The sequence below is a fragment of the Roseateles agri genome, assembly GCF_034043675.1.
Classification (GTDB): Bacteria; Pseudomonadota; Gammaproteobacteria; order Burkholderiales; family Burkholderiaceae_C; genus KK5.
In genome coordinates, this window is sequence record NZ_JAXCLA010000003.1 from 663,408 (window position 1) to 718,275 (window position 54,868).

At 68.5% G+C, this 54,868-nt stretch carries 53 protein-coding genes (2 of these 53 only partly in view); 32 read left to right on the forward strand and 21 right to left on the reverse strand.

Annotated elements, in window-relative coordinates:
* The 3 genes from SNE35_RS11245 to SNE35_RS11255 form a co-directional block, all read right to left on the reverse strand.
* Positions 1-538: the 5' portion of a DUF2167 domain-containing protein gene (locus tag SNE35_RS11245; RefSeq protein WP_320422991.1), read on the reverse strand. Its footprint begins 413 nt before the window's first position; 538 of the gene's 951 nt are visible here — the first part of the coding sequence; it begins with the start codon at positions 536-538; the stop codon falls past the left edge of the window.
* 75 nt (positions 539-613) lie between these two features.
* Complete coding sequence (locus tag SNE35_RS11250) at positions 614-982, reverse strand: hypothetical protein (protein ID WP_320422992.1); 369 nt, start codon at positions 980-982, stop codon at positions 614-616.
* Positions 983-1,057: 75 nt separating this feature from the next.
* Entirely contained in the window at positions 1,058-4,621 is a 3,564-nt protein-coding gene (locus SNE35_RS11255; RefSeq protein WP_320422993.1) for an indolepyruvate ferredoxin oxidoreductase family protein, read from the reverse strand.
* A gap of 215 nt (positions 4,622-4,836) precedes the next feature.
* Between SNE35_RS11255 and SNE35_RS11260 the strand changes: the two genes are divergently transcribed.
* The 3 genes from SNE35_RS11260 to SNE35_RS11270 are packed head-to-tail and all read left to right on the forward strand — an operon-like array spanning position 4,837 to position 6,937.
* A complete protein-coding gene (locus SNE35_RS11260; RefSeq protein WP_320422994.1) occupies positions 4,837-5,367 on the forward strand; it encodes an Lrp/AsnC family transcriptional regulator in 531 nt (176 codons plus the stop codon).
* Between the two features lie 5 nt (positions 5,368-5,372).
* Positions 5,373-6,278 carry an EamA family transporter gene (locus SNE35_RS11265; protein ID WP_320422995.1) on the forward strand — a complete coding sequence of 302 codons (906 nt, stop codon included), beginning with the start codon at positions 5,373-5,375 and terminating at the stop codon, positions 6,276-6,278.
* A complete protein-coding gene (locus SNE35_RS11270; protein ID WP_320422996.1) occupies positions 6,260-6,937 on the forward strand; it encodes a zinc metalloprotease in 678 nt (225 codons plus the stop codon). The genes SNE35_RS11265 and SNE35_RS11270 overlap by 19 nt, the downstream gene beginning before the upstream one ends.
* Here the strand turns inward: SNE35_RS11270 and SNE35_RS11275 are convergent.
* Positions 6,934-7,548 (reverse strand): flavin reductase family protein, encoded by a 615-nt coding sequence (locus SNE35_RS11275; protein WP_320422997.1) that lies wholly within the window; start codon positions 7,546-7,548, stop codon positions 6,934-6,936. The genes SNE35_RS11270 and SNE35_RS11275 overlap by 4 nt on opposite strands.
* 33 nt (positions 7,549-7,581) lie before the next feature.
* Here SNE35_RS11275 and SNE35_RS11280 point away from each other — a divergent pair, with 33 nt between their 5' ends.
* Together SNE35_RS11280 and SNE35_RS11285 are read left to right on the forward strand one after the other, a co-directional pair.
* On the forward strand, positions 7,582-8,283 hold the full coding sequence (locus SNE35_RS11280) for a hypothetical protein (RefSeq protein ID WP_320422998.1): 702 nt from the start codon (positions 7,582-7,584) through the stop codon (positions 8,281-8,283).
* Between the two features lie 59 nt (positions 8,284-8,342).
* Positions 8,343-9,608: a glycoside hydrolase family 18 protein gene (locus SNE35_RS11285; protein WP_320422999.1), complete on the forward strand. Its 1,266-nt coding sequence runs from the start codon at positions 8,343-8,345 to the stop codon at positions 9,606-9,608.
* Positions 9,609-9,619: 11 nt separating this feature from the next.
* On the opposite strand, the gene SNE35_RS11290 is transcribed toward SNE35_RS11285, so the two are convergent.
* The gene (locus SNE35_RS11290) at positions 9,620-11,536 is read right to left on the reverse strand and encodes a gluconolaconase (protein ID WP_320423000.1); all 1,917 of its coding nucleotides are present in this window, start codon (positions 11,534-11,536) and stop codon (positions 9,620-9,622) included.
* Positions 11,537-11,568: 32 nt separating this feature from the next.
* Between SNE35_RS11290 and SNE35_RS11295 the strand changes: the two genes are divergently transcribed.
* The 8 genes from SNE35_RS11295 (at position 11,569) to SNE35_RS11330 (ending at position 20,466) form a co-directional block, all read left to right on the forward strand.
* Positions 11,569-13,305: an RNA-binding domain-containing protein gene (locus tag SNE35_RS11295; RefSeq protein WP_320423001.1), complete on the forward strand. Its 1,737-nt coding sequence runs from the start codon at positions 11,569-11,571 to the stop codon at positions 13,303-13,305.
* 136 nt (positions 13,306-13,441) lie between these two features.
* Positions 13,442-15,007 (forward strand): ABC transporter substrate-binding protein, encoded by a 1,566-nt coding sequence (locus SNE35_RS11300; protein WP_320423002.1) that lies wholly within the window; start codon positions 13,442-13,444, stop codon positions 15,005-15,007.
* Complete coding sequence (locus SNE35_RS11305; protein ID WP_320423003.1) at positions 15,004-16,005, forward strand: ABC transporter permease; 1,002 nt, start codon at positions 15,004-15,006, stop codon at positions 16,003-16,005. The genes SNE35_RS11300 and SNE35_RS11305 overlap by 4 nt, the downstream gene beginning before the upstream one ends.
* Complete coding sequence (gene nikC, locus SNE35_RS11310) at positions 16,005-16,880, forward strand: nickel transporter permease (RefSeq protein ID WP_320423004.1); 876 nt, start codon at positions 16,005-16,007, stop codon at positions 16,878-16,880. Before SNE35_RS11305 ends, nikC begins: the two co-directional genes overlap by 1 nt.
* The gene (locus tag SNE35_RS11315) at positions 16,880-17,704 is read left to right on the forward strand and encodes an ABC transporter ATP-binding protein (RefSeq protein ID WP_320423005.1); all 825 of its coding nucleotides are present in this window, start codon (positions 16,880-16,882) and stop codon (positions 17,702-17,704) included. The genes nikC and SNE35_RS11315 overlap by 1 nt, the downstream gene beginning before the upstream one ends.
* On the forward strand, positions 17,701-18,432 hold the full coding sequence (locus tag SNE35_RS11320) for an ABC transporter ATP-binding protein (protein WP_320423006.1): 732 nt from the start codon (positions 17,701-17,703) through the stop codon (positions 18,430-18,432). The genes SNE35_RS11315 and SNE35_RS11320 overlap by 4 nt, the downstream gene beginning before the upstream one ends.
* Positions 18,433-18,472: 40 nt before the next feature.
* On the forward strand, positions 18,473-19,384 hold the full coding sequence (gene lhpI, locus SNE35_RS11325) for a bifunctional Delta(1)-pyrroline-2-carboxylate/Delta(1)-piperideine-2-carboxylate reductase (RefSeq protein WP_320423007.1): 912 nt from the start codon (positions 18,473-18,475) through the stop codon (positions 19,382-19,384).
* Between the two features lie 116 nt (positions 19,385-19,500).
* Complete coding sequence (locus tag SNE35_RS11330) at positions 19,501-20,466, forward strand: PEP-CTERM sorting domain-containing protein (protein ID WP_320423008.1); 966 nt, start codon at positions 19,501-19,503, stop codon at positions 20,464-20,466.
* A 6-nt stretch (positions 20,467-20,472) separates the two neighbouring features.
* On the opposite strand, the gene SNE35_RS11335 is transcribed toward SNE35_RS11330, so the two are convergent.
* A complete protein-coding gene (locus tag SNE35_RS11335; RefSeq protein ID WP_320423009.1) occupies positions 20,473-21,822 on the reverse strand; it encodes a reverse transcriptase family protein in 1,350 nt (449 codons plus the stop codon).
* 229 nt (positions 21,823-22,051) lie between these two features.
* Here SNE35_RS11335 and SNE35_RS11340 point away from each other — a divergent pair, with 229 nt between their 5' ends.
* The 3 genes from SNE35_RS11340 (at position 22,052) to SNE35_RS11350 (ending at position 24,410) form a co-directional block, all read left to right on the forward strand.
* On the forward strand, positions 22,052-22,444 hold the full coding sequence (locus SNE35_RS11340) for a methylglyoxal synthase (RefSeq protein WP_320423010.1): 393 nt from the start codon (positions 22,052-22,054) through the stop codon (positions 22,442-22,444).
* Between the two features lie 58 nt (positions 22,445-22,502).
* A complete protein-coding gene (locus tag SNE35_RS11345; RefSeq protein WP_320423011.1) occupies positions 22,503-22,667 on the forward strand; it encodes a hypothetical protein in 165 nt (54 codons plus the stop codon).
* Positions 22,668-22,751: 84 nt separating this feature from the next.
* Entirely contained in the window at positions 22,752-24,410 is a 1,659-nt protein-coding gene (locus SNE35_RS11350) for an NAD(P)/FAD-dependent oxidoreductase (RefSeq protein ID WP_320423012.1), read from the forward strand.
* On the opposite strand, the gene SNE35_RS11355 is transcribed toward SNE35_RS11350, so the two are convergent.
* From SNE35_RS11355 to SNE35_RS11365, 3 genes are all read right to left on the reverse strand, one after another.
* The gene (locus SNE35_RS11355; protein WP_320423013.1) at positions 24,411-24,893 is read right to left on the reverse strand and encodes a nuclear transport factor 2 family protein; all 483 of its coding nucleotides are present in this window, start codon (positions 24,891-24,893) and stop codon (positions 24,411-24,413) included.
* A gap of 102 nt (positions 24,894-24,995) precedes the next feature.
* The gene (locus tag SNE35_RS11360; RefSeq protein ID WP_320423014.1) at positions 24,996-25,880 is read right to left on the reverse strand and encodes a hypothetical protein; all 885 of its coding nucleotides are present in this window, start codon (positions 25,878-25,880) and stop codon (positions 24,996-24,998) included.
* Positions 25,881-25,893: 13 nt separating this feature from the next.
* Positions 25,894-26,139: a hypothetical protein gene (locus SNE35_RS11365; RefSeq protein WP_320423015.1), complete on the reverse strand. Its 246-nt coding sequence runs from the start codon at positions 26,137-26,139 to the stop codon at positions 25,894-25,896.
* 80 nt (positions 26,140-26,219) lie between these two features.
* Here SNE35_RS11365 and SNE35_RS11370 point away from each other — a divergent pair, with 80 nt between their 5' ends.
* Positions 26,220-26,501 (forward strand): DUF427 domain-containing protein, encoded by a 282-nt coding sequence (locus SNE35_RS11370; protein ID WP_320423016.1) that lies wholly within the window; start codon positions 26,220-26,222, stop codon positions 26,499-26,501.
* Between the two features lie 16 nt (positions 26,502-26,517).
* Here the strand turns inward: SNE35_RS11370 and mltA are convergent, their stop codons facing one another.
* Complete coding sequence (mltA, locus tag SNE35_RS11375) at positions 26,518-27,585, reverse strand: murein transglycosylase A (RefSeq protein ID WP_320423017.1); 1,068 nt, start codon at positions 27,583-27,585, stop codon at positions 26,518-26,520.
* Between mltA and SNE35_RS11380 the strand changes: the two genes are divergently transcribed.
* The gene (locus tag SNE35_RS11380; protein WP_320423164.1) at positions 27,566-27,796 is read left to right on the forward strand and encodes a hypothetical protein; all 231 of its coding nucleotides are present in this window, start codon (positions 27,566-27,568) and stop codon (positions 27,794-27,796) included. The two genes, mltA and SNE35_RS11380, sit on opposite strands and share 20 nt — an antisense overlap.
* Here the strand turns inward: SNE35_RS11380 and SNE35_RS11385 are convergent.
* On the reverse strand, positions 27,787-29,808 hold the full coding sequence (locus SNE35_RS11385; RefSeq protein WP_320423018.1) for a site-specific recombinase: 2,022 nt from the start codon (positions 29,806-29,808) through the stop codon (positions 27,787-27,789). The two genes, SNE35_RS11380 and SNE35_RS11385, sit on opposite strands and share 10 nt — an antisense overlap.
* Positions 29,808-30,182: a Co2+/Mg2+ efflux protein ApaG gene (gene apaG / locus SNE35_RS11390; RefSeq protein WP_320423019.1), complete on the reverse strand. Its 375-nt coding sequence runs from the start codon at positions 30,180-30,182 to the stop codon at positions 29,808-29,810. The genes SNE35_RS11385 and apaG overlap by 1 nt, the downstream gene beginning before the upstream one ends.
* Positions 30,183-30,249: 67 nt before the next feature.
* On the opposite strand from apaG, the gene SNE35_RS11395 reads away from it, so the two are divergent.
* The 6 genes from SNE35_RS11395 (at position 30,250) to SNE35_RS11420 (ending at position 34,237) form a co-directional block, all read left to right on the forward strand.
* Entirely contained in the window at positions 30,250-31,020 is a 771-nt protein-coding gene (locus SNE35_RS11395) for a substrate-binding periplasmic protein (protein ID WP_320423020.1), read from the forward strand.
* A gap of 5 nt (positions 31,021-31,025) precedes the next feature.
* Positions 31,026-31,667 carry a DNA-3-methyladenine glycosylase I gene (locus SNE35_RS11400; RefSeq protein ID WP_320423021.1) on the forward strand — a complete coding sequence of 214 codons (642 nt, stop codon included), beginning with the start codon at positions 31,026-31,028 and terminating at the stop codon, positions 31,665-31,667.
* The gene (gene rpe / locus SNE35_RS11405; RefSeq protein ID WP_320423022.1) at positions 31,664-32,350 is read left to right on the forward strand and encodes a ribulose-phosphate 3-epimerase; all 687 of its coding nucleotides are present in this window, start codon (positions 31,664-31,666) and stop codon (positions 32,348-32,350) included. Before SNE35_RS11400 ends, rpe begins: the two co-directional genes overlap by 4 nt.
* A complete protein-coding gene (locus tag SNE35_RS11410) occupies positions 32,347-32,802 on the forward strand; it encodes a low molecular weight protein-tyrosine-phosphatase (protein WP_320423023.1) in 456 nt (151 codons plus the stop codon). Before rpe ends, SNE35_RS11410 begins: the two co-directional genes overlap by 4 nt.
* A gap of 127 nt (positions 32,803-32,929) precedes the next feature.
* On the forward strand, positions 32,930-33,304 hold the full coding sequence (locus SNE35_RS11415) for a DUF4398 domain-containing protein (RefSeq protein ID WP_320423024.1): 375 nt from the start codon (positions 32,930-32,932) through the stop codon (positions 33,302-33,304).
* 12 nt (positions 33,305-33,316) lie between these two features.
* Positions 33,317-34,237, forward strand: coding sequence for an OmpA family protein (locus tag SNE35_RS11420; protein ID WP_320423025.1), 921 nt, complete (start codon positions 33,317-33,319; stop codon positions 34,235-34,237).
* A gap of 9 nt (positions 34,238-34,246) precedes the next feature.
* Here the strand turns inward: SNE35_RS11420 and SNE35_RS11425 are convergent, their stop codons facing one another.
* A complete protein-coding gene (locus SNE35_RS11425; RefSeq protein WP_320423026.1) occupies positions 34,247-34,750 on the reverse strand; it encodes a hypothetical protein in 504 nt (167 codons plus the stop codon).
* A 74-nt stretch (positions 34,751-34,824) separates the two neighbouring features.
* A complete protein-coding gene (locus tag SNE35_RS11430; RefSeq protein WP_320423027.1) occupies positions 34,825-35,208 on the reverse strand; it encodes a hypothetical protein in 384 nt (127 codons plus the stop codon).
* 74 nt (positions 35,209-35,282) lie between these two features.
* On the opposite strand from SNE35_RS11430, the gene SNE35_RS11435 reads away from it, so the two are divergent.
* On the forward strand, positions 35,283-36,260 hold the full coding sequence (locus tag SNE35_RS11435; RefSeq protein WP_320423028.1) for a Ppx/GppA family phosphatase: 978 nt from the start codon (positions 35,283-35,285) through the stop codon (positions 36,258-36,260).
* Here the strand turns inward: SNE35_RS11435 and SNE35_RS11440 are convergent.
* The gene (locus SNE35_RS11440; protein WP_320423029.1) at positions 36,257-39,049 is read right to left on the reverse strand and encodes a TonB-dependent receptor; all 2,793 of its coding nucleotides are present in this window, start codon (positions 39,047-39,049) and stop codon (positions 36,257-36,259) included. The two genes, SNE35_RS11435 and SNE35_RS11440, sit on opposite strands and share 4 nt — an antisense overlap.
* A gap of 148 nt (positions 39,050-39,197) precedes the next feature.
* Here SNE35_RS11440 and SNE35_RS11445 point away from each other — a divergent pair, with 148 nt between their 5' ends.
* Positions 39,198-40,481, forward strand: a complete 1,284-nt coding sequence (locus SNE35_RS11445) for a cyanophycinase (protein ID WP_320423030.1) — start codon at positions 39,198-39,200, stop codon at positions 40,479-40,481.
* 9 nt (positions 40,482-40,490) lie between these two features.
* On the opposite strand, the gene SNE35_RS11450 is transcribed toward SNE35_RS11445, so the two are convergent.
* The 5 genes from SNE35_RS11450 to SNE35_RS11470 all read right to left on the reverse strand — a co-directional run bounded on the left by SNE35_RS11450 (position 40,491) and on the right by SNE35_RS11470 (position 48,160).
* The gene (locus tag SNE35_RS11450) at positions 40,491-41,330 is read right to left on the reverse strand and encodes a carbohydrate ABC transporter permease (RefSeq protein ID WP_320423031.1); all 840 of its coding nucleotides are present in this window, start codon (positions 41,328-41,330) and stop codon (positions 40,491-40,493) included.
* Entirely contained in the window at positions 41,330-42,217 is an 888-nt protein-coding gene (locus tag SNE35_RS11455; protein ID WP_320423032.1) for a carbohydrate ABC transporter permease, read from the reverse strand. The genes SNE35_RS11450 and SNE35_RS11455 overlap by 1 nt, the downstream gene beginning before the upstream one ends.
* A complete protein-coding gene (locus tag SNE35_RS11460; protein ID WP_320423033.1) occupies positions 42,214-43,458 on the reverse strand; it encodes an extracellular solute-binding protein in 1,245 nt (414 codons plus the stop codon). The genes SNE35_RS11455 and SNE35_RS11460 overlap by 4 nt, the downstream gene beginning before the upstream one ends.
* Positions 43,455-45,422, reverse strand: coding sequence for a glucosidase family protein (locus SNE35_RS11465; RefSeq protein ID WP_320423034.1), 1,968 nt, complete (start codon positions 45,420-45,422; stop codon positions 43,455-43,457). Before SNE35_RS11465 ends, SNE35_RS11460 begins: the two co-directional genes overlap by 4 nt.
* 107 nt (positions 45,423-45,529) lie before the next feature.
* A complete protein-coding gene (locus SNE35_RS11470) occupies positions 45,530-48,160 on the reverse strand; it encodes a TonB-dependent receptor domain-containing protein (protein ID WP_320423035.1) in 2,631 nt (876 codons plus the stop codon).
* A gap of 278 nt (positions 48,161-48,438) precedes the next feature.
* Between SNE35_RS11470 and SNE35_RS11475 the strand changes: the two genes are divergently transcribed.
* Positions 48,439-49,431, forward strand: a complete 993-nt coding sequence (locus SNE35_RS11475; protein WP_320423036.1) for a LacI family DNA-binding transcriptional regulator — start codon at positions 48,439-48,441, stop codon at positions 49,429-49,431.
* Positions 49,428-50,108, forward strand: a complete 681-nt coding sequence (gene gph / locus SNE35_RS11480; RefSeq protein WP_320423037.1) for a phosphoglycolate phosphatase — start codon at positions 49,428-49,430, stop codon at positions 50,106-50,108. Before SNE35_RS11475 ends, gph begins: the two co-directional genes overlap by 4 nt.
* On the opposite strand, the gene SNE35_RS11485 is transcribed toward gph, so the two are convergent.
* Positions 50,092-50,679: a chalcone isomerase family protein gene (locus SNE35_RS11485; protein ID WP_320423038.1), complete on the reverse strand. Its 588-nt coding sequence runs from the start codon at positions 50,677-50,679 to the stop codon at positions 50,092-50,094. The genes gph and SNE35_RS11485 overlap by 17 nt on opposite strands.
* A gap of 309 nt (positions 50,680-50,988) precedes the next feature.
* On the opposite strand from SNE35_RS11485, the gene trpE reads away from it, so the two are divergent.
* The 4 genes in view from trpE to trpD are tightly spaced (at most 4 nt apart) and all read left to right on the forward strand, a layout consistent with a single transcriptional unit that may run on beyond the window.
* The gene (gene trpE / locus SNE35_RS11490; RefSeq protein ID WP_320423039.1) at positions 50,989-52,479 is read left to right on the forward strand and encodes an anthranilate synthase component I; all 1,491 of its coding nucleotides are present in this window, start codon (positions 50,989-50,991) and stop codon (positions 52,477-52,479) included.
* A complete protein-coding gene (locus tag SNE35_RS11495; protein WP_320423040.1) occupies positions 52,480-53,064 on the forward strand; it encodes an anthranilate synthase component II in 585 nt (194 codons plus the stop codon).
* Positions 53,064-54,095, forward strand: a complete 1,032-nt coding sequence (gene ltaE, locus SNE35_RS11500) for a low-specificity L-threonine aldolase (protein WP_320423041.1) — start codon at positions 53,064-53,066, stop codon at positions 54,093-54,095. The genes SNE35_RS11495 and ltaE overlap by 1 nt, the downstream gene beginning before the upstream one ends.
* A 4-nt stretch (positions 54,096-54,099) precedes the next feature.
* Positions 54,100-54,868, forward strand: partial view of an anthranilate phosphoribosyltransferase gene (trpD, locus tag SNE35_RS11505; protein ID WP_320423042.1) — the 5' portion only. Its footprint extends 257 nt past the window's final position; only the first 769 of its 1,026 coding nucleotides appear in the window; its start codon is at positions 54,100-54,102; its stop codon lies beyond the right edge, outside the window.

The window sequence follows — 54,868 nt, forward strand, 5'->3', positions numbered from 1 at the left end:
AGCTCATCGCCCAGACGAGGCGGTGCGCGGTCGCGTCATAGGTCGGCTTCTCGGCCCAGCCGACGATCTCCATCGCCGGGATGCCCATCTTCTGGCGCTCCGCGTTGGCCTCCTCGGTGCCTTCGCGGAAGGACTTCAGCATCTCGTCGGCATCCCATTCCTTGGCGTCGCCGTCCTTGACGTAGCCGGAGGCGATGTAGCGCACGGTGGCGAACCATTGGTCCTGCTCGCTCTGCGGGAACACGAGGCCCTGCAGGTCACCGTGGGTGCCGGGATTGCCCATCGCGACGAGCATCCGCGCCGCCTGCGGCTGCGGGATGAAGACCTCGCCGGCCGGCAGGTGCAGCACGGCCTGGCCGGCCAGCGGGATGTCCTTGGGGCCGACGAGCTTGGCTGCATCGGCGTCGGCGAAGGCCTGCTTGCGATCGTCGACGGCGGAGCGCTCATCGGCATGGCTGCTGAGCGGGGTGGCGAGTGCCGTGAGCAGGCACACGAGCAGGGCGGCGATGCGCCCCGTCGAGGAATTGACTGTGAACATTTTTTGCTGGTCCCTGAAGAGGGCGCCAGTCTAGGGCGTGTCCGCGGGCGTGCCACCCGGCACTTGCCCGACCCCCTATTCGCCCCGGTGCGCGCGCTCGAAGCGCTTTTCCGCAGGCTCGAAATGGCGGATCAGCACGTGCGAGGCGATGTTGATGCCGATGCCGCCGAACAGCGCTGGCAGCAGGTAGAGCGCCGTCGACAGCTCCGACGCGAAGATCGCGTCGTCAACCAGCCAGGCGGTGCCCAGCGCGGCCCGCCGCAACAGCTGGAGCAGGTAGACATCGAGCCCGGCCAGCACCACCAGGCAGACCGCGAAGCTCATCAGCGCCGCGGGAGACACCGAACGCCGTGCCCAGAGCCAGCGGTAGATCGCGAAGGGCAGCACCGTCGAGAACAGCACCAGCAGCCAGAACTCGGACTGCGTGAAGACGGAATTGTTCATGCCGCGCAGTCTATCGAGCGACTGTTTCCAGACAGCCGCTCGATCGGGCCACTTGCTCGACGTATCAGCGCGGCCTCAGGCGGCCGCGCGCCACTGCGTCATCAGCTCCGCCCACTTGGCGCGCGCGGCGACCAGGTGGCGGTGCTTGACGTGGCCATAGCCGCGGATCTCTTCCGGGATGCGCGCGATGTCCACGGCCAGCGCCAGGCGTTCGGCGCTGAGGCCCTTGGCCAGGATCTCGTCGATGCTGTCCTTGTACTCGCCGATCAGCGCGCGCTCGGTCTTGCGCTCGTCGGTGTAGCCAAAGACGTCCAGCGCGCCACCGCGCAGGCCCTTCATCTTGGCCAGCAGGCCGAAGGCCGGGCGGATCCAGCCACCCATCTGCTGCTTGACCAGTTCGCCCTTGGCGTTCTTCTTGGCCGTCAGCGGCGGGGCCAGGTGGTGCACGAGCTTGTAGTCGCCTTCGAACTGCGAAGCGATCTTGTCGGTGAAGCTCTTGTCGGTGTGCAGGCGGGCGACCTCGTACTCGTCCTTGTAGGCCATCAGCTTGAACAGGTAGCGGGCGACCGCTTCCGTCAGCTTCGTGCCCGGGCCGAGCTTGGCCTCGGCCGCGCGAACCTTGTCGATGAAGGCCTTGTACTGGGCCGCGTAGGCCGCGTCCTGGTAGCCGGTGAGGAAGTCCACGCGCTTGGTGACGATCTCGTCCACGCCCGGGCGCTTGACGATCTGGATCACCTGGCGGGCCGCGAACAGGCCCTGCACGGCGGCCAGATCGACGGCGCAGCGGCGGCCCCATTCGAAGGCGGCCTTGTTGTTGTCGATCTGCACATTGTTCAGCTCGATGGCGCGCATCAGCGCGTCGTAGCTGAGCGGCACGCGGCCCTGCTGCCAGGCGTAGCCCAACATCAGCGGGTTCGTGTACAGCGAGTCGCCGAGCAGCTTCACGGCCACTTCCTCGGCGTCGAACATGCCCAGGTGTTCGTTGCCGACGGCCTTGGCTACAGCGCTCTCGCAGGCCGCGCCCGGGAAGCTCCAGTTCGCGTCGTTGACGAGGTTGGCCGTCGGCGAGCCGTGCGTGTTCAGCGCGACGAAGGTACGGCCTTCGCGCATCACCGCCAGCGTGCTCTTGTTCGCCGCGACGATCGAGTCGCAGGCGATCACCAGATCCGCTTCCGCCGTGCCGACCTTGGTGCAGTAGATGTCGTCCGCGCGGTTGGCGATCTGGATGTGGCTCCAGGTCGAGCCGCCCTTCTGTGCCAGGCCCGCGGCGTCCTGCGTGATCACGCCCTTGCCTTCGAGGTGGGCGGCCATGCCCAGCAACTGGCCGATGGTGATGACGCCGGTGCCGCCGACGCCGGCGACGACGATGCCCCAGGCCTGGTCGGCGTTGGGCACGGCCGGCATCGCGATCGGCGGCAGCGAGGCGTCGAAGGGGCTGATGCGCTTGTCCTTCTTCGGCTTCTTCAGCTCGCCGCCCTCGACGGTGACGAAGCTCGGGCAGAAGCCCTTCACGCAGGAGTAGTCCTTGTTGCAGGTGTTCTGGTTGATCTGGCGCTTGCGGCCGAAATCGGTCTCCAGCGGCTCGACCGACAGGCAGTTCGATTGCACCGAGCAGTCGCCGCAGCCTTCGCAGACCAGCTCGTTGATGACGACGCGCTTGGCCGGGTCGGCCAGCTTGCCACGCTTGCGGCGGCGGCGCTTCTCGGTGGCGCAGGTCTGGTCGTAGATGATGACCGAGGTGCCCTTGATCTCGCGGAACTCGCGCTGGATGTCATCCAGCTTGTCGCGGTGGTGGACCTCCACGCCGGCCAGCAGCGAGACGCCGTTGTACTTACCCGGCTCGTCGGTGACGATGCACAGCTTGCTCACGCCCTCGGCCGTCACGCTCTGCATGATCTGCATCACGCTGTGGCCTTCCGGCCGCTCGCCCACCTGCTGGCCGCCGGTCATCGCGACCGCGTCGTTGTAGAGGATCTTGTAGGTGATGTTCACGCCGGCGGCGATGCTCTGGCGGATCGCCAGCAGGCCGCTGTGGAAGTAGGTGCCGTCGCCCAGGTTGGCGAAGATGTGCTTCTCGTTGGTGAACGCGGCCTGGCCGACCCAGGGCACGCCCTCGCCGCCCATTTGCGTGAAGGTGGCCGTGTTGCGGCCTGGCATCCAGCTCACCATGTAGTGGCAGCCGATGCCGGCCACCGCGCGCGAGCCCTCGGGCACGCGGGTGGAGGTGTTGTGCGGGCAGCCGGAGCAGAACCAGGGCGTGCGATCGGCGCCGCCAGCGGTCTTCTCTTCGGACTTGAGCGACTGCTCCTTGGCGTCGATCACGGCGATGCGAGCGTCCAGGCGGGCCTGCACGTCGGCGTCCACGCCCAGCTTCTTCATGCGCTTGGCGATGGCGCGGGCGATGATGGCCGGCGTCAGGTCGGCTTGCGGGCGCAGCAGCCAGTTCTTGCTCGGGTTCGGCAGGCTCCATTCGCCGCCGCTGTTGTCGCCATCGATCTCGTCGAACTTGCCCAGCACGTTGGGGCGCACGTCGGAGCGCCAGCCGTACAGCTCTTCCTTCAGCTGGTACTCGATCATCTGGCGCTTCTCTTCGACGACCAGGATTTCCTTGAGGCCGGTGGCGAAGTCGCGCGTGATGGTGGCCTCCAGCGGCCACACGACGTTGACCTTGTGCAGCCGGATGCCCAGGCGCCGGCAGGTGTCGTCGTCCAGGCCCAGGTCGTGCAGCGCCTGGCGAGTGTCGTTCCAGGCCTTGCCGCTGGCCATGATGCCGAAGCGGTCGTGATCGGTGGAGACGACGTTGTAGTTCAGCTTGTTGGCGCGGATGTAGGCCAGCGCGGCGTACCACTTGTAATCCATCATCCGCGCTTCCTGCTCCAGCGGCGGATCGGGCCAGCGGATGTGCAGGCCGCCTGGCGGCATCTGGAAGTCTTCCGGCAGGATGATGTTGACGCGGTCCGGATCGACGCTGACCGAGGCGGACGATTCGACGATCTCCTGGATCGTCTTCAGGCCCGACCACAGGCCCGAGTAGCGGCTCATCGCGAAGGCGTGCAGGCCCATGTCGAGGATGTCCTGCACGCTGGTCGGGAAGAACACCGGGAAGCCCACGGCCTTGAACACGTGGTCGCTCTGGTGAGCGGCGGTGGAGCTCTTGGCGATGTGGTCGTCGCCGGCGATGGCGATCACGCCGCCGTGCTTGCTGGTGCCGGCCATGTTGGCGTGCTTGAACACGTCGATGCAGCGGTCGACACCCGGCCCCTTGCCGTACCACATGCCGAACACGCCATCGAACTTGTTCTTCTCGGGGAACAGGTCCAGCTGCTGCGAGCCCCAGACGGCGGTGGCGCCCAGCTCTTCGTTGACGCCCGGCTGGAACACGATGTTCTGCGCCGCCAGGTGCTTCTTGGCCTGCATCAGCGCCTGGTCGTAGCCGCCCAGCGGGGAGCCGCGGTAGCCGCTGATGAAGCCGGCCGTGTTCAGCCCGGCGATCGCGTCGCGCGTGCGCTGCAGCATCGGCAGCCGCACGAGCGCCTGCACGCCGCTCATGAAGGCGCGGCCGGCGTCCAGCGCGTACTTGTCGTCCAGCGTGACCTTTTCTAGGGCGCGCAGGATGTGTTCGGGCAGAGGGGCGTTCATCGGGCTGGGACTCCTGGGTTGGCGGGCGGGTGCGCAGGCGCTTGTGGCGCTGCACCCTGCTGGCGGGCGCGGTACGGCCGAGGCTGAAGTTTAGGGAAATGTGCGCGATCGGTCCTTTCTCATTTCGCTCGATATCGGAGCTTTGAGCAAGCTTGTTTCTCAAAAATTGAGGAAAATTCGTATTCGTATCGAATTTCCGCGATTTAGGGCAAACCATGACAAGGCAAACGACCACGCCTCCGGCCGAGGAGGGCGCCCCGGGCGAGGGGCTCGACCGCTATCACATCGCGATCCTGGCCGCCTTGCAACAGGAGGCGCGGCTTTCCAACGCCGAGCTGGCCGCGCGCATCGGCCTGTCCACCGCGCCGACCTGGCGCCGCGTGCGCTGGCTGGAGGAGCAGGGCTACATCACCGGATATCGGGCCGAGATCGACCGTCGCAAGGTCGGCCTGGGCGTGCTGGCCTTCGTGCGGGTGGACGCCGAGCGCAGCGCCGGCAGCGCCACCCGCGCGCTGGAGGAGGCGATCCGCCAGCTGCCCGAAGTCATCTCCTGCCACTACATCTCGGGCACCGGCACCTTCGAGCTGCAGGTGATGTCGACCGACCTCGATGCGTTCTCGCGCTTCTCGATCGACACGCTCCTGAACCTGCCCAACGTGAAGGACATCCACACCAGCTTCTCGCTAGGCGAGATCAAGGCCGGCGCCGCGCTGCCCTTGGGGCACCTGCAGCCTGCGGTACGCTGAGGCCGATGCCTGCTCCCGCCACCGAACACCGTCTACCGTTGCCTCACGTGCTGCTCGCCCTGGCAGTGGTGGCCGTCTGGGGCAGCAATTTCGTCATCATCAAGATCGGGCTGACGCACCTGCCACCGTTGCTGTTCGCGGCGCTGCGCTTCTCGTTGGCCTTCCTGCCGGCGGCGCTGTTCCTGCGCCGGCCGCCGGTGCCATGGGGCAACCTGGCGGCCTACGGTTTGCTGATCGGCAGCGGGCAGTTCGCGCTGCTGTTCCTGGCGATGCGCAGCCAGATCTCGCCGGGCCTCGCTTCGCTGGTGATCCAGACCCAGGTGTTCTTCACGCTGCTGTTGGCGATGCGGCTGGCCAACGAGCGCGTGCGTGGCTTCCAGTGGCTGGCGCTGGCGCTGGCCGCCGCCGGGCTGGGCGTGATCGTCGTCCATACCGACGGCAGCACCACCCCGCTGGGCCTGGCGATGGTGCTCGCCGCGGCCTTCTGCTGGGCCTGCGGCAACATCGTCGGCAAGCGGGCCGGCACGGTGAACATGCTGGCCTACGTCGTCTGGAGCAGCCTGTTCGCGGCGCCGCCGCTGATCGCGCTGGCGCTGCTGGTCGAAGGGCCGGCGCGGGTCTGGCAGGGGCTGAGCCAGGCCGATGCGGCGACCTGGGGCGCGGTGCTGTGGCAGACCGTCGGCAATGCCTTCTTCGGCTACGGCGTCTGGGGCTGGCTGCTGGCGCGCCACCCGGCGCCGACGATCGTGCCGATGGCGCTGCTGGTGCCGGTGTTCGGCATGAGCAGCGCGGCGCTGCTGCTGGGCGAATCGCTGCCCGGCTGGAAGCTCGGCGCCGCCGCGCTGGTGATGGCCGGCCTGGCGCTCAACCTCTTGTGGCCGCGGATCCGTCAATGGCGCGCCGCCGTCTGACCCCCGTCTTCCTGCTGCTGGCGCTGGTATCGACCGGCGCTGCGGCGCTGGATCCGGGCACAGCCTCGCGCACTTCGCGTGAGGCGGAGATTTCCAGCTGCCTCGCCGGCGAGATCCGCACCTGGGGCGACGGCCAGGACCGGCCGGCGATCGCGCCCAGCCTGCAGCTCGTCTACGACCCCGCCGGCGCGCCGCCCTGGTTCACGGCGGCCCAGGTCACCGAGGCGCTACGCCGCGCGGCCGAGGCCTGGGCGCCCTGCGGCGTGCCGGTGCAGGTCACTGCCTCTGCGGCGTCCGGCCCGGGCCGCGTGCTGGTGCGCTGGGACGACCCCGGCGCCCGCGGCAATTTCGGCCTGGCCGACGTCGGGCGGCACACCCTGTCGCTGGGCCCTGCGGCGTTCAAGCTCCTGAACGAACGCAATCCGCGCTACCCCGCCACGCAGACCTTGCAGATGGTCATCTCCCACGAGCTGGGCCACCTGCTGGGCCTGATGGCCCATTCGCGCCGCTGCGTCGACGTGATGAGCTACTACGACGACGGCAAGGGCAACCGCTGTGTGGCGCGTGACATGAGCCTGCTGAAGTCGGTGCCCGAGTACCGCTCGTCGCTGCCGACGGCCTGCGACCTCGAACGCTGCCGCGCAGCCAACGGGCGTTAGCCGGGTCTTCTCATCAGGAAACGCTCGCCCAGCTCGAAATAGTCCGCCGGCCCTCCGCCACGCAGGATCGGCTGCGCCGCCGCCGTGTCGTAGCGGCCCTCGACGAGCAGGCGCCGGTCGATATGCACGCCGACGACCTCGCCCAGGGTCAGCCAGGTATTGATCTCCTCGCCGGCCGCGCCCTGCAGCCGGATGATCTGGCTGACTCTGCATTCGAAGCTCACCGGGCTGGCCGCCACGCGCGGCACCGAGACGACGCGCGACGGCGCCGTCGCCAGGCCCGCCAGCGCGAACTCATCCACCTCCGGGGGCACGGCCGCGCAGCTCTGGTTCATCGGCTCCGCCAGCTCGCGCGTCGCCAGGTTCCAGACGAACTCGCCGCTCGCGCGGCAATTGCGCAGCGTGTCCTTCTCGCCGATGCTGGCGAAGCCGACGATCGGCGGCGTGTAGTTGAAGCCGTTGAAGAAGCTGTACGGCGCCAGGTTCAGCACGCCGCTGGCCGGATCCCGCGTCGCGATCCAGCCGATCGGCCGCGGGCCGACGATCGCGTTGAACGGGTCATGCGGCAGGCCGTGGCCCGAGCGCGGTTCGTAGAAATGGAAGTCGGTCATAACTTGAGGATTCAGCGGCGTATGCTGGCATCCATGAAGGCTCGCATTGCTGCCATTCTCGTCCTGGCCCTGCTGTCGCCGGCGGCGCATGCCGCATCGACGTCGCCGCCAGCCGCCGCCAACCTGCTGGTCGAGCTGCGCTGGGTGCAGTCCAGCGTCAGCGGCGCGGCGCTGGCCGGCCTGCGCGACGGCGGGGTCGTCATCGGCACCGCGGGCTCGATCGGCACGCGGCCCGGCGGGACGACGCTCAGCACCACGCAAAGCGCCGACGCCGTCGAGCCGCAGCCGCTGCGCGTCGTCGTGATGAACGGCAAGTCCGCCAGTGTCAGCATGACCGAGCAGCAGCCGACCGAATGGCTGGACTACGGCGTCGAGCTGTCGCCCGGCAGCCGCGGCGGCAACGGCAACAACTCGCCGTCCTCTGCCAAGGTCTATGCCGCGCCGCGCAGCGGCACCGTCGAACGCAGCCGCGGCTTCGTCGTCACGCCGCATTGGCCCGGCGGCAAGCAGCGCGTCCAGGTCGAGCTGAAGGCCTACCACCCGCAGGAGGGCGAGGCTGGCGCGAGCGCCCAGGCCCAGGTCTACAGCACCGTGGCCGTTTCGATGGGCGACTGGATCACCGTCGCCCGATCGGGCGGCAACCTGCGGCCCGCGGAGCGCGGCGTGGTGAGCAGTCGCGATGCCGAGCCACAGACGAGCCGGGAGCTGCAGCTGAGGGTGAGCCTGGCGCCGTAGTCAGCGCTCTGCGCGATTCGTACCCACCGCGTACCCCGCCGGTGATAGGCTGCGCCGCCATGCGCCATCACCAATTTCTCGCCGCCCTGGCCCTGCTGGTTTCCATCACCACCCCCGCCCGCGTTGGGCCGGCCGATGCGCTCTTCGCCGGCAAGCCGCAGGCCTTCGTGCGCAAGGCGGATGCAAAGGGCGACGCAAAAGTCGTCGGCGTCTACGTGCCGAACTGGGAACCCTCGGCGCTGCTGGACCGCATCAAGCCCGGCAGTGTCACGCACCTGCTCTATGCCTTTGCGCGCATCTGCGGCCCGGGGCAACTGGAGAAGGATGCCGAGGTCTGCGCCGGCAAGGCGGAGTTCGAGCTGGCCAGCGGTCCGAAGGAGGCGGAGTTCGATGCCGCCTTCCAGCGGCTGAAGCAACGCATGCCGGAGGTGAAGGTGGTGGCCTCGGTCGGTGGTTGGGGCGGCTCCGATCCCTTCTTCCACATCGCCAACGATCCGGCGCGGCGCGCGGTGTTCGCGGCCTCGGTGGCGCGCTTCCTGCGCGAGCATCCGGGCTTCGACGGCGTGGACATCGACTGGGAACATCCGGGCGACAACGGCGCGGCCAACGGGGTCAAGCTGGGCAGCCCGGAGGACGGTCAGGGCTATGCGGACCTGATGGACGATCTGCGCGCCGCGGTCGATGGCCTGGGCCGCGAGAACGGGCGGCGCTACCTGGTCACGACGGCGGTCAATCCGTCCAAGGCCATCGTCGGCCGCATCAACTTCCGCCAGGCGGCGCAGGCGCTGGACCTGGTGTTCATGATGAGCTACGACTTCTACGGCCCCTGGACGAAGACGATCGGCAATCACACGGCGCTCTTGTCCAGCGCGCCCGGCGCCGACGACAGCCTGGACAGCGCCGTGCACAACTTCACCGCGGCCGGCGTGCCGGCCTCGAAGCTGGTGGCCGGCGTGGCGATGTACAGCCGCGGCTTCTCCGGCGTTGGCAAGCCGGTCACCGGCGCGCCGCGCAAGGCGGACTTCCCGGCTGGTGGCGATGGATCCATCGTCTATCGCGAGCTGGCGCCGCAGGCGATCGGCCCGCGCGGGCAGGGCGCGGGCGGCTACCGCGTGCGTTTCGACCGGGTCACGCAGTCGTACAGCCTGTGGAACCCGGCGACGCAGGTCTTCATCGGCTACGACGACCCACGCGCCGTCGTGGCCAAGGGCCGCTACGTGCTGAAGCACGGCCTGGCCGGCATCTTTGCCTGGGAGCTGAGCCAGGACAACGGTGACCTGCTGAACGCGATGAACCTCGGCGTCGGCGAGGTGCCGCGGCACTGAGCGGCAAAGCTTCAGGGCACCTCGAACGCCGCGTCCCGCTGCGCCTGGTTGCCCGAGAAATCGCTGGCGATCACGCGCAGGATGTAGCGGCCCGCAGGCAGCGTGGGCAACGCGCCGAGCCGGTAGATGAAACGCGTGGCGGCGCTGCCTTGCACGGTGATGCCGCTGCCCGGCATATAGAGCTGTTCCACCGCGTCTTCATCGGGCGGCAGCCGGTCGAAGCGGATCGCCTCGCGTGGCTTCTCGAAACCCGCGAGCGGCTGGCCGCCGGCGTCGAGCAGCTGGAACTGCAGCGCGTAGAAGCCCAGGCGCCGGCGCGCCTCGTTGCCGTCCGCCTGGTCGAAGCCCTCGGCGAGCATCTCGCCGCTCTTGTCGATGCTCACGCTGTCGAGCACGGGCGCCACGTGGTCCACGAAGCCGGTGAAGCCCAGAATCAGCGGATTGCGCTGTGCACCCGCCGCGCCGAGCTGCAGGTGCACGTGGGCCATCGGGTTGATGGTGCCCAGCACGTCGCCCACCTGGATCATCGTGCCGCGGCGCACGCGCACCCGCAGCAGACGGCCGCGCGCATCCAGCACGGGCACGAAGCGCTTGGGATCGAGCATCCGGTTGCCCGCGCTGCGGCCCACGCGCATGTGGACATAACTCAGATCGTCGACGGACAGCGTCTCGCCCAAGGTGCCGAAGCCGCTGGCCGCGAGCGGGCTCAGCACGCGCGCGTCGGCAATGGCGACGATGGGCTGGCCCACGTCGCCGCGGATGTCCAGGCCGGCATGCAGATGGTCGAGCTTCTCGTGCCGCGTGGCCCGCACCTCGCCCAAGGTGCCCACGACCTCGTGCGGGCTGCGCTGCGGCACCAGGGGCCAGCGGCCGCGGGTGTCGGGCAGCGGCGCATCGCTCGCCGGGCCGATGGCCTCGTTCGTCGAATGCTCGACGATCTGGTGCACGCGATGGCCGGCCGCGTCGCTGACGGCCAGGCGCAGGCGCTGCACATCGAGCGCCAGGGCGGCGGGCCGGGCGAGGCGTGTGTGCGTGGCCTCGAGCACGCGCAGCAGCGAGCCATCGGGCTGCAGCGCCAGCACGCGCCCGCGCGCGGCCACGGCGATGAACACGCGGCCGTCGGGCGCCACGGCCACCGCCAGCGGCCGGTAGAAGTCATCGTCGGGATTCTTTGGGTCACGCTTCAGTACCGTCACCAGCTCGCCTTGTGGCGTCAGCTTGCGCAGCGCGTCGTTGCCGGTGTCGGCGATCCAGAGATTGCCTGCGCCATCGATGGCCAGGCCCAGCGGCGTGTCCAGCCGCGCGGCCTCGCCGGAGCCGTCCTTCCAATCGGGCTGGGCACCGCCGGCCACGGTGGAGACACGGCCGTCGGGCGCGATGCGGCGGATGCGGTCGTTGAAGCTGTCGGCCACCAGCACGTTGCCGTCGGCATCCAGCGCCACGGCCATCGGCGTGTCGAACTGCGCCTGCGGCCCCGCGCCATCGCGCCAGCCGGGCTTGCCGTTGCCGGCCAGCACGTGGACTGCGGCATCGGGCGTGATGCGGACGATGCGGTGGTGGCCGGTGTCGGCCACGACCAGCGCGCCTTGTGCATCGATGGCCAGGCCCGAGGCCTGGGCCAGCTCGGGCGAATCGACGAAGACGCTCAAGGCGCCATCGGCCGCGATGCGCAGGATGCGGTGGTCGTCGGCGACGTAGAGCGTGCCGTCGGCCGCGTAGGCCAGGCCGTAGGGATCGGCGAGCGTGGCCGCCGTACCGTCGCCGGCCAGCAGCTGGACGGTGGCGGCGCTGGCGGGCAGGGCGGGCGGCGGCGGTGGAGGTGAGGGTGCGGTGGGAGCGGAAGCCGGGGCTTGTGCGACCGGTGGAGAGGGCGTGTCGTGGCACGCAACCAGCAGCAGGGTCAGGACAATCAGGGCAATCCATTTCATGGGCCGCTATCGTAGTGACCCACAATCGCTGCATGGCGTCTGATGGAATCCCGACCGACGAAGAACTGCTGATCTTGCTTGCCCGGTTGGAGCACGAGCCAGCCGATGCGCTGGAATCGCAGTGGCTGGATTTCAAGCCCTGGCACGAACCCAAGCAGGAACTGAAAGTGGCCTGCGAATACGCGGCGTGCTTCGCCAATGCGCAGGGCGGTGTGATTGTGTTCGGCGTGGCGGATAAGGTGCGCGGACGAGAGGTCGCGATCCACGGTGCGCAAGGCTTCGACCTGGACCTGTTCCGGCGCGGGATCTATGAAGGCACTCGTCCAGCGCTGAGCGTTTCAGCGACAGTCTTGCCGGTTGCTGAGGGCACGGGGCAGTTGCTGGTGATTCGCGTACCCAAGGGCGACATGGGGCCATATGGAACCTCAGCCGGCTTGTTCAAGCAGCGCGAGGGGAAGAACTGCATGCCGCTCGATCCACGCGGGTTCGCTCGCGCTCGGGTGAGCACGGGGGAAGTGGATTGGAGCGGCGCGGCGGCAACTGGCGTCGGCATCGGCGATCTGGACCCGGTGCAGATGGCTCGTGCCCGCAATGTCCTGCGTACGAAGGATCCCGCCTCAGGCCTGCTTGACCTAACCGACGCGGACTTTCTTGCGGGGCTCGAGGCGGTTCGTGATGGCCAGGTGACTCATACCGGCCTGCTGCTGTTCGGGCGTCGCGACGTGCTGGCCAGGAGCTGCCCGCAAGCCCAGTTCCACTACGTGCTTTTGCGAGACGAGACGACCGTCGCGCGCAATGACATCGATCGTCTGCCTCTGCTGGAGATCGTCGAACGCATGGAGCAGGTTTTCCAGGGGCCGCTCAATCCTGAGGAAGAAATTGCGCTGGGCTTGTTCAAGCTAAGGATTCCACAATTTCCTCTTGAGGCCGTGCGGGAGGCGGTTTTGAACGCGTTAACGCATCGCGACTACTTGGACCCGGGCGAGGTGCTGGTGCGGCACTCGGTAGACGAGTTGGTGGTGACGAGTCCCGGCGGATTCATTGCCGGCATCTCGCCTGAAAACATCCTGCGCCACGAACCGAAGGCCCGCAATCGGACCCTGGCCAATGCTTTCGTGAAGCTCCGGCTGGTGGAATCTTCAGGGATCGGGCGCAGGCGGATCTATCGCTCGGCGCTGGAGTTTGGCAAGCGCCGGCCCGCCTACAGTGCATCGTCAGAAGCCGTGACCTTGCGCATCTTCAATCGCGGTGCCAATCCGCGGCTCGCACGCATGGTCTCGGAACTGGGTGCCGCTGGCGCGCCGATTTCGCTGGATCACCTGCTGGTGCTGGACGCGCTTTTACAGAAGGACCATATCGATACGGCCGCCGCAGCTGAAGTGCTGCAAATGAATCGCGATGATGCCCGCTTGGTTCTGGACGCGATGACCGCGGCTACGTTGGGCCTGCTGGAGCGCCGTGGACATACACAGACGGCAACCTTCCATCTGGCCAAAGGCGTTGCTACGGGCTTGAAAGGCAAGGCGGCCTACACCCGGACGCGTGGCTTGAATCCGGTGCGTTATGCCGAAATGGTTCGGGAGTATCTGAAGGACCATCGATTCATTACCAATGCCGAGCTTCGCCAATTGCTGGGTCTGGGCGGGTCGGCCTCAGCGTCGGTCGAGGCCTCGCGCCTGCTCGGCAAGTGGTGCGGTGACGACGGATTCCTGCAAAAGCATCCACCGGAGAACCGCCCGCGGTACTCGCTGAAGGACTCGCAGGCATGAGCTTGTTAACAAGCCGTTTAGCGATCCGCTTAACAAGTTGTTTAGCAATTGCTAAACCGAACTTGAAAATGCCAATCAAATCAACGCTCCACGTTCTCTCGGTGCTAAGCGCATGAGGATGATCCCGGTGGGTTTGGTGAGCATTCGCCGCCGCCATCTGCTTTTGGGCGCCCTGCCCACCGCTCTGCCCGCATGGGCGCAGACGCCGCGCCGCACGCTGGTGCAGGCCATGGCCATCGACGACATGATCTCGCTGGACCCGGCCGAGAATTTCGAGATCAGCGGCAGCGAGATGATCGGCAATCTGTACGAGCGGCTGGTGCAGTTCGATCTCGACGACCCGAGCCGGCTCAGCGGCCAGCTGGCCGAGGGCTGGAGCCTGAGTGCGGACGGCCGTGGCTACGACTTCCGCCTGCGCGAGGGCCTGCGCTTTGCCTCGGGCAACCCGCTCACCGCGGCCGAGGCGGTGTACTCGCTGCAGCGCGCGGTGCGGCTGAACAAGACGCCGGCCTTCATCCTCACCCAGCTGGGCTGGAGCGCCGCGAACGTGGCGCAGATGGTGCGGCAGACCGGCCCGCTGAGCTTGTCGCTGAGCGTGCGCGAGGCCTTCGCGCCGAGCTTCGTGCTCAACTGCCTCAGCTCCACCGTGGCCTCCGTCGTCGACCAGCGCATCGTGCAGGCCCGGCCCGAGGGCTGGCTGCGCCGCAACAGCGCGGGCTCGGCGCCCTGGGTCCTGCGCGACTGGCGTGCCGCCGAGATCGTCGTGCTGGACCGCAACGAGGCCTTTCACGGCACCAAGCCCCGCATCGAGCGTGCGATCTACAGCCACGTCAAGGAATCGAGCATGCAGCGGCTGATGCTGGTGCGCGGCGACGTGGACGTGGCGCGCAACCTGTCGCCACAAGACATCCAGGCGTTGGCTGCCAACCCGCAGATCAAGCTGACCCGTGTCGCCAAGGGCACGGTCTACTACATCAGCCTCAATCAGAAGAACGCCTACCTGGCCCGGCCCGAGGTGCGCGAGGCCTTCAAATGGCTGGTGGACTACGAGGCGCTGGGCGCCACCCTGATCCAGGGCATCGGCCGGCCGCACCAGAACTTCCTGCCGCACGGCCTGCTGGGCGCCAGCGACGCGGCACCCTACAAGCTGGACGTGGCGCGCGCTAAGGCGTTGCTGGCCAAGGCGGGCCTGCTCGAGGGCTTCACGGTGACGATGGACGTGCGCAGCAGCCAGCCCGTGCAGGGCATTGCCGAGGCGGTGCAGCAGTGGGCCGGCCGCGCCGGCATCCGGATCGAGATCCTGCCCGGCGACGGCAAGCAGACGCTGACCCGCTATCGCGCCCGGAAGCACGACCTCTACATCGGCGAATGGGGCGCCGACTACTGGGATCCGCACACCAATGCCGACACCTTCGCCCGCAACCCCGACAACAGCGACGGCGCGGCCCAGCAGCCGCTGGCCTGGCGCAATGCCTGGGACATCCCGCAGCTGACGCGCGAGACCGACGCGGCCCTGCTGGAGCGCGATACCGCCCGCCGTGCGGCCGACTACGAGCGCCTGCAAGCGCGGTTCCGCGCCGAGAGCCCCTTCGTGATGATCTACCAGCAGCAGCAGGTGGCGGCCGCGCGCGCGGGCGTCGAGGGCCTGCGGCTCGGGCCTACGTCGGACACCACCTTCCTCGCGCCGGTGAGCAAGCGATGAGGAAATTCGCGGGGCTCCTCGCCAGCCTGCTGCTGACCGTGCTAGGCCTGCTGGCCGTGACCTTCCTGATCGGCCGCGTCGTGCCCACCGATCCGGCGCTCTCGGTGGCCGGCGATCGCGCCACCGCCGCGCAGCTGGCGGCGGTGCGCGAGGAACTGGGCCTCAACCGGCCGCTGTACGTCCAGTTCGGCCGTTATGTGGCGGCCGTGGCGCAGGGCGACCTGGGCGCATCGCTGTTGACCGGCAATGCGGTGACGAGCGACATCGCGCGCGTCTTCCCGGCCACCTTGGAGCTGGCCACCGTGGGCATCGTCTTCGGTGCCGCCATCGGCATTCCGCTGGGCGTGTGGGCGGCCGTGCGGCGCGGGCGGCTGGCCGACCAGCTCGTGCGCCTGATGGGCCTGGTGGGCTACTCGGCACCGATCTTCTGGCTGGGGCTGATGGCGCTGGCGCTGTTCTACGCGCGGCTGGGCTGGGTGGGTGGCCCCGGGCGCATCAACGTAGGCTTCCTCTACAGCGTGGAGCCCCGCACCGGCCTGATGCTGGTCGACTGTCTGCTGGCCGGCGACTGGGAAGCGCTGCAGAGCGCCGCCTCGCACCTGGTGCTGCCGGGCGCGCTGCTGGGCTATTTCTCGCTGGCCTACATCAGCCGCATGACGCGCAGCTTCATGCTGAAGGAGCTCTCGGCCGAATACGTGGTGGCCGCGCGTGCCAAGGGCCTCAGCGAGGCGCGCATCGTCTGGCGCCACGCGCTACGCAACGCGGCCGTGCCCCTGCTCACCGTCGTGGCGCTTAGCTATGCCGGCCTGCTCGAAGGCTCGGTGCTGACCGAAACCGTGTTCTCCTGGCCAGGCCTGGGCCAGTACATCACCAACGCGCTGCAGAGCGCCGACATGAACGCGGTGCTGGGCGGCACCCTGGTGGTGGGCGCGGTATTCATCGGCATCAACCTGCTCAGCGACCTGCTCTACCGCTGGCTGGACCCGAGGACGCGGTGATGACCATAAACAACTTGCAGTTCCAGGCCCGGCTGCGCCGTGCTCACGAGGCCTGGCAGGTGTTCGCGCGCAACCGGCTGGCGCTCGTCGGCCTGGGTCTGGTCGCGCTGCTGGCCGTGGTCGCGCTGCTCGCGCCGTGGCTCGCGCCCTTCGATCCCACGCAGGGCGACCTGCTCAAGACGCGGCTGCTGCCGCCTTCCGCCGCGCACTGGATGGGCACCGACGACCAGGGGCGCGACATCCTCTCGCGCCTGCTCTGGGGATCGCGCATCACGCTGTTCATCGTCGTGCTGGTGGCCGTGCTGGCCGCGCCGATCGGCCTGGCCGTGGGCACGGCGGCCGGCTTCTTCGGCGGCTGGGTCGATCAGCTGCTGATGCGGCTGACCGACATCTTCCTGGCCTTCCCGCGGCTGATCCTCGCCCTCGCGCTGGCCGCGGCGCTCGGCCCCGGCATCGAGAACGCGGTGCTGGCGATCGCGATCACCTCCTGGCCACCCTATGCGCGCATCGCGCGGGCCGAGACGCTGTCGATCCGCCAGGCCGACTACATCGCCGCGATCCGGCTGGCCGGCGCCTCGAACCGCCGCATCCTGTTCGGCCACGTGATGCCGCTGGCCCTGCCTTCGCTGATCGTGCGCGTGACCCTGGACATGGCGGGCATCATCCTCACCGCCGCCGGCTTGGGCTTCCTGGGCCTCGGCGCGCAGCCGCCCTCGCCCGAGTGGGGCGCGATGATCGCCGCGGGCCGCGCCTACGTGCTGGACCAGTGGTGGGTGGCCGCAGGCCCCGGCGCGGCCATCTTCGTGGTGAGCCTGGCCTTCAACCTGCTGGGCGATGGCTTGCGCGATGCGCTCGATCCGAAGGGGGGCGACTGATGCTCGAGGTCCAGAACCTGCGCGTCAGCTACCCCGCACGCGACGGCGGCTTGATCGAGGCCGTGCGCGGCGTCTCCTTCACGCTGGGCCGTGAGCGGCTGGCCATCGTCGGCGAATCGGGTTCGGGCAAGTCGCAGACGGGCCGGGCGATCCTGGGTCTGTCGGCGCCGGGTGCGATCGTCACGGCCGATGCGCTCCGCTTCAACGGCACCGAGCTGCTGCGCTGCAGTCCGGCGGAGCGACGCGCGCTGCGCGGTCGCAGCATCGCGATGGTGCTGCAGGACCCGAAATACTCGTTGAACCCGGTGATGCGCATCGGCGAGCAGATCGCCGAGACCTTGCGCGCGCATCGATCGGTGAGCCGCGCGGAAGCGCAGCGGCGCGTGCTGCAGGCGCTGGCCGACGTTGCCATCACCGACCCCGAGCGCGTGGCGAAGCTCTACCCGCACGAGGTCTCCGGCGGCATGGGCCAGCGCGTGATGATGGCGATGATGCTGATCGCCGAGCCCGAGCTGCTGATCGCCGACGAGCCGACCTCGGCGCTGGACGTCACCGTGCAGCTGCAGGTGCTGGCCATCCTCGACAAGCTGGTGCGCGAGCGCGGCATGGGCCTCATCTTCATCTCGCACGACCTGCGCCTGGTCTCCAGCTTCTGCGACCGCATCCTCGTGATGTACGCCGGCCGCGTCGTCGAGGAGATCGAGGCGACGAAGCTGCACGAGGCGAAGCATCCGTACACGCAAGGCCTGCTCGATTGCCTGCCACGGCTCGGCGCGCCGCGCCATCCGCTGCCGACCTTGCAGCGCCAGGAGTCGTGGAAATGATCGGGCTCAAGGTCGACAAGCTACAGGTCCGCTTCGGCGACTTCACCGCCGTGCATGAGCTGAGCTTCGAGGTGGCGCCCGGCGAGAGCTTCGGCCTCGTCGGCGAATCGGGCTCGGGCAAGTCCACGGTGTTGCGCGCGATCTGCGGATTGGCGCCGCGTGCGGGCGGGCACATCGAGCTCACGGGCGCCGAGGGGCAACTGCCCATCAGCCGCCGCGTGCAGATGGTGTTTCAGGACCCTTACGGCTCGCTGCATCCGCGCCAGACGGTGGACCGCATGCTGGCCGAGCCGCTGGCGATCCACCGCATCGGCGATGCGGAGCGGCGCATCACGGCGATGCTCGACGCCGTCGGCCTCGGCGCGGCCTTTCGCTTCCGCTACCCGCACCAGCTCTCGGGCGGCCAGCGCCAGCGTGTTGCCATCGCCCGCGCGCTGATCCTGGAGCCCCAGCTGCTGCTGCTGGACGAGCCCACTTCGGCGCTCGACGCCTCGGTACAGGCCGAGGTGCTGAACCTGCTGGAGGCGCTGCGCCGCGAGCGCGGCCTGAGCTTCGTGATGGTCAGCCACGACCTGGCCGTGGTCACCCACCTGTGTGAACGGTTGATGGTGATGCGCCAGGGGGGCGCGGTCGAGACGCTGGCCGCGCCAGCGTTGGCCCGCGGCGAAGTGGGAGAGGCCTACACGCGCGAACTGATGAAGGCCTCGGCCGGGTTCGTCCGAACCTGAGCGAAACCAGCCTATCCTTGCACCCGGAGGATAGACGTCGATGAAGTTGATAGACGCCGCTAGCGTGCGCCGCGCGCTGGCCTTCAAGCCACTCGCCGCCGCGCTGGAAACGATGTGGGTCACCGGCTGCGAGCAGCCGCCGCGCCACGTCCACCAGGTCGGTCGCGACCTCACCATGCTGATCATGCCGGCCTGGCAGGCGGGCCGTTACCTCGGCGTCAAGCTGATCAACATCAATGCCGCCGCGCGCGGCATGCCGGGCCTGTTCGCCAGCTACAACCTGTTCGACGCGCAGACCGGCGTGCCGCTGGCCACGATCGACGGCACCGAGCTAACCGCGCGGCGCACGGCCGCCGTCTCGGCGCTGGCGGCGTCGAAGCTGGCACGGCCCGACGCGCGCCGGCTGCTGGTGCTCGGCGCCGGCCGTGTCGCCTGCCTGCTGCCGCAGGCCTACCAGGCGCTGTTCCCGGCGCTGGACGAGGTGATGGTCTGGGCGCGCCGGCCCGAGCAAGCGCTGGCGCTGGCCGAGCGCTTGATGGACGAGGGCCTCAACGCCCGCGCGGTGCCAGGTCTTGCCTCGGCCATCCAGCAGGCCGACATCGTCTGCAGCGCCACCGCCGCGACCGAGCCGCTGGTCCGCGGCGAATGGCTGGCGCCGGGCAGCCACCTCGATCTGCTCGGCAGCTTCACGCCGGCGATGCGCGAGGCCGACAGCGCCTGCTTCGGCGGCGGTGCTTCGGTCTGGGTGGACAGCGAAGAGGCGCTGGCCAAGAGCGGCGACCTGGTCGTGCCGCTGAAGGATGGCGTCATCACCGGCGTGAGCGGAACGCTGGCCGACCTCTGCCGCGATGGACCGGGCCGCTCGAACGCGCAACAGCGCACGGTGTTCAAGGCCGTCGGCACGGCGCTGGCGGACCTGGCCGCGGCGGTGCTGGTCTACGAGTCTTCGTAGACATCCTCGGCCGGGTGGGTGCCGAACGACCCACGCCAAGCAGGAACGCCGTCGTGCCGGCGTCATTGGCGCGCTCCAGACTGGAATGTCCCCAACACCTGTCTGGAAGCCGCACGATGAATCCGCTCGCCATCACCTCGAAGCCCGCCCTCCTGGCCCTCGGCGCCGCCCTGCTGCTGGGCAGCTCCCTGGCGCAAGCCGCCAGCGACTGGTCGCTCGTCAGCGCCGATGTCTTCAAGGTGCCCGACGCGATCTACCGCACGCAGGGCATGACGACCGACGGCAGCAATCTGTACTTCTCCTGGCAGTACGGCCTGGAGAAGACCGACATGGCCTACAAGGTGCTGGCCAGCAACTCGTCGGCCATCCCGTTCTCGTCGGGCATCCCGGACGCGCTGAGCGCGCAGGGCTACAACCACATCGGCGACATCGACGTGGCCAACGGCACGATCTACGCGAGCCTCGATTCATCCACCTCCGGCTACAACACGCCCGCCGTCGCGCTCTACCGCGCCAGCGACCTCGGCTACACCGGCACCTACTTCACCTTGAACCCGCCGCACGGCACGCACGATGTGGCGAGCTGGGTGGCCGTCGATGCCGGCGCGAACCTGGCCTATGGCATGGCCTACGGCAATGCCACCGAGATGGCGGTCTACAACCTGAACGACTTCTCCTTCGTCAAGTACATCAGCCTCAACCAGTCGCTGGACCAGGTGCAGGGCGGCAAGATCTTCGGCGACTGGATGTACATGGCCTCGGACGATTCGTCCCGCTCGGTCTACCGCGCCAACCTGCTGACCGGCGCCGTGGAGACGCTGTTCAGCGTCAAGCAGCCGTACTCGCAGGAGGTCGAAGGCCTCGCCGTCACGGCCGATGCCCAGGGCAACCCGCTGATCAACGTGCTGGTCATCAACGATCCGAACAACAGCGGCCAGAACCTTGCCGACCCGGCGCTCAACGTCACGCTGTACCACTACGGCGTGGCCGTCGCCGTGCCGGAGCCCGGTACCGCCGCGATGGCGCTGGCCGGCCTGCTGGGCCTGGGCGGGCTGGTGCGTCGTCGTCGCGGCCAGGTCTGACCGGGTTCAGTTCCAGTCGATCCGCGAGAAGAGCCGCTGCAGCCGCTCGGCCTTGGTCGGGTTCAGCTGCGCGGCCCAGCCGATGCGGCCCTGCAGGTGGGCGCGCCAATCGGCCCGGCCGTCTCGGTTCTGCGAGGCGGGCCCGAGGCGCACGCAGTTGTGCAGCACGGCCTTCAGCCGGTCGAACTCGTCGCGCGGCAGGTTCGTGCGCTCGTTGACGACGACGCCGCAGGCCGATTGCCGCTGCGAGGCGGGCAGGCAGCGGCTCTTGCGATGGTTCAGCGCGAAGCCTTCCTCCCGCGCGATGCGGCCGACCCAGGCTTCGATGCGCGCCGCCGCCGCGCGCAGTGAGGCCGGGCCGGAGAAGACCAGATCGTCGGCATAGCGCGTGTACTTGGCGCCGAGCGATGTGGCCAGGCCCTGCAGCCGCAGGTCCAGCCCGAAGGCGCAGAGATTGGCCAGCGCCGGCGAACTTGGCGCGCCCTGCGGCAGGTGCGGGTCGCGCAGCTTCTGCGCCTGCTCGAACGAGAGGCCGCCCTCGGCCCGCAACCGCAGCAGCACGGGTTCCGGCGTGGCGACGGTGCACAGCGCCGTCAGGTCGCGCGCCACCGTCTGCGGGTAGCCGAGCGCCGCGAACAGCGCGTGGACGCGCGCGGCACGCACGCTGGCGAAGAAGTCGCGCAGGTCGAAGCGCAGCAGCACCGCCTGGCCCTGGTGCGCCCGCGCGTGGTCCAGCACCGAGCGGCCGCGCACATAGCCGCAGGCCGCCTCGTGCGGCGGGATCGCGTCCAGCAGCGTCGCGAGCAGTCGCCGCTGCACCGCCTTCAGATAGGGCTCGGGCGCTTCCAGCAGCCGCCAGCCGCCGCTGCGCTTGCGCAGCAGATGGCTGCGGTAGTGCTGCTCGCCCAGCGGCGTGCGGCGCTGCCAGGCGGCCGGGCGGGTCAGGCGCCAGAGGCCGGCCGGGGTCAGGGCTAGACCGGCGGCCAGCGCGCCGGTGTGCGGCCACGCCGGCAGCGCACAGGTCCGCAGGGCCAGCGGCGGCAGCGCCATCGGCGCGGCCTCGCGCAGCAGGTAGTGGCGCACATAGGGCGGTGACTCGGCACCGGCCGTGGTGGCCTTGGTGAAGCCTTCGTCGCGTTCGATCAGCGTCGCCAGGCCACGTGCTTCCAACCGCAGCCACTGCAGGTGCGGCAGCGCCGCGCAGCGTGCGGCCAGCGGTGGGATCCATGGCGCCGCCACGTCGCCGAGACAGCGGCGCATTCGCGCGGCCAGGCCGGCGGTGGAGGGCGGACCGGCGAGCATCGCGCGGGCGAGGGCGAGGGCGATCAGTCGGGCGGGACGGGCAGGACGGGTCATAGGGGCTCGTCTAGGGTGCGGCACGCCATCCAAGCTGCGGGTGATGCATGAAGGTTGTGGCGCAGCGCGCCATGGCCTTCCTGCCTCGGAACTGCCTGCCAATGAGATGACCGCGGGGTGACCCCGCGGCGCGAGGGCGCCGACGGATCGGTCCTTCGCAAGACCTTGGAAAAGCGGCCGCGCGAAGATCATAGGTTGGGCTCTGCTCATCGCCACTAAGATCCAGCGCATGAAGCTTGCGCTGATCGCCCACGACCACAAAAAGGACGACATGGTGGCCCTGGCCGCCGAGTTCCTCGACTACCTGAAAACCTGCCAGCTGATGGGCACCGGCACCACCGGTGGCCGCCTGAACGGCGAACTGGGCCTGGACGTCGAGTGCCTGCTCAGCGGCCCGCTGGGCGGCGACCTGCAGATCGGCGCGCGCCTGGCCGTCGGCGAGGTCGACGCGGTGATCTTCCTGCGCGACCCGATGACGCCCCAGCCGCACGAACCCGACATCAACGCGCTGGTCCGCGCCTGCGACGTGCACGATGTGCCCTGCGCCACGAACCTGGCAGGCGCGCGGGTGATGTTGCGGGCGTGGAGCGCTGCCTCGCCCAATCCGGCCGCGATCGTCTAAAATCTCCGGTTCAGCCTTTTTGGATGGCTGTTTTTCTGCAAATTCAACGGAGCCATTCATGGGCAACAAGATCGTTACCGAAGCGGATCGCCAAGCGACGCCGCGTCCCGCCGCCCCGAAGGGCGTGACCTTCACGACCGGCCGCGGCCAGAAGTGCAGCCTGGAGCGCGGCTCGCACACCCGCTCGAAGAAGAACCCCGGCAAGCGTCCGCACTCGGGTTGAGTCCCGCGCGCTTCGCGCCCTGATGATGCCCCGTCGCCCAAAGCACGGGGCATCGTTCATTTCCAACATGCCTGATCGCTCACCATGATCCGCATCACCGAACTCCGCCTGCCGCTGAACCATGCCGAAGGCGAATTGCGGCCCGCCGTGCTCGCCCGCCTCGGCGTCAAGGCCAAGGACCTGCTGAACTTCACCGTCTTCAAGCGCAGCTACGACGCGCGCAAGAAGGCCGCGATCGTGCTGATCTACACGATCGACTGCGAATTGGCCAAGGAGGCCGACGAGGCCGCCGTGTTGAAGCGCCACGCCGGCGACCCGCACATCAAGCCGACGCCCGACACCGGCTACAAGTTCGTCGGCCATGCGCCGGCCGACTTCCCCGCGGACAAGCGCCCCGTCGTCATCGGCTTCGGCCCCTGCGGCATCTTCGCGGCGCTGATCCTGGCGCAGATGGGCCTGCGGCCCATCGTGCTGGAGCGCGGCAAGCAGGTGCGCGAGCGCACCAAGGACACCTGGGGCCTGTGGCGGCAGAGCGAGCTGGATCCGGAATCGAACGTGCAGTTCGGCGAGGGCGGCGCCGGCACCTTCTCGGACGGCAAGCTGTGGAGCCAGATCTCCGACCCGCGCTTCCTGACGCGCAAGGTGCTGACCGAGTTCGTCAAGGCCGGCGCGCCGGAGGAGATCCTCTACGTCAGCAAGCCGCACATCGGCACCTTCCGGCTCGTCTCGATGGTGATCAAGATGCGCGCCGAGATCGAGCGCCTGGGCGGCGAGATCCGTTTCCAGCAGAAGGTGGCCGACGTGATGATCGACAAGGGCCAGGTCCGCGGCGTCACGCTCGAATCGGGCGAGCAGATCGCCACCGATCACGTCGTGCTGGCGCTGGGCCACAGCGCGCGCGACACCTTCCGGATGCTGCACGAGCGCGGCGTCCACATGGAGGCCAAGCCCTTCTCGATCGGCTACCGGATCGAGCATCCGCAAAGCGTGATCGACCGCGCCCGCTTCGGCCCCAACGCCGGCAACGAGATCCTCGGCGCGGCCGACTACAAGCTGGTGCACCACGCCAGCAACGGCCGCTCGGTCTACAGCTTCTGCATGTGCCCGGGCGGCACCGTGGTGGCGGCCACCAGCGAGCCGCAGCGTGTGGTCACCAACGGCATGAGCCAGTATTCGCGCAACGAGCGCAATGCCAACGCCGGCATCGTCGTGGGCATCGACCCGCAGGACTACCGGCAGGACGGCAAGCGCGACGGCAGCCCGGTGAACCCGCTGGACGGCATGGCCTTCCAGCGCATCTGGGAAAGCCGCGCCTACGAGCTGGGCGAGGGCGGCTACCGGGCGCCCGGCGCGCTGGTCGGCGACTTCATCAAGCGCCAGCGCAGCACGGTGCTGGGTGGGGTCGAGCCTTCATACAAGCCTGGGGTCACGCTGACCGACCTGCAGCAGAAAGGCAATGGCAGCCTGCCCGAGTACGCGCTCGATGCGATCCGCGAGGCGCTGCCGGCGTTCGAGCGGCAGATCAAGGGCTTCTCGATGGCCGATGCTGTGCTGACCGGCGTCGAGACCCGCACGTCCTCGCCGCTGCGGATCACCCGCGGGCGGGACTATCAGAGCCTGAACACGCGGGGCCTGTATCCGGCCGGCGAGGGCGCGGGTTACGCGGGCGGGATCATGTCGGCCGGTGTCGACGGGATCGAGGTGGCCGAGGCCTTGGCCAAGGATCTGCTCAAGCTCGGTTAACTAGGGCGTGGACTGGTGGGCGAAGCTCAGCACCTTCGTCACCTGCCAGCGCCCGTCGGGCTGCAACTGCCACAGATGGGCGAAGCGGGCGAGGCCGTTGCAATGGCCTGAGCCCTGGGCGGCGCAGAAGCGATGGGAGCCCATCACCAGCGCGCCGTAGTTCTTCATCTCGTGCACTTCCAGGCTGCCGGCCACCAGTTCGCGCCGCACCTTGCCGCAGATATTGGCCTTGACGGCCGCCGTCACGGCCTCGGCCCCGCGCATCGCGCCGCCCTCGTCATGGAAGAACTCGACGTCGTCGGCCAGCAGGGCCTGGAACTTGTCGAGCTCGCAGCGGTTGTAGGCGCCGAAGAGCTCGGTGTCGAGCTGCGCCTGGGTGCGGTAGAGGGGCGCGTCGTGGGGCAGGCCGGACTGGGTTTGCGCGTACGTGCTGCCGAGGGCGGCGGTGAGCAGGAAGAGGGCGGCGGTCTTGTGGAGTTTCATGGCGCTGAGGGCGGCGTTGTGGAGCGTGGAGCATGGCCGCGCGGCTTGCTCATCTCCAGCTGCATGCGACAGGCTGCAGCGGCGCTGGCACAGGCTACAGCCCTACCTGATCACCGACGGCTTCGCCCGCTCCCGATAGAACTCGTCAAACTGCCGGGCATGCTGCTGGCGCGCCTCAGGCGTCAGCGCGTTCAGTGCCAGCCGCTTCAGCAGCGCGGCACCGGCCGGCGTGCCGATGGCGCGGTCGATGCCGCGGATGGCGGCCAGGCCCCAGGGGGTGCGGGGGCAGGCGATGCCGGCGTGCACCATGCCGCCGGCCCCGGCGACCGGCAGGCTCACCAACTGCCGCAGCTGCGGTTCTTCGCGCTGCTGCAGGCCCAGTTCGTTGTCGAAGTCGATCGACCAGTCGGCACGGTTGAGGGCCAGCATGGTGAAGATCTGGCTGCCGAAGTCACTGGACGAGAAGCGGTGCAGCGAGGGACTGGAGGCCCCCGCCGGCGCTGCCAGCAGGGCGTCGAGCCCGCGGCCGTAGCTGCGACCGTCCACCAGCAGGCCGCGCAGCCGGCCTTCGGCCAGCAGCCGCGCCAGGTCGGCTTCGCCGGCGGCATTGCGAGGCACGGCGGCCAGCCGGTCGCGTCGCACGATCAGCTGCTGCGGCGGGCCGATCAAGGTGTCGGTGAAGTAGGCGATCTTCTCGCGCTCCGGGGTGCGCACGGAGGCCGGCTGGCAGACGTGCTCGCCCAGCGCGATCATCTGCCAGGCGCGACGCGCGTTGGCCCGCACCGTGGCGTAGCGCACCTGAGGCCAGGCCGCCTCGATGAACTGGTGCAGCTCCTCGATCGTCGCCGTCTCGGTGTCCGGGCTGTTGGCGCTCGCGCCGGAGAGCCAGGTGATCTGCTCGACACGGACCTCCCGTTGTCGCTGCTGTGCACCCGACCGCGCCGCGGTGAGTGCAAGCCCGGCGGCAATCAGCAGGCTTCTGCGCATGGCCGGCTCGCGTTCAGGGCTGCGCCAGCATCAGGTCGATCAGCTCGCGCGCGAACTCCAGCGCCTCCTCGGGCGTGGCGAAGTAGTACTCGCCGCCGAGATCGGCCACGTCACCGTCCGGGCCCACATGGACGACAGCCCAGCCCTCCGCGCCGCCGCCGATGGCGCAGACGCCGAAGCTGCCCGGCGCCAGTTCGCGCGCGCTGCCCGCGGTCACGAAAATGTCCCGGCCCTGGTGTTCGTAATATCGCTTCATCATCGAGGCGGCATTGTCGGGCCATCGCGGTGGCCGTCGATGTAAAACGTTATGCTGGATCGACACCAAGGAGTACGCCCATCATGAAGGCCATCTGGAACGGCATCACCATCGCCGAGAGCGACGACACGGTCGTCGTCGAGGGCAACCACTATTTCCCGCCCGAGTCGCTGAAGCGCGAGTACACGACGTTCAGCAACCACCGCACGAGCTGCCCCTGGAAGGGCCAGGCGCAGTATCTGAGCCTGCTGGTCAACGGGGAGATGAACCCCGACGCGGTCTGGTACTACGCCGAGCCGAGCGAAGCGGCCAAGGAGATCAAGGGCCGCTACGCGTTCTGGAAGGGCGTGAAGGTGGTCGAGTAAGCCACCAGCCGGTGAGTTATCGGGGCCACAGCACCCACAGCCTTAGCGGCTGCTTGGTTTTGGAGGCCTGGGCCTCCGCCAGCTCGCCCCAGCCCCAGAAGTAGTCGACGCGCACCGCGCCGACGATGGCGCTGCCGGTGTCCTGTGCCATGGCCAGTCGCCGCAGCGGCGCGTTGCCGGGCGGCGGCTCGCGGCTATCGAGCCAGACCGGCGTGCCGTAGGGCACCGATTCCTTGTCCACGGCCACCGAGCGGCCCGGCGTCAGCGGCACGCCCTGGCCGCCACGCGGGCCGACGCTGGGGTCCGGCAGTGCCTCCTCGCTGAAGAACACGTAGCGCGGGTTGCGCCACAGCAGCTCGTTGAGCCGCTGCGGATTGCGTTGCGCCCACTCGCGCACGTAGGCGCGCGGCGCCGCACCACCTTCGCCGCGCCACTCGCCCATCTCGGCCAGCGCGATGCCCAGCGGCTTCAGCAGCTGCTCGTTGTGGCCGCCGAAGGCCACGCGGCGCCATTCGCCGTCGGCCAGCCGGATGCGGCCGGAGCCCTGGATCTGCAGCACCTGCAGGTCGATCGGGTCCTCGATCCAGGCCAGCGGGCGCAGCTTGCTGCGCAAGGGCTCGCTCTCGATCTGCTGGCGCGTCGCCAGGCGCTGCTTGGGATCTTGCGGCGCGGCGAGCAGCGGCACGCGGAAGCTCGCGTCCGGCTTGCGGCGGGCTTCCAGCGCGGGTTCGAAATAGCCGGTCATCAGGCCCTGCGTCTCGCCGTCGGGAGCCTGCACCTGCCAGGGCTGCAGGTGCTGCATCAGCCAGATCGCGGCCTCGGCGTCGTCGGCCGGCGGGGTCAGCAAGGCGCGGGCGCACAGCTCGGCCCAGCCGGGCGCCGGGCGGGCGCAGCCGCGCAGCAGGGCCGGCCACAGCTCGGATGCATGGTCCTCCCCCCAGCCGGGCAGTTCGTTCCAGTCGGCGGCGACCCAGCGGGCGTGGCCGCGCTGCATCACGGCGCGTGGGCGATCCGGTGCGGCCGGCGTCGTGGTGGCGGGCGCTTGCGTCGAGGGAGCGGCCGGCTTGGGTCGATCCGGCGGCACCGTCACCGAGGTGCAGGCCGCCAGCAGCAGCGCTGCGCCTAGAATCGCCGCCGCTCCCTTCACCGAGAACGACGAACCGATGGATGTGATCCTGCTCGAAGCCCTGGTCGCACTGCTGCTGCTGGTGTTCATCGTCTGGTGGACGATGTTCTCCGGGCGCAAGGGCGGCGAGCGGCGCAAGGATCGGGACGAGGACACCGATCAGTCCTGAACCTTGCCGGCGACCTGCCGCGGCGGCACGAAGAAGCTCAGCGGCCGCGCCCTGAAGCGCCGCCAGATCGCCGCGCGCACGCGGTGGCGGTCCGCCAGCTGGATGCCGCTGGAGCGCAGCGCCACCTTGAACGCGAGGTAGAAGCTGACGCTGATGTTCAGCGGGCCGGTCAGCACCGTGGCCAGCACGCACCACCAGAACTCCGGCCGCTGCAGCACCGACGCGCCGAGGGCGCCGGCCGCGGCGGAGAGCTGGCCGGAGGACAAGGTGACGTGCCTTACCTCCAGCGGCACGCCGATGAAGCCCAGTAGCGCCGGCACCAGGCCCAGCATCAGGCCGAGGCTGACGTTCGCCGCCAGGCTCGAGATGTTGTTGCGCCACCAAGCGGCCCAGCGCTGCGCGCGGGCGGGGCCGAGCCGGGCGATCGCCCTGGGGTTCCAGGCGATCGCGGCGTCGAGCCGGTAGAACACGAACCAGTTCTCGACCCAGCCGGCGATCACGCTGCTGGTGAACAGCAGCACGCCGGTGAAGGCAGCGAACAACAGCGAGGGGCCGAGGAAGCTCAGCGAATGCAGCACGTATTCGGCGTCCTTGGTGCCGACCAGTGGCATGCCGAACAGCTGCCGGCAGGCGAGCTGTACGCACAGCACCAGCGGCACGACGACGATGAGGTTACCCACCAGCCCGGCGAACTGCGAGCGCAGCAGGTGCACGACCTCGTCGACGAAGCCTTCCAGGCCCTCTTGCTGGCCGATGTCGCGCAGCTTGTGCGCCATCGCCGGCGCGGTCATCGCCGGCTGCTTGGTCGCCACGGTCCAGTGCAGCAGGTGGATGAGCAGGAAGCTCGTCGCGTAGTTGACGCCGGCCCAGGCGCCGCTCCAGAACGCCGACATGCCCAGCGCCAGGATCGCGAACTTGGCGAAGGTGGTGATGGACATCATCAGCCCGCCGCCTGCCGCGCGCGCGAGCATGTCGCGGTACTCGGCGCGGTTGCGGGTGATGTAGTGCTCGCCGCTCTCGGCGCTGCGCTCGGCCATCTTGCGGGCCAGCAGCGAGTAGTGGCGCGCGAACAGCTGGCGCACGCTGCGCCGCGCATGGGCCGCGCGCGCCAGGCTCACGGACAGCCGCTGCAGCTCGCGCCGGGGCTCGTCGGAGATCAGGGCGTTCAGCAAGGCCTCGATCCGCTGCGTGCGGGCGCGCAGTTGCTCGACCTCGAACATGATGTCCACCGAGACGCCATAGGCCTCCAGGTGCTCGGGCACGCTCAGCGCCGCCTCGCGGCAGCTGTGCAGCAGCGCGCGCAGGAATTGCGAGGCGCGCAGCATCGCGGCGCGGTCGCCCGCCCGCAGTGCCTGCACCAGCTCGTCGTTGGCGCGCGAGAGCTGCTCGAAGGGCTGGTTGGTCAGCAGCTCCGGGCCCATGCGCTGGCGCAGCGGGCCCGACAGGCCGGCCGCCTGCACGGCGCTGACCAGCACGGTCATCGCGCGGGCCATCGTGCCGCGCCAGGGGATGTCGCTGGCACGGCCCAGCAGGGCGGCCAGCCGCTCCAGCAGCGGCTCGTCGATCGCCTGCAGCCACAGCAGGTCGTCCTCCTCGTCGAACCACTGGCCGAACAGCTCGGCCATGTCGTCGGTGTCGACGGTGCCGGGCAGCACCTTGAGCCGCAGGCGCAGCAGGAACTCGCTCCACAGCGCCATCCGCGCGGCGAAGCCGACGTCGGCGAACAGCGCGGTGCCGTCCATGTCGCGCCACAGGCTCACCCAGGTGGCGGCGAAGGTATCGGCGTGCTCGGGGTGGCGCTCCAGCACGTTCAGCAGGTGCTTCAGGCGCAGGATCGGCCGCGGCGTGCGGGGCGCGTCCTCGGCGCCTGCGGCCGCCCCGGCGGGGGCATGGCGCAGCCACTGCAGCAGGCGTGCGAACCAGAGATTGCGGGCGGGTAGCTCGGCCTTCGGGTCGGCTGCGTTCAGGAGGGCGGTGAGGTCCCAGGTCTGGGCGCGAGGGGCTTTCGCCATCAATGCAGGCTGGCGCTGTCGGCCAACAGGAACTCGGGCACCTCGGTGTAGAAGATCTCGGCGTCCTCGGTCACGCAGAGGAAGCGGCCCTTCATGCTGCCCTGCGGCGTGTCGATCTGCGCCCAGGAGCTGTACTGGAACTTCTGGCCCGGTGCCAGCAGCGGCTGGTGGCCGACCACGGCCAGGCCGTTCACCTGCTGGATCCCGCTGCGCGCGTCGGTGATCTCCCAGTGGCGGCCGATCAACTGGGCGGTGATGTCACCCGTGTTCTCGATCGTGATGGTGTAACTGAAGGCGAACTTGCCTTGGGCGGGGTCCGTCTGCTCGGGCAGCACCTGGACGACGACGCTGCATGTGAATTGAGGGCTTGCCATGGGGACCCATTCTAGAAGCCGGGGCGGCTATGCTGTCAGTATGACGAGAGCGCAGGGAGCGATCGCAATGGGGACAAGGTGGGCCGGCATGCTGGCCGCGGCCTTGCTGTTGCCACTGCTTTCCGCATTCGCTGCCGATACCGCGCCGCCGATCGTGCTGCGCACGGTGCAGCAGAGCGGGGCGATCGGCAAGTACGGTGCGCCCGGCGAAGCGCAGATGCCGGGCCTGTGCCGCGAGATCCTGACGGCCATCGAGCGCATCGACCCGCGTCTGCACTTCACCGGCCTCGCCACCCACGCGCCGCTGCGCCGCATCGAGCGGATGCTGGCGCAGGACGAGATCGACGTGTTCCTGTGCCTGCTCAAGTCGCCCGAGCGCGAGAAGCAGTGGCGCTACCTGCCGGTGCCGCTGTACCGCATCCGTCACGTGCTGGTGCAGCGCATCGACGACCCGGCGGAGTACCGCAGCCTCGTCGAGCTGGCCGAGCCCTCGCGGCGCAAGCCGGTGCTGGTCGGCCAGGGCACGCTGCTGCGCGACACGCTGACCCGCGCCGGTGTCGCCAGCAGCGAGCCGCCCAGCGAGCGCGAGGCGCTGAAGATGCTGGCGGCCGGGCGCAGCGATGCGGTCTACGGCCAGGATGTGAACCTGCTGCGCATGGTGCGCGAGTCCGGCCTCGCCGATCGCCTGCGTGTGGCGCCGACCTCCTTCTACGAGGAGTACCAGTACGCCGTCGTCTCGCAGAAGCTCTCGCCCGAGCTGCAACTGCGGTTGACGCAGGACCTGCAGCAGCTCGAGCGCGAGGGCACGCTGAGGGCGCTGGCTGACAAGTACAAGTAAGAAGCATGAGTGAACAACAACACACCCACTACATCCCCGAGGACGGTCGCCCGCGCTGCCGCTGGTGCGCCGCCGCGGCCGGCGATGCCGGCTACCTGCGCTACCACGACACCGAATGGGGCTTCCCGGTCGACAGCGACTTCCGCCTGTTCGAGAAGCTGTGCCTGGAAGGCTTCCAGTCCGGCTTGTCGTGGCGCACGATCCTCAACAAGCGCGAGTCGTTTCGCAATGCATTCGCCGGCTTCGACTTCAACAAGGTCGCCCGCTTCGGCGAGAAAGAGGTCGAGCGCCTGCTGCAGGACGCCGGCATCGTCCGCCACCGCGGCAAGATCGAGGCAGCGATCAACAACGCGCAGCGCTGCGTCGAACTCGTCGCCGAGCAGGGCTCGCTCGCGCACTACATCTGGAGCTTCGAGCCCGTGGCGCTGGATGCTCCCGAGCACGCAACCGAGACCGAGGCCTCGCGCAAGCTCTCCAAGGACCTGAAGAAGCGCGGCTGGAAGTTCGTCGGCCCGACGACGATGTACGCTTTCATGCAATCGATGGGCATGCTCAACGACCATGCCATCGGCTGCGTCACGCGCGACGAGGTCGCGGCGAGGCTTAAGAAGTTCAAGCGGCCTTCGAAACTAAAATCGGCTCCATGAGCACCACCACCCACCGCATCGCCCCCAGCATCCTCTCCGCCGATTTCGCCCGCCTGGGCGAAGAAGTGCGCAACGTGCTGGCTGCCGGCGCCGACTGGATTCACTTCGACGTGATGGACAACCATTACGTGCCGAACCTGACCTTCGGGCCGATGATCTGCGAGGCGCTGCGCAAGCACGCGGTGAAGCCGGACGGCGCGCCCGCACCGATCGATGTGCACCTGATGGTGGAGCCGGTCGATGCGCTGGCCGTGGCCTTCGCCAAGGCCGGCGCCGACCTGGTCAGCTTCCATCCCGAGGGCACGAAGCACGTGGACCGTACCCTGCAGCTGATCAAGGCCGAAGGCAAGCAAGCCGGGCTGGTGTTCAACCCCGCCACGCCGCTGGACGTGCTGGAGTGGGTGATCGACAAGGTCGACCTGGTGCTGATCATGAGCGTCAACCCGGGCTTCGGCGGACAGAGCTTTATCCCCGCGGCGCTGAAGAAGCTGGAGGCCGCGCGCAAGATCATTGATGCCAGCGGCCGCGACATTCGCCTCGAGATCGACGGCGGCGTGAAGGTGGACAACATCCGCCAGATCGCCGATGCAGGTGCCGACACCTTCGTCGCCGGCTCGGCGATCTTCGGCAAGCCCGACTACAAGGCGGTGATCGACGCGATGCGCGCCGAACTCGCCAAATGAGCCCGGCGGTCCTTTTCGTTTGCCTTGGGAACATTTGCCGCTCGCCAACCGCGGAGATGGTGCTGCGCGCGCGCATGCCCGAGCTGAAAACCGTGGCCTCGGCCGGCATGAGCGCCGTCGGTGGCCCGATGGATGCGCGTGCGGCCGCAGCGCTGGAGCGCGCGGGCATCAAGCCGGCGAAGAAGTTCCGTTCGCGCCAGTTCGATACCGCTGATTTCGAGCGTTATGACCTGATCCTGGCGATGGACCGGCACAACCTCGCCGAGCTGCTGTCCAAGCGCCCTGAGGGTGCCCGCGCCCGGGTGCAGCGCCTGCTGGACTTCGTGCCCGAGCTGCAGGGCCAGGATGTGCCGGATCCGTACTACGGCCCGGCGGCAGGTTTCGATCACGCGCTGAAGCTGATCGAGCAGGGCATCGCCGCGATGGGCGATTCGATTCGGCGCGGCTTGTAAGCAGCCGTCCCTGGCTGACCGGCGCAGCCCTTCGCTTCCGACCTCGGTCCGCGCTTCCGTCCTACACCTGCCGCATGGGCCGGCTCCTAGAGTTGCTGCACCTTGAGCAACAACCGAGGAGATTCCCATGGTGGAGACCTCTCGACACGCCCTGGCCGCTGCGGCGCTGGGTGCTGTCTTGCTGGCCGCATGTGCCAGCACCCCTAAGCCCGATGCGGAGCTGGCGATCTCGAACGCCGCCGTCAACAGCGCTTTGAGCGCCGGTGCTGCCGATGCGGCGCCGGATGAATTGCGCACCGCCCGCGACAAGCTGGACCGTGCGCGCGTGCAGCGCGATTCCGGCCACAACGACATCGCGCTGGCGCTGGCCCGCGAGGCCACCGTCGATGCCCGCCTCGCCGAGCAGAAGGCGCTGGCCGCGCGCACCCGCAAATCCGCCGAAGACCTGAGCCAGGCCAACCGCGCGCTGGCCGACGAGGTCGCCCGCAAGTCGAACAACTAAAGGATCCCCATCATGAAGAACCTCCCTTCCAAGCTGAGCGTCCTCGCCGGTGCCGCGCTGGCGCTGGCCCTTTCCGCCTGCAGCAGCCTGCAGGCCGACAACCCCAACCTGATGGACGCGCATGCCGCATACAACGCCGCCGAGGCCAACCCGCTGACGCACGAGTACGCCAGCGGCGAGATGGTGCAGGCCCGCGCCGCGCTGGATCGCGCGGACCGCGCCTACAACGATCACGACAAGGTGCAGCACGTCGACCATCTGGCCTACGAGGCCAAGCAGCATGTCTCCATCGCCACCTCGGTGGCGCAGCGCAAGGCCGACGAGCAGCGTGTGGCCGATGCCAACGCCGAGCGCGACCGCATCCGCCTGGACGCCCGCACCCGCGAGGCCGATCAGGCCAAGGCGGACGCCGAGCAGGCGCAGTCGCAGGCCATGGTCGCCCAGCAACAGGCCGAAGCCGCCCGGCGCGATGCCGCTGCGGCCCAGGCCAATGCCGAGGACACGCAGGCCCGCAACCAGGCGCTGGTGGTGCTGCTGCAGGAACTGAACGCCAAGCAGACCGACCGCGGCATGGTCGTCACGATGGGCGACGTGCTGTTCGACACCGGCCGCGCCGAGCTGAAGCCCGGCGCGATGCGCAGCATCCAGAAGCTGGCCGAGCTGATGAAGGACGACCCGGCGCGCAACCTGTCGGTCGAGGGTTTCACCGACAGCACCGGCAGCCAGGCGACCAATGATGCGCTGTCGGCGCGCCGTGCCGAGTCGGTACGCCAGGCGCTGATCAGCCAGGGCATCTCGGGTGACCGCGTGATGGCCCGCGGCTACGGCCAGGCCTATCCGGTGGCGAGCAACGACAACTCGGCCGGCCGGCAGATGAACCGGCGCGTGGAGATCGTGTTGTCCGACCAGAACGGTCGCGTCGCGCAACGCTGATCGATCGGATCAGGCGGCGGCGGCCACTCGTTCGCGGAACAGGGCCGCCCGCTCGGCGCCGCCGGCATCGGAGATGGCCTGCGCGCATTGATCGATCCAGGCGTGGAAGCTGGATTCGGAGTCCACGCCGCGGGCGCTGTCGCGCAGTGCCTGATCGCGCCCGGCCAGCATTCGCGCGCTGAGATCCAGGGCGAAGAACTTCGCCCGGACGAGGCGGGCGGTGTGGTCCGTGGGTGAGGTTCGTGAGGCTTGTGATTGCGGCGAGGAGGGCGCCTCAGCCTCCGCACCCCAGGTGACCAGGCCCTGCGCCTGCAGCTGCTCGAAGGCCATATCGGCCCTGAGTCCGAGGCCTTGGGCAAAGACGCCCAACTCCCCGAAGCTCTTGCGCCCGTCGATCGTGATCAACAGCATGCGCAGCCCGCGTGCCAGCGATGACGTGCCGCCGGGCCGCTGTTGAAGCAGCTCGCGGGCGGCCTGGGTCTTGCGAGGAACGAGATGGGCGGGGAGCGACATGACGAAGGCGTTGAAGCGCCCGCATGTTCTGGCCCCGATGTGAACGCGCTGCGACAGAACGATGACAGCGGGCGTCAGTCGCCCTTCTTCGTCTTGGGCCGGCCGGTCTTGATCGCCGGCACGTTCTTCAGCGCGCGCAGCAGCGCCGCATCGCTGAGGCCGGCGAGCAGCTTGACGCCGGCGCGCAGCAGCTCGCTCTTCTTGACCGGGTGAGCGGCGGCCAGTGCGCGCTGCTTCAACTGGCCCAGCGCGGCGTACTCGTCCGAGGGCATCGTGAAGCTGTCGCGCACCAGCTTGACCTTGGCGGGCTTGGCTTCGGCAGCCGGGGCTGCGGGCTTTGCCGTGGGCTTGGCAGCCGGCTTGGTCGCGGTCTTCGCCGCAGCCTTGACGGGCGTGGCGCTCTTCGCCGGGGCCTTGCGCTTCGTGGCGGCGGGCGTCTTTGCAACAGTCGCGTTCATGTCATTTTCCTTTCATATTGAAACCGTATATTCAGTTTACATACTTTCCGGTAGTTCGCCGCGCCAATCAAAAGATGTTCGATTTCGCGCTTCCGTCCTCACCCGCGCTGGCGGCCATCGACCTGGGTTCCAACAGCTTCCGGCTCGAAGTGGGTCAGGTCTTGCCGGACGGCTACCGCAAGCTGCACTGCCGCAAGGAGATGGTGAGCCTCGGCGCGGGCCTGGACGCCGGCGGCCGGCTGTCAGGGGAGGCGATCGAGCGCGGCCTGCGCTGCGTGCGCAAGTTCGCCGCCGACCTGGCCGTGCTGAGTCCGGACCGGGTGCGTGTCGTCGCGACGCAGACCTTGCGCGAGGCGCGCAACCGCGATGAATTCCTGCGGCATGCCGAGGCCCTGCTGGGCTTGCCGGTGGAGCTAATCTCGGGCCACGAAGAGGGCAGGCTGATCTTCGCCGGCGTGTCCTTCCTGCACCCCTCGCCGCGGCGGCGCCTGGTGATCGACATCGGCGGCCGCTCGACCGAGATGATCGTCGGCCAGCACCGCACGGCGCGCGCGATCTCGTCTTTTCCCATCGGCAGCGGCAGCCTGTCGCAGCAGCATTTCCCGCAGGGCCGGATCACCGCCGAGGGCTTCCGTGCCGCTCAGCATGCGGCAGCGGCCGTGCTGAGCCCGGCGCTGGATGGATTCGCCGCCGTCCACTGGGACGAGGCGATGGCTTCCTCCGGCACGGCCGGCACCGTGTCCGCCGTGCTGCGGCGCAATGGCATCACCGATGGCACGCTGACACCCGCCGCCCTGCGCTGGCTGATCGAGCGCTGCATCGCGGCCGGCCACGTCGAGCAACTGGATCTGCCCGGCCTGAAGGAGAAGCGCCGCCCCGTGCTGCCGGGCGGACTGGCGATCCTCTACACCTTGCTGGCGCGCTGCGGCATCGCCGAGCTGCAGTCGGCCAAGGCGGCGCTGCGGCAGGGCGTGATCGTGGACTTGCACGAGCGGGCGATGCCAGCGGCCGCCCGTGCGCCGCGCCGACAGCCGGCCCTCATTCCCGCCTAGAACTTGTAGCTGCCGCTCACGTACATGAAGCGGCCGCGCGGATCGGTGTAGCTCGGGTCGTAGCCAACGAGGAAGAAGTACGCCTGCTGCGAGTACGGCGGTGCCTTGTCGAACAGGTTCTGCACGCCCGCGCGCAAGGTCAGCGCCTTCGTGGCTTCCCACGCGCCGGAGAGGTTCCACAGCGAGTAGGCGGAGACACGGCGGTCGTCCTTGCCGATGATGTGCTGATCCTGGTAGCTGGACAGGTAGGTGTTGGACAGCGAGGCCGACACGGGGCCGAGCTCCCAATCCAGGCTAATGTTGTGGCGCCAGCGCTGCACCACGCCGTCGCTCACGCCGTTGTTGAGGAAGCGGCCCAGGTTGCTGACGAAGGGGTCGCCGTTGCCGGTCTGCTGCTTGGATTGCAGCGTCAGTGTGCCGTTGAGGCGCACGCCGAATGTGCCGATGCCGGTCTTCAGGCCGCTCAGGTTCAAGCCCAGGTCCAGGCCGGAGATCTTGGACTTGCCGCGGTTCTCCTTGACGAGGTCGATGCCGCAGATGGTCGTGTCCTCGGGGTCGGAGTCGCAATCGGCCGGCAGCGTAGCCGGGTCGTCCGAGTAGCGGTGCACCAGGGAGCCGTACTTGTTCAGGTCGGAGAGGATCACATCGACGCCCAGCGTGCTGATGAGATTGCTCTTCTGGATGTTCCAGTAGTCGAGGTTCATGGTGACGCCTCGTTGCGGCTCGAACACGAGGCCTGCCGAGAACTGGCGTGACTTCTCGGGCTTGAGCTTGGGGTTGCTGTAGTTGTAGGTTCCCCAGCCCTCGGAGCAGTCGGTGACGGTGTTCTCGGGGTCGGCGGCGAGGCAGACCGGATCGACGACGACGGCGGCGCTGCCCAGTGTCAGCGGCCGATACAGGTCGGACATGCTGGGCGCGCGGAAGCCCCTGCCGACCGATGCACGCAGCAGCAGTTCGGGGCTGAACATGAACTTGAGCCCGAGCTTGGGGCTGAGCGCGCCACCGCTGACCTGGTAGTGCTCGTAGCGCATTGCCGCGGTGAGTTCCAGCTGTTTGGTCACCGGCGCGCTGAGCTCGGCGAAGACGGCGCTGACGTTGCGTGAGTGGCCGAAATCGGAGTCCGGGCCTTGCGAGACCTCGCCCAAGATGTTGTCCGCCTTGAGCGCGTCGGACTGGTGGTAGCTCTGCTTCTCGCGGCGCAGCTCCCCGCCGAGGGCCAGCGCGAGGTCGCCGCCTGCGAGGGGCAGCAGGCCCTTGGACATCTTGAAGTCCAGACTGTCCATCGTGCCGGTGGCGTGGCGCACCTCGCCGCGGATCTGCGCTTTTTCGTACAGCGCCAGGCCTGCCGCGCTGGACGGGCCGAAAGGATTCAGCGTGCCGTCGGAATAGCCGTCCAGCACCATCTGCTCGTTCAGATAGCCCTGCGAGTCGCGGTCGGACACCTTGCTGGTGCTGTGGTTGAGGGCCCATTCATAGTCCCAGCCGCCCACCGTGCCCAGCGTGCCCAGCACGAAGCGGTTGCCGGTGGATACCAGTTCGCTGGTGCGCAGTCCGGCTTCGGTGAAGCGGGTGCGCACGGTGATTGAGCGCTCGTCGGCATCGTCACCCTCGGGGTCGATGGCGTTCAACGCGCTTCCCGCCAGCGCGGGGATTTTCGACACATCCATCTCGATGGCACCGCGGTTGGCTGTGCCTGTGTAGAAGGTGCGTGCGCGGGCCAGCGACACTTCGGCAAAGAGCTGGTGGCCGCCGCCCAGGTCGAACACGCCGCGTGTGAACAGGCTGCCCTTGCGCGACTTGGGATACAGCTCGATATCGCGCATGAAGTCGAAGGTGCAGCCGTCCGCGCCGCCGATGCCGGCCGGCAGGTAGAGGGTGCCGTTGGCCGGGTTGCAGCCGGTGGCGGCAGCGGGGTTGATCGTCCTAGAGTCGATCACGGTCTTGCCGTTGGTCGAGAAGCCCTCGGCGATCAAGGTGTCGCGCTGGAAGCTGGACAGCGCCAGGTTGCTCGGGAAGCCGTAGCTGGACAGTTGATCCGGCAGGCGGCCGGGGATGTCCAGTTCCTTGATGAACTTGCGCTGGCGGGCGTTCAGGCTGCCGGTTTTCTGGACGTCCAGTACCGCCATCACGTTGAAGCCGTCGCGGCTGTAGTCGCCAACGCCGCCCGACAGCGTGGCGCTGCGCTTGTTTGCGCCGCCCTCGCTGGTGTTGCCTGCCAGCGCGCTGATCTCGACGCCGGTGAAATCCTTGCGCGTGATGAAGTTGATGACGCCGCCGATCGCGTCCGAGCCGTACAGCGACGACGCGCCGTCCAGCAGCACCTCCACGCGCTCCAGGGCGGCGGCCGGGATGCTGTTCAGGTCCACGCCCGCCGCGTCGCCGGGCGAGGCAAAATTCGCCATGCGGCGGCCGTTCAGCAGCACGAGCGTGGACGACACGCCCAGGCCGCGCAGGTTGGCGGCGTTGAGGCCCATCTGGTCGCGGAAACCACCGGTGCCGATGCTGCCGCCATCGGTCAGGTTGTTGGCACTGGCAGACAGGCGCGCGATCAGCTCGGCGGCGGTCGTCACGCCGGCCTTGTTGATGTCGTCGCGCGTGATGACCTGCACCGGCAGTGCCGTCTCGCCCGCGATGCGCTTGATCGCCGAGCCGGTGACCTCGACCCGCTCCAGCTTGGCCGGCTCGGCCGTCTCCTGGGCAAAGGCCGTCAACGGCGCGACGAAGCAGCAGGCCAGCCAGGCTGCGGCGGCCACCGGCAGCCGGCGCGAAGGGGAAGAGGTGTTCGGCATGAAGCGTTCTCCTGTGTTTTCCGGAATCCGCCGGAAACAATGCTTCACGGCACGGTAACGTGCGGCGCGCCCACTTCAAAGCGGGGTGATCCCGTCTGAGGCGTGGTGACAACAAGGCCTGGCCCGCGCTTGGGCAGAATGAGCCCTCATGCGCCGCCGTCTGCTGTTTTCCTCCGCCTTTGCCGCAACCTCTTCACTGCTGCTCCCGACCTTGCCAACCAGCGCCCAAGCCACCGAAACCGCTGCGCCCGCCGACGAGATCCGCGGCTATGCCGTCGCGATCGGCGGTGCTTTGCGCAACGACAACGACGAGGTCTGGCAGCGCGTGGTCGACCTGGCCGGTGGGCCGGGGGCGCGCTTCGTCGTGCTGGGCACGGCGTCGGAAGACCCCGAGGCCAGCGGCCGCTGGGTCTCGCGCCTGCTGACGCGTCGCGGCGCCGTGGCCGAGGTGCTGCCGGTCGGCTACAAGTTCGCCGGCATCGATCCCAAGGACGCCGTGCGCGACCCCAAGCTGATCGAGAAAGTGCGCCAGGCCCGTGGCGTGTTCTTCACCGGCGGTTCGCAGGAGCGCATCGTCGACCTGCTGCAGCCGGGCGGGCAGAGCACGCCGCTGCTCGACGCGATCTGGGCGCTCTACCGCAGCGGTGGCGTCGTCGCCGGGAGTTCCGCCGGCGCGGCGATCATGAGCCGCGCGATGTTCCGCGACGCGCCGAACATCGTCGACGTGATGAAGGGCCAGTGGAGCGAGGGCAAGCACGTGGACCGCGGCTTGGGCTTCGTCGGGCCGGAGCTGTTCGTCGACCAGCACTTCCTGCGCCGCGGCCGGGTCGGTCGCATGATCCCGCTGATGATCGCCAAGGGCTACCGGCTGGGCCTGGGCGTGGACGAGAACACCGCGGCCATCGTCCATGGTGACGAGATCGAGATCATCGGCGGCAGCGGCGCGCTGCTGGTGGATCTGGTCGACGCGCACTCCGATCCCTCGCTGGGCGTGTTCAACGTGACCGGCGCGCGGCTCAACTACCTCGACCACGGCGACCGCTACCGGCTGCGCACCGGCACGATCACCCCCTCGGCCGCCAAGCTGCGCGGCGAGCGCCTGCAGCCGGGCACGCCCGGCTTCGAGCCCTACTACACCGAGGAGCGCTTCGACCTCGACATCCTCGGCGACTCGACCTTGCTGCGCGCGATGGCGCAGCTGATCGACTCGGTCAAGCCGGAGGTGCAGGGCCTGGCCTTCGATGCGCGCGTCAAGCCCGGCGTGCCGCTGGCCGACCTGGGCTTCCACTTCCGCCTCTACAAGGCCGCCGACACGATGGGCTGGGGCAGCACCGAGGCCGGCGTCGAGGAGTACACGGTGCTCAACGTGCGCCTGGACGTCACGCCGGTGCGGATGGCGACGCCGCTGTACGGCGGCTGGAAGCCGTCCTGACACAGCGGGTCATTTGGAACCGCTCGCCGCGTCGTTCAGCTTCAGGAAGTATTTGTTGAGCCAGACGTAGAGGCCCAGGATCGGCAGGATCGTGATGACGGAGCCGGCCATCGTGATGTTCCAGGCCGCCGACTTCTCGTACTGCTTGGACGCCGCGTTCAGCCCCTGGGTGAGCAGGTAGTTGTCGGGGCTCGAGATGTAGAGCAGCGGCTTCATGAACTCGTTCCAGGCGCCCATGAAGACGAAGATCGCCTGCGTGGCGAGCGCCGGCGCGGCCATCGGCACGACGATGCGCAGGAAGATCGTGACGGGCGTGCAGCCGTCCAGCAGGGCGGCCTCCTCGATCTCGCGCGGAAAGTCGATGAAGAACTGGCGCATCATGAAGATCGAAGCGATGTTCACGACCGAGGTGAGGACGATGCCCAGGTGCGTGTCCGCAAGCCCGAGCCGCGCGACGATCAGGTAGGCCGGAATCATCGTGACCTGGGCCGGCACCATCACCAGCAGCATCAGCGCCTGGAATACGCTCTCCCGCCCGCGGAACTTCAGCCGCGCCAGCGCGTAGCCCGCCATCGTGTTGCCGATCACGCCGATCACCGTGATCGAGAGGGCGACGAGCATCGAGTTGAAGAACCAGAGCTTGAAGTCGCTCTGGAAGATCAGGCGGTAGGCGCCGAGGTCCAGTGCGACCGGCAGCAGGCGATCCGAATCGGCGATCTCGCGGGTGGTCTTCAGCGAGGTCAGGATGGCCCAGGCGAAGGGCACGAGCGTGAGCAGCGAATAGAGCACCAGGAACAGGTGCACGGCTGCCGCGCCGATGCTGCTGCCGTCCGATCGGTCGCGCCGCATCATGCGTCCACCCCTTGCGCCGGCATCAGGCGCTTGAGCAGCAGCGTGGCCAGCAGGATGACGATGGCCAGGACGACCGCCAGCGCACAGGCCAGTCCCATCGTGTTGTAGGTCCTGAAGGCGAAGTGGTAGATGAGAAGGGTGAAGGTGAGCGTCGAGTTCTCCGGGCCGCCGTCGCCGCGCGACAGGATGAAGGCCTGGTCGAAGACCTGGAAGCAGCCGATCAGGCCCATGGTCGCGACGTAGAAGGTGATCGGCATCAGGTGCGGAACGCTGATGTGCCAGTGCCGCGAGACCGGGCCGGCGCCGTCCAGGGTCATCGCCTCGTACAGCTGCTGCGGGATCTGCTGCAGCCCGGCGAGGTAGACGACCATGAAGTTCGGCACCGTCGAGAACACGTTCATCAGCATGATGATCGGCAGCGCCCAGGCCGGGTCGGACAGGAAGCGGATCGTGATGCCGAAGTGGTTGTGGATGGCTTGCGAAACGATGCCGTTGTTATTGAACAGCCACATGAAGATCATCGTCATCGCGGCCGAGGAGGTCAGCGTCGGCAGGAAGAGCAGGGTGACGAAGCCGCGCTTGAAGCGCACCTTGCCGTTCAGCACGCAGGCCAGCGCCAGGGCGAGCAGGGTCTGTGCCGGCACGACGATGGCGACATAGCGGATGGTGTTGCGGCAGGCCGCCCAGAACTTCGGATCGTCGAGCAGGTACTGTGCGTTGGCCAGGCCTGCCCAGGTCGAGCGGCCCGACACGATGTCGATCTTGTGGACGCTGGCGTACAGCGCATAGAGCACCGGCAGCAAGGTGAACAGGGTGACGAGCACGAGCACCGGGGCGAGGAACAGCCACGCGGCGCGGGCGTCGTTGTTGTCCTTCACCATCATTGACGTGCGAGCTCGCGGTTGGCGTCGCGTTCCGCGTCGGCGAGCGCCTCGGCCACGGTCTTGGACCCGTTGAGCGCGGCCAGGAACTGGTTGCCGAAGTTCGTGTTGACCACGGGCAGCGCGGTGCCGCGGGACCAGACGGTCGCGTAGTCCGCCGCCGAGGTGTGGACGGACATGACGGGATCGTGCGTGAGGTCCAGCGTGCTTGCGACGCTGCGCCGCGACGGCAGCGTGCCCGACTGGCGCGACCAGTCCGCCATGCCGGCACCGCTCATGTAGCGGGCGAACGCGATCCCGCCCGCGACGTTCGCGCCGAAGCGCGACACGCCAAGGCCGACGACGAAGGCCATCGTCTGCGGCTTGCCATTGACCCGCGGCAGCGGCCGGACGGCGAACTCGACCTCCGGATAATCCTTGCGCAGCGAGGCGACGACCCAGTTGCCGTCCATCATCATCGCGGTGCGGCCCGAGCCGAAAGCGGCGCCCGGGGAGTCACTGCCGAAGTCGTCCTTCGGCGAGAACAGCCAGCGCTCGCGGCGCCCGCGGACGAAGGTTTCCAGGTAGGCCGTCACGCCGGGTTCGCCAGCCAGGCGCGCACGTCCCGCCGCATCGATGACCGGGCGGCCGTAGCACTCGATGGCCGCCAGGTGCCGCGCCAGATCGCGCTCGTAGATCATGGCGGCCGAGCCTTCGGGGAGCCGTGCCTGCACGCGCTTCACGAAGGCCATCAGCGGCGCGAAGTCCTCCGGCACGTCCGCGGGCTTGAAGCCGGCGCGCGCCAATTGGGCGGTGTTGATGTACAGCGCCAGTGTCGAGTAGTCCTTGGGCAGGCAGTAGAGCCGGTGGTCCGCGCCGCGGAAGGCCGCGAGGAACTGCGGGTAGAAATCGTCGAGGCCCTGGGCATCGTCGTCCAGCGGCACCAGCACGTCGCTGGCGATCAGCTGCGGCGCTTCGGCCGCCTCCAGGTAGAAGACGTCCGGCGTCTTGCGGGCGGCGAAGCGCGAGCGCAACACGTCCATGTACTCGTCGGTGATCACCTCCAGGCGGACGGCGAGGCCCGTGGCGCGCGTGAAGCCGGCAATCGTGTGCTCCAGTGCGGCGCGTTCCGCGGGCAGCGTGGCGCGCACGGCGAGCTTGACCGTGCGGGCATCGTCGGGCTGTCGGCAACCGACCAGGGCCGGGCCCAGCGCGGCCGCGCCGACGAAGGCGCGTCGCGACAGGCCGACTGCGCCTGCCGTCATGAGCGTTCTTGTCCGACCGGCGGCTGCACCGCCAGGTACACCGTGCTCCACAGCTGGGCCGCGTTCGATTCGTCCCGTGTCGCGAGGGAGATGCCGAAGGGCCGGACCGAATAGCGGCCTGCCGCATAGGTCCAGGTCCACAGCTCACCGTCCGCGGCGCCGCGCGTCGCTTCGATCACCTGCCACAGCGCGCGTTCCGCCAGCGCGATCGCTTGCAGGGTCGTGGCGGGCAGGTCGGTCCGGACGCCTTGGCGAGCCAGCCCGGCCGCCAGCAGCGCCTGCTGCCAGGACCAGACGACGGCACCGTGGTAGTGATCGGGCCCGAATGCCGCGCGCGTGGCTTCGCTGGCGAAGGCGGCGTTGGCCACCAGCATGCCGGCATCGGTCATCAGCCCCGCCGGAAAGGCTCGCATCATCGACGCCAGCTCCAGGTCGAGCCGTGCGGCATCGGGCCGGCCGAACAGCGTCGCGAACGCGAAGTCGGAATGCAGCACGGGCACCGGCTGCCCGGCGCCGTCGAGCGCCAGGGCCATGAAGCGGGTCTCTCCCTCGGGCACGAGCACGGCCGAAGCGCCCATCTCGTCCGCATGGCGCGCAATGGCCTGCGCGGCGATCTCGCGCGAGACGCGTACTTCGTACAGCTTCGGGACCTCGGTTTCCCACACGGTGGCGGCGAGGTCCGCGCTTGCCAGCTGTTCCAGCGCCGAGCGGCTGGCGTAGGGGGCCAGCAGGTCGGCCCTGCCCAGGGCCGCGACCGCACGCAGTGCCGCCGGCACCAGCGCGGCATTCACGCTGTAGGGGTAACGCCCGCCGCCCAGGCCGTCGCTGCTGTCGCGCCAGTCGCCGACCACCTCGCCCGGCTTCAGCGCCACCAGGTTCGACCACCTGGGGTCCTTGAAGAAGGGCTGCGACTTCGCCATCACGGCCGAGGCGTTGCGCATCACCAGCTCGCCATAGGCGATGCCCTGCCGATCGCGGCGGTCCAGGTAGGCCTGGGCCCGTGCACGGCCTTCCGGGCTCTCGATCAGGTAGGCGGCCAGCACGGGCAGCAGCATGAAGTCGTCGTCGACCATCTTGTAGTCGTACATCGGCTCCGCGCTGGCGGGCTCGCCGCGACGGATGCGCGTGAGCAGCGGGTACTCGCCGATGTCCTCCTCGTGCGCCACTTCGCCTTCGCCGTTCAGCCGCACCAGCACGGTGGCCAGCGCGGCTTCGACAGCCTCCGGCCGCAGCGCCGGCATGAGCAGGCGCACGGCCATCAGCGTGTCGCGCCCGAAGTAGGTGTGGAAGCGCCAGCTGCCGGCCAGCAGTGCCTCCTGGTAGCTGAGGAAGCACAGGCTGTCGAGCGCGCTGCGCATGGTCTGGCTGGCGCGCGATAGGGCCGGCTCGGTCAGCAACTCGGCGGCCGTGATCGGCGTCAGCGGCGGCTCGCCGGTGAACATCTTCAGCTGCAGGGTGAGGCGATCGCTCTGGCTGCGGAACACGACCCGACCCTGGTCATCCAAGGCCTTGCTGCCATCGATGACCTGGACTTCGAGGACGTAACCGGCCTCGCCGTCCAGCCGGTCGCGGGCCCAGCGCACGGCATTGCCCTCCAGCTGGGGCGTTGTCATCGCAGTCGCGCACAGCAGGCCGTCCGACTGGTATTCGCGCAGGGTCCTGACGCTGCCGAGCAGGGTCTGGTGAACGGTGAGCTCCGCGGCATCGACCTCTACGCGCAGGCCCATGCCGTGAAGCGCGCGCCCCTGGGCATCGATGGTCGACAGCGGTTCGATCGCGCCCAGTTCACGCCAATGGATGGGCTGGGCGGACGGCACAAACCATAGCGCGGCGCCCGAGTTGCCCGCGACGAAGGCGCCCAGGATGCGCGGTGCCGTGCCCGATGTCAGGACCATGTGTCCGGCGACCGGCCCCTGGCGCAGCAACAGGCTCGTCGCGTTGCCGTCGACGACGCGGTGGTTCACAAGGGCAGGGATGGGGCGGGACGCGCGGGTAGCCAAAATCAGGACTCCGGAATGGATGGGATGCAAGGACGAACCCCCGCGCTTGTGGCGCGGGGGTCGGGTTGTCGTCAGAACGACAGGGTCAGGCTCACGTTGGCATTGCGTCCGAGGATCGGTCGGGCGAAATAGTAGTTGGAGCCGGAGCTTTCGCTGAAGCCCGAACGGGGGTTGCCCTCGGTCAGGCCGACGGTGTTGGTGAGGTTCTGGATGCTCGCGAGCAAGGACAGCGTCGGCGTCAGTTCGTAGCGGCCGGACAGGTTCCAGGTGCCGTAGGCGGGCAGCACGATGGTGTTGCCCGGATCGGCGAAGCGCTGGCCGACGCGGTGGTACGAGATGGACAGCTCGCCCTTGCCGTCAGGCAGGTAGAAGGTCGGCGACATCGTGTAGTTGATCTTCGGCGTGCGCTCGGGGCGGTTGCCGTCGAAAGCCGTCGGGCCGGAGATGGCGGTCGTCGCCGAAGGGCCGGTCACGCTGTGGCCGGTGAACTTCGCATCCTGCACGGAGCCGACCACGTTCAAACCGGCCCAGCGCACCGGGCGCCACAGCGCGTCGACTTCGATGCCGTCGACGTTGTAGTCGCCCTGGATGGCGGTGTCCGTCGTGTCGGTGCCGAACTGGCGGGAGATGCGGGCGTCCTTGTACTTCGTGCGGAAGTAGGTCAGCGAACCGGAGAAGCCCTTGGCCTTCATGCGGATGCCGGCTTCCGCGAAGCTGATCTTGGTCACCGGGTTCTCGCCGTTGGCCTGGTAGCTCGACGAGTACCGGCCGTAGGCCGCGAGGTAGTCGTTGATCAGGTAGTTGGAGCCAAAGGTCAGGGACTTCTCGTTGAAGGAACTCCGGATGGTGTTGAAGTTGCCGCTGAAGGCGCCGCCGAAGTTGTTGTTGGCCATCACGTTGTCGACGTCCGTGCCGTTGGAATCGAAGGCGCCGGGGATCGTGGTGTCGCTGGCGCCGATGCCGTGGCGCGCGGTGATGCTGTAGTGCTCGAAGCGCACGCCGCCGTCCAGGCGCCAGCGATCGCTCGCCTTGAACTCGTCGTTCAGGTAGATGGAGTTGGAGGTGGCGTGCGAGTTGTTGACGCCTTCGCCCCAGGCCTCGTACTGCAGCACGCTGTTGTCGGTCAGGTAGCCCTTGACGTTGCCCTGGGCGTCGAGCGCGACGATGTCGAGCCGGCGCGCGTTGCTTCGTACGTCCGACAGGAAGCTGGTCGCGCCGACGTTCTGGTCCTTGTCGATATGCGTGTCGAAGGCCAGCCAGCCTGCCGTCAGGCTGTTGTTGCTGGTCGTCCAGGTGGCGGAGGCGTCGTTCACGAACTCGCGCACGTAGCGCTTGTTGTCCGCCGAGATGTTGCCGGCGACCAGGCCGTTGCCGTTGAGCGAACTCAAGGCCGAGGCGTCCTTGATGATCTGGCCGGTAGAGGTGACCTTGAGGGCCGGCGTGCAGGAGCCGCCGCAGGCTGCGGCGAAGCGGTTCAGCATGCCCTGGACGTCGCTCCACTTGGCCGGATTCAGCCGGTCCGTCGCCGAGACGAGGCTGGCGTTGTCGTAGCTGAACACCGCGTTGAAGTCGTTCTTGAAATCGGTGTAGCGGCCCTTGGACCTGACGGTCCATTGCGGTGACAGCGGCTGTTCGTAGTTGTAGCCGATGGCCACGGCGCGCGTGTACACGCCCTGGTTGCGGGCGTCATTCAGCTGGCTCAGCGCGCCGGTGGCGGCCGAGGTCCGCACGGTCATCATGGCGTTGTCCGGGCCCAGCATCGTGCCGGTGTTGGCATTGAAGCCCGGGATGCTCTTGGGGTCGCCCAAGCCCTGGACCGGGATGGGCAGCAGGAAGGTGTTGTGGTCGTTGACCAGCTTGACGTTGACGCTGAAGTCGCCGCCGTTGTCCAGCTTCTTGCCGAGGTAGCCGCGGACGATGCCGCCATGGTCGGCGGTGAAGCCCACGTCGCGCGGGGAATCGGCGCCGCGGTAGAAGCCGCCGCCACCGCCGTACCAGCCGCCGCCCAGGTCGCCGCCGTAGCGGAGGTCGAGGCGGCGCGTGGCGTAGTCCGAGGTGGTCAGGCGGATGGCGCCTTCGCGTTCGTCCTTGTTGCGGAAGGTCAGGAAGTTCACCGTGGCGCCGGCACCGTTGACGGTGAGGATACCGGAGGTGCCGCCGCGCACAGCTTCCATCCGGTCGATCATCAGCTCCTGCTTGAGGATCGTGTCCGCCAGGGCATTCGTATAGAACACCGGCAGGCCGTCTTCGCTCAGTTGCACGAAGGTCTGGCCGCCGCCGGCAAGGCCGCGCACGGAGAAGTTGTTGGAGACCTCGCCGCCCGAGTCTTCGACCATGAAGCCGGGAATCAGCTCGAGCGCGCTGGCGGTGCTGCGCGGGGCTTTCCGGTCGAGGTCTTCGCGATCGGCGACGGTGACGGCCACCGAGCTCTCGCGCACCGTGCGCTTCAGGGAGGTGCTGCCGGTGACGATGACGCGGTCGAGCTGGTCCGCAGTGGTGTCGCGGGCCGCTGCCGAAGCCGGAGCTGCGGGTGCCGGAGCCGCTTCGGCCTGCTGGGCGCGAGCAGCGCTCATCTGCACGATCGCCAGGGAGGCGGCCAGAGCGCAACGGGTCAGCGGCAGGGGCTGGCGGGAACGTTGTCGGGAACCGCCGCAGGCGTTGGCGATGCGATCGGCGGAAGGCGTGAGGGTGGGTTCGTTCACAAAGTCTCCAGAAGCAGCCGGCTCCAGGACCGGTCTGGGGGCGGATTCTTGGGTTAATGCAATCGATTGCATATAGGGAATTTCCGGATATTTCCGATCATTTCCCGTCAAATATCGGAATTGATGCAATTCCGGCGCCGCCGGGCCCGGCGGACCGCTTCGTATACTGGCGCTCCGTTTTTCGGTCACCTTGGCTCGGCTTTCCCTTGAAGCGCTCCCCACGTTCATCCGACGAGAAGGTCAATGCAGCGCCATCGTGGTCGGCGAGTCGCCCGGCGATGGCGGACATCGCGAAGCTGGCGGGCGTGGCCGTTTCCACCGTGTCCCGGGCGCTGGCCGGCAGCCCGCTCGTCAGCGCGGACACCCGGGCCCGCATCGCCGAGCTGGCGAAGGAACACGGCTATTCGATCAACGTCGGCGCGCAGAACCTGCGCCTGGGGCAGAACCAGACGATCGCCGTGGTGGTGCCCTATGAAGCGGCCACCGGACAGAATCTTTCGGACCCCTTCTTCCTCTCGCTGCTGGGCTGCGTCGTCAATGCCATCACGGCGCGCGGCTGGGAAGTCCTGCTGTCACGCGTGGAGGCCAACGCTATCGAGTCGGTGGCCCAGCCCGTTCTCACGGGCCGCGCGATGGGCCTGGTGCTGATGGGGCATCTGAACGCGTTCGAACCCTTGAACGACCTTGTGCGCCGCGGCATTCCCATCGTCGTGTGGGGGGCGTTGCGGCCCGGCCAGCAGTTCTGCACGGTCGGCGGCGACAACTTCAGGGGTGGCGAGCTGGCGGGGCGCCATCTTGTGGACCAGGGGGCGCGGCGCATCCTGTTCCTGGGCGACCCGGCGCTTCCCGAGTTCGGCCAGCGCCTGGAGGGTTGTCTCGCGGCGCAACGGGCGGCGGGCATCGAACCGGACCCGGAGTTGCAGAAGCCCGTGCCCCTGTTGCCCGCGGCAATCGACGCGCACCTGGCCTCGTTGGTCGGCGCGGGCATTGCATTCGACGCTGTCTTTGCCGCAAGCGATTTAGCGGCTGCCACGGCCATCGGGACGCTGCGCCGCCTGGGCATCCGCGTGCCGCAGGACGTGGCGGTCGTGGGCTACGACGACATCACGATCGCCGTCCATTTCGATCCGCCCCTGACGACCGTCCGCCAGCCCATCGAACAGGCGGGCCTCGCCATCGTCGATAGCCTGCTGGCCCAGATCGAAGGCCGGCCGGCGGAATCGACGATATTGCCGACCGAACTGATCCAGCGCCGTTCAAGCCTTCCATGAACCTCACCAGCCAGAATCCCGACCAACCCCAGGCCTTCATCGTCGACCTCGACGGCACCATGGTCGACACCCTCGGCGACTTCGTGGCCGTCCTGAACCGGGTGTTGCAAGACCTGGCCCTGCCGGTGGTCGGGCGTGATTTCGTCGAGCGCACGGTGGGGCAGGGCAGCGAGCACCTGATCCGCAGCACGCTGGCTCACGTGGGTGCCGAGCCGCAGTTGTACGAGGACGCATGGGCGCGCTATCAGGCGCACTACACGGTGCTGAACGGCCAGCACTCCGAAGTGTTCCCCGGCGTCGTCGAAGGATTGGAGCGGCTGAGTGCGCTGGGCCGGCCGATGGCCTGCCTGACCAACAAGCCGGCGGCGTTCGCGCGTGACCTGCTGGCGAAGAAGGACCTGGCCAAGTACTTCGACAAGGTCTTCGGCGGCGATGACTTCGCGCGCAAGAAGCCCGATCCGCTGCCGCTGCTGAAGACCTGCGAGGCGCTGGGCACGGCGCCGGCGGCGACGTGGATGATCGGCGATTCCAGCAACGATGCACGCGCGGCGACTGCTGCGGGCTGCCCCGTCGTGCTGGTGCGCTACGGCTACAACCACGGCGAGCCGATCGATGCGGTGCCGGCTCTGCAGCACCTCGACCGGCTGGACGCGATCGATCTCAGCGCGTGGGCTTGAGGCCCAGCAGCGCGTCCTTCAGCTGGTAGTCGGCGGGCGCCTTGCCCAGCCAGATGCGCAGCAGCGAGGCGTAGAACTCGGGCTCGGGGATCGGTGCGCCCTGAACCTTGCCATTGACGGTGACGACGGCACCGGTGCCGGGAATCCAGTCGACGGCGAAGTCTTCGCCCTTCATCAACTCCTTCTTCGCGGCGAACATCTCGGAGATCCGCAGCACGCCGTTGATCGACTTGGCGAACTCCTCGCGCGTCGAGTTCTCCTCGATGCCCTTGGTGAACAGCTTGCCGAGGTCGTTGCCGGGCAGGTCGCGCAGCGCCACGATGTGCAGGCGCTTGGCCGTGGTCGAACCCAATACGGCCTCGGGCGTGTTCTGCTTCGTCACCGTGTAGAGGCCGGCCGTGTAGATCTTGAAGATGGCCTTGTAGCGGATGCCGGCGCCATTGAGCTGCAGCTTCTGGCCGGCGACCTCGTTGACGGTGTCGTACTTGACGCCGGCCACTTCGACGACGTCGGCCTTGGCGCTCAGCGGCGCCACAAGCGCCAGCAGCAGCGCGATCACGAGTCCACGCATCGGCAATTCCCCATTGTTTTGAAAAGTAACGCGTATTCTCGACGGTACGCGATCCGCACGTCTGCGATGGACTTCACGCCGGGTGCGGCTGATACACTCGAACGATCATGTTCATCGCGCGCACGCACATCAAAGGGTCGAACGACCGGGGAGCCTGGCCCTGGCGTCGCTGGACCACTGCTGCCGTTTGATGACACCGACGGGGGGCTGATGAGCCCGACCGGCGGTGGCCTGATTCCCGAGGCGCGCCGCTCACCCCATTTCCTGTTCCGGTGAATGCGCGCGCCCTTGCCCCAAGGGTTTGACGTGATGATCACCGAACTTGAATTCCATAGCCTGGCCGCCCAAGGCTACAACCGCATCCCGCTGATCAGCGAGGCTTTCGCGGATCTCGAAACTCCCCTCTCGCTGTACCTGAAGCTCTGCAGCTCGGGCCGCGGCTCCGGCCGCAACAGCTTCCTGCTGGAGTCCGTCGTCGGCGGCGAGCGCTTCGGCCGCTACTCCTTCATCGGCCTGCCGGCCCGCACCGTGCTGAAGAGCCACGGCTCGCGCACCGAAGTGTTCCAGGACGGCCGCATCATCGAGACGCACGAGGGTAATCCGCTCGACTTCATCGAGGCCTACCAGCAACGCTTCCGCGTCGCAATGCGACCCGGCATGCCGCGCTTCTGCGGCGGACTGGCTGGTTACTTCGGTTACGACGCGGTGCGCTACATCGAACCGAAGCTGGCCAAGACCGAGAAGAGCGGCGGCCTCGACACGCCCGACGTGATGCTGCTGCAGTGCGAGGAGCTGGCCGTCATCGACAACCTATCGGGCCGGCTCTACCTGATCGTCTACGCCGATCCCGGCCAGCCCGAGGCCTACTTCCGCGCGAAGAAGCGCCTGACCGAGCTGCGCGACAAGCTCGCCTACAGCGTGGCCGCGCCGCAGGTGAAGCGCGGCCAGTCGCACCCGGTGCAGCGCGATTTCGCCAAGGCCGACTACGAGGCCGCGGTGCTCGCGGCCAAGGAGTACATCGCCGCCGGCGACTGCATGCAGGTCGTCATCGGGCAGCGCCTGTCCAAGCGCTACACCGAGTCGCCGCTGAGCCTGTACCGCGCGCTGCGTTCGCTGAACCCCAGCCCCTACATGTACTTCTACGACATGGGCGACTTCCAGATCGTCGGCGCCTCGCCGGAGATCCTGGTGCGCCACGAGCGGACCGAGGGTGGCGAGCAGCAGGTCACGATCCGCCCGCTGGCTGGCACGCGCCCGCGCGGCGCCACGCCGGCGCTGGACCATGCGCTCGAGGCCGAGCTGAAGGCCGATCCGAAGGAGCGCGCCGAGCATCTGATGCTGATCGACCTGGCGCGCAACGACATCGGCCGCATCGCCAAGACCGGCACGGTCGAGGTGACCGACGCCTTCGCCGTGGAGCGTTACTCGCACGTGATGCACATCGTGTCCAACGTCGAGGGCACCCTGCGCGAAGGCCTGTCCAACATGGACATTCTGCGCGCCTCCTTCCCCGCCGGCACGCTCAGCGGCGCGCCGAAGATCCGCGCGATGGAAATCATCGACGAGCTGGAGCCGGTCAAGCGCGGCGTCTACGGCGGCGCCTGCGGCTACCTCAGCTTCGCCGGCGACATGGACCTGGCCATCGCCATCCGCACGGGCGTCCTGCAAGACCAGACGCTGTACGTCTCCGCCGCCGCGGGCATCGTCGCGGACTCGATCCCCGAGATGGAATGGAAAGAAACCGAGGCGAAGGCACGAGCGCTGATTCGCGCTGCTGAACTGGTTGAGGAGGGCTTCTAAATGCTGCTGATGATCGACAACTACGACAGCTTCACCTTCAACCTGGTGCAGTACTTCGGCGAACTCGGCGCGGACGTGAAGGTCGTGCGCAACGACGAGATCACGATCGGCGAGATCGAGGCGCTGAAGCCCGATCACCTGGTGTTCTCGCCCGGCCCCTGCTCGCCGAACGAGGCGGGCATCTGCGTGCCGGCGATCCGGCACTTCGCGGGCAAGCTGCCGATCCTCGGCGTGTGCCTGGGCCATCAGAGCATCGGCGCGGCGCTGGGCGGGAAGATCATCCGCGCGAAGACGCAGATGCACGGCAAGGCCAGCACGATCTCGACCGACGAGAAGGGCGTGTTCAAGGGCCTGCCCGGCGATTTCAGCGTGATCCGCTACCACTCGCTGGTGATCGAGGAAGCCACGATGCCGGCTGAGCTGGAGATCAGTGCGCGCAGCGAAGACGGCGAGATCATGGGCGTGCGCCACAAGGCCTACGCCGGAACCGCCACGCCGCTGGAGGGCGTGCAGTTCCACCCCGAATCCATCCTGTCCGAGCATGGCCACGCCATGCTCAAGAACTTCCTGGAGCTGGCGCTGTGATGAGCAACAACAAGATCATTGACCTGCGGAGCGACACCGTCACGCAGCCGACGAAGGCGATGCGCGCCGCGATGATGGACGCGCCGCTCGGCGACGACGTGTTCGGCGACGACCCGAGCATCAACGCGCTGCAGTCGGCCCTGGCCGAGCGGCTCGGCTTCGAGGCGGGCCTGTTCATGGCCAGCGGCACGCAGAGCAATCTCTGCGGGCTGATGACCCACTGCCAGCGTGGCGACGAGTACATCGTCGGCCAGTTCGCCCACACCTACCGCTGGGAGGGCGGCGGCGCCGCGGTGCTGGGCTCGATCCAGCCGCAGCCGCTGAACCACCAGCTCGACGGCAGCCTGGCCCTGGCCGACATCGAGGCCAACATCAAGCCCAACGACGCGCACTTCGCGAAGACGCGGCTGCTCACGCTGGAGAACACGATCGGCGGCAAGGTGCTGCCGCTGGCCTACCTGGCGGACGCGTCGGCGTTGGCGCAGAAGCACGGCCTGGCGCGGCACCTGGACGGCGCGCGGCTGTTCAACGCGGCGGTGGCGGCCGGAGGTGATCCGTACCTGGCTGTGCGCGACATCACGCGCCACTTCGACAGCGTCTCGGTCTGCTTCTCCAAGGGCCTCGGCGCTCCGGTCGGCTCGGTGCTGCTGGGCACGAAGGACTTCATCCAGCAGGCGCGCCGCTGGCGCAAGATGACCGGCGGCGGCATGCGCCAGGCCGGCTTCCTGGCCGCCGCGGCGCACCACGCGCTGGACCATCACGTGGCCCGCCTCGCCGACGACCATGCCTTGGCCAAGCGGCTCGCCGAAGGCCTGCAGGGCCTGCCGGGCCTGACCGTGGAAGCGCCGCAGACGAACATCGTCTTCGCCGACCTGGTCGGCCCGAAGGCGCCCGGCCTGATGGACCACCTGAAATCGCGCGGCGTGCTCGCCACCGGCCTGTACCGGCTGCGCTTCGTCACCCATCTGGACGTCGATGCCGAGGGTGTCGACCGCGCGGTCCGCGCCGTCCGCGACTACCTGGAGGCTTGAAGCCATGGCCATCACCGATTCCGAAGCGCTGACCCGCGTCATCGAGCACCGCGAGATCTTCCACGACGAGATGCTGGCGCTGATGCACCGCATCATGGGCGGCGAGATGTCGCCGGTGATCGCGGCGGGCCTGCTGATGGGCCTGCGCGTCAAGAAGGAGACCATCGGCGAGATCACCGCCGCCGCGCAGGTGATGCGCGAGCTGTCGAACAAGGTGCCGGTGCCGCCGCATCCGAACCTGGTGGACGTCGTCGGCACCGGTGGCGACGGCGCGCACACCTTCAATATCTCCACCTGCTCGATGTTCGTCGCCGCGGCGGCCGGCGCGCAGGTGGCCAAGCACGGTGGGCGCAGCGTGTCGAGCAAGACCGGCAGCGCCGACGTGCTGGAGGCGCTGGGCGCCAACATCATGCTGACGCCGGCCCAGGTGGCCGAGAGCGTCAAGGCCTGCGGTATCGGCTTCATGTTCGCGCCCAACCATCACCCGGCGATGAAGAACATCGCCCCGGTGCGCCGCGAACTGGGCGTGCGCACGATCTTCAACATCCTGGGCCCGCTGACCAACCCGGCCGGCGCGACCAACATCCTGATGGGCGTGTTCCACCCCGACCTGGTCGGCATCCAGGTGCGCGTGATGCAGCGCCTGGGCGCCGAACATGCCGTGGTCGTCTACGGCAAGGACGGCATGGACGAGGTCTCGCTGGGCGCCGCCACGATGGTCGGCGAGCTGAAGAACGGCGAGGTGCGCGAGTACGAGATCCATCCGGAAGACT

Excerpts from the sequence above, each read along its gene's own strand:
- SNE35_RS11250 (WP_320422992.1), bottom strand. The coding sequence starts at position 982 with ATGAACAATTCCGTCTTCACGCAGTCCGAGTTCTGGCTGCTGGTGCTG.
- SNE35_RS11255 (WP_320422993.1), bottom strand. The coding sequence starts at position 4,621 with ATGAACGCCCCTCTGCCCGAACACATCCTGCGCGCCCTAGAAAAGGTC.
- SNE35_RS11260 (WP_320422994.1), top strand. The coding sequence starts at position 4,837 with ATGACAAGGCAAACGACCACGCCTCCGGCCGAGGAGGGCGCCCCGGGC.
- SNE35_RS11265 (WP_320422995.1), top strand. The coding sequence starts at position 5,373 with ATGCCTGCTCCCGCCACCGAACACCGTCTACCGTTGCCTCACGTGCTG.
- SNE35_RS11270 (WP_320422996.1), top strand. The coding sequence starts at position 6,260 with ATGGCGCGCCGCCGTCTGACCCCCGTCTTCCTGCTGCTGGCGCTGGTA.
- SNE35_RS11275 (WP_320422997.1), bottom strand. The coding sequence starts at position 7,548 with ATGACCGACTTCCATTTCTACGAACCGCGCTCGGGCCACGGCCTGCCG.
- SNE35_RS11280 (WP_320422998.1), top strand. The coding sequence starts at position 7,582 with ATGAAGGCTCGCATTGCTGCCATTCTCGTCCTGGCCCTGCTGTCGCCG.
- SNE35_RS11285 (WP_320422999.1), top strand. The coding sequence starts at position 8,343 with ATGCGCCATCACCAATTTCTCGCCGCCCTGGCCCTGCTGGTTTCCATC.
- SNE35_RS11290 (WP_320423000.1), bottom strand. The coding sequence starts at position 11,536 with ATGAAATGGATTGCCCTGATTGTCCTGACCCTGCTGCTGGTTGCGTGC.
- SNE35_RS11295 (WP_320423001.1), top strand. The coding sequence starts at position 11,569 with ATGGCGTCTGATGGAATCCCGACCGACGAAGAACTGCTGATCTTGCTT.
- SNE35_RS11305 (WP_320423003.1), top strand. The coding sequence starts at position 15,004 with ATGAGGAAATTCGCGGGGCTCCTCGCCAGCCTGCTGCTGACCGTGCTA.
- nikC (WP_320423004.1), top strand. The coding sequence starts at position 16,005 with ATGACCATAAACAACTTGCAGTTCCAGGCCCGGCTGCGCCGTGCTCAC.
- SNE35_RS11315 (WP_320423005.1), top strand. The coding sequence starts at position 16,880 with ATGCTCGAGGTCCAGAACCTGCGCGTCAGCTACCCCGCACGCGACGGC.
- SNE35_RS11320 (WP_320423006.1), top strand. The coding sequence starts at position 17,701 with ATGATCGGGCTCAAGGTCGACAAGCTACAGGTCCGCTTCGGCGACTTC.
- lhpI (WP_320423007.1), top strand. The coding sequence starts at position 18,473 with ATGAAGTTGATAGACGCCGCTAGCGTGCGCCGCGCGCTGGCCTTCAAG.
- SNE35_RS11330 (WP_320423008.1), top strand. The coding sequence starts at position 19,501 with ATGAATCCGCTCGCCATCACCTCGAAGCCCGCCCTCCTGGCCCTCGGC.
- SNE35_RS11335 (WP_320423009.1), bottom strand. The coding sequence starts at position 21,822 with ATGACCCGTCCTGCCCGTCCCGCCCGACTGATCGCCCTCGCCCTCGCC.
- SNE35_RS11340 (WP_320423010.1), top strand. The coding sequence starts at position 22,052 with ATGAAGCTTGCGCTGATCGCCCACGACCACAAAAAGGACGACATGGTG.
- SNE35_RS11345 (WP_320423011.1), top strand. The coding sequence starts at position 22,503 with ATGGGCAACAAGATCGTTACCGAAGCGGATCGCCAAGCGACGCCGCGT.
- SNE35_RS11350 (WP_320423012.1), top strand. The coding sequence starts at position 22,752 with ATGATCCGCATCACCGAACTCCGCCTGCCGCTGAACCATGCCGAAGGC.
- SNE35_RS11355 (WP_320423013.1), bottom strand. The coding sequence starts at position 24,893 with ATGAAACTCCACAAGACCGCCGCCCTCTTCCTGCTCACCGCCGCCCTC.
- SNE35_RS11360 (WP_320423014.1), bottom strand. The coding sequence starts at position 25,880 with ATGCGCAGAAGCCTGCTGATTGCCGCCGGGCTTGCACTCACCGCGGCG.
- SNE35_RS11365 (WP_320423015.1), bottom strand. The coding sequence starts at position 26,139 with ATGATGAAGCGATATTACGAACACCAGGGCCGGGACATTTTCGTGACC.
- SNE35_RS11370 (WP_320423016.1), top strand. The coding sequence starts at position 26,220 with ATGAAGGCCATCTGGAACGGCATCACCATCGCCGAGAGCGACGACACG.
- SNE35_RS11385 (WP_320423018.1), bottom strand. The coding sequence starts at position 29,808 with ATGGCGAAAGCCCCTCGCGCCCAGACCTGGGACCTCACCGCCCTCCTG.
- apaG (WP_320423019.1), bottom strand. The coding sequence starts at position 30,182 with ATGGCAAGCCCTCAATTCACATGCAGCGTCGTCGTCCAGGTGCTGCCC.
- SNE35_RS11395 (WP_320423020.1), top strand. The coding sequence starts at position 30,250 with ATGGGGACAAGGTGGGCCGGCATGCTGGCCGCGGCCTTGCTGTTGCCA.
- SNE35_RS11400 (WP_320423021.1), top strand. The coding sequence starts at position 31,026 with ATGAGTGAACAACAACACACCCACTACATCCCCGAGGACGGTCGCCCG.
- rpe (WP_320423022.1), top strand. The coding sequence starts at position 31,664 with ATGAGCACCACCACCCACCGCATCGCCCCCAGCATCCTCTCCGCCGAT.
- SNE35_RS11410 (WP_320423023.1), top strand. The coding sequence starts at position 32,347 with ATGAGCCCGGCGGTCCTTTTCGTTTGCCTTGGGAACATTTGCCGCTCG.
- SNE35_RS11415 (WP_320423024.1), top strand. The coding sequence starts at position 32,930 with ATGGTGGAGACCTCTCGACACGCCCTGGCCGCTGCGGCGCTGGGTGCT.
- SNE35_RS11420 (WP_320423025.1), top strand. The coding sequence starts at position 33,317 with ATGAAGAACCTCCCTTCCAAGCTGAGCGTCCTCGCCGGTGCCGCGCTG.
- SNE35_RS11425 (WP_320423026.1), bottom strand. The coding sequence starts at position 34,750 with ATGTCGCTCCCCGCCCATCTCGTTCCTCGCAAGACCCAGGCCGCCCGC.
- SNE35_RS11430 (WP_320423027.1), bottom strand. The coding sequence starts at position 35,208 with ATGAACGCGACTGTTGCAAAGACGCCCGCCGCCACGAAGCGCAAGGCC.
- SNE35_RS11435 (WP_320423028.1), top strand. The coding sequence starts at position 35,283 with ATGTTCGATTTCGCGCTTCCGTCCTCACCCGCGCTGGCGGCCATCGAC.
- SNE35_RS11440 (WP_320423029.1), bottom strand. The coding sequence starts at position 39,049 with ATGCCGAACACCTCTTCCCCTTCGCGCCGGCTGCCGGTGGCCGCCGCA.
- SNE35_RS11445 (WP_320423030.1), top strand. The coding sequence starts at position 39,198 with ATGCGCCGCCGTCTGCTGTTTTCCTCCGCCTTTGCCGCAACCTCTTCA.
- SNE35_RS11450 (WP_320423031.1), bottom strand. The coding sequence starts at position 41,330 with ATGCGGCGCGACCGATCGGACGGCAGCAGCATCGGCGCGGCAGCCGTG.
- SNE35_RS11455 (WP_320423032.1), bottom strand. The coding sequence starts at position 42,217 with ATGATGGTGAAGGACAACAACGACGCCCGCGCCGCGTGGCTGTTCCTC.
- SNE35_RS11460 (WP_320423033.1), bottom strand. The coding sequence starts at position 43,458 with ATGACGGCAGGCGCAGTCGGCCTGTCGCGACGCGCCTTCGTCGGCGCG.
- SNE35_RS11475 (WP_320423036.1), top strand. The coding sequence starts at position 48,439 with ATGGCGGACATCGCGAAGCTGGCGGGCGTGGCCGTTTCCACCGTGTCC.
- gph (WP_320423037.1), top strand. The coding sequence starts at position 49,428 with ATGAACCTCACCAGCCAGAATCCCGACCAACCCCAGGCCTTCATCGTC.
- SNE35_RS11485 (WP_320423038.1), bottom strand. The coding sequence starts at position 50,679 with ATGCGTGGACTCGTGATCGCGCTGCTGCTGGCGCTTGTGGCGCCGCTG.
- trpE (WP_320423039.1), top strand. The coding sequence starts at position 50,989 with ATGATCACCGAACTTGAATTCCATAGCCTGGCCGCCCAAGGCTACAAC.
- SNE35_RS11495 (WP_320423040.1), top strand. The coding sequence starts at position 52,480 with ATGCTGCTGATGATCGACAACTACGACAGCTTCACCTTCAACCTGGTG.
- ltaE (WP_320423041.1), top strand. The coding sequence starts at position 53,064 with ATGAGCAACAACAAGATCATTGACCTGCGGAGCGACACCGTCACGCAG.